At 63.9% G+C, this 56,583-nt stretch carries 52 protein-coding genes (2 of these 52 only partly in view); 33 read left to right on the plus strand and 19 right to left on the minus strand.

The features are described 5' to 3' along the window. The 3 genes from C167_RS0125585 to C167_RS0125595 form a co-directional block, all read right to left on the minus strand. Positions 1-64: the beginning of a hypothetical protein gene (locus C167_RS0125585; RefSeq protein WP_017521166.1), read on the minus strand. The gene continues 122 nt to the left of window position 1, outside the view; the window shows 64 of its 186 coding nt (coding positions 1-64); its start codon is at positions 62-64; the stop codon falls past the left edge of the window. Next, positions 61-1,218: a succinyl-diaminopimelate desuccinylase gene (gene dapE, locus C167_RS0125590; RefSeq protein WP_200860177.1), complete on the minus strand. Its 1,158-nt coding sequence runs from the start codon at positions 1,216-1,218 to the stop codon at positions 61-63. The genes C167_RS0125585 and dapE overlap by 4 nt, the downstream gene beginning before the upstream one ends. Before the next feature lie 291 nt (positions 1,219-1,509). Then, positions 1,510-4,107, minus strand: a complete 2,598-nt coding sequence (locus C167_RS0125595) for a glycosyltransferase (RefSeq protein ID WP_017521168.1) — start codon at positions 4,105-4,107, stop codon at positions 1,510-1,512. A gap of 266 nt (positions 4,108-4,373) precedes the next feature. Here C167_RS0125595 and tcdA point away from each other — a divergent pair, with 266 nt between their 5' ends. Next, the gene (gene tcdA, locus C167_RS0125600; protein WP_017521169.1) at positions 4,374-5,180 is read left to right on the plus strand and encodes a tRNA cyclic N6-threonylcarbamoyladenosine(37) synthase TcdA; all 807 of its coding nucleotides are present in this window, start codon (positions 4,374-4,376) and stop codon (positions 5,178-5,180) included. A gap of 100 nt (positions 5,181-5,280) precedes the next feature. Here the strand turns inward: tcdA and C167_RS0125605 are convergent, their stop codons facing one another. The 5 genes from C167_RS0125605 to C167_RS0125625 form a co-directional block, all read right to left on the minus strand. Then, the gene (locus tag C167_RS0125605) at positions 5,281-5,688 is read right to left on the minus strand and encodes a SufE family protein (RefSeq protein WP_017521170.1); all 408 of its coding nucleotides are present in this window, start codon (positions 5,686-5,688) and stop codon (positions 5,281-5,283) included. Beyond that, positions 5,685-6,890, minus strand: coding sequence for an aminotransferase class V-fold PLP-dependent enzyme (locus tag C167_RS0125610; RefSeq protein WP_017521171.1), 1,206 nt, complete (start codon positions 6,888-6,890; stop codon positions 5,685-5,687). Before C167_RS0125610 ends, C167_RS0125605 begins: the two co-directional genes overlap by 4 nt. Before the next feature lie 96 nt (positions 6,891-6,986). After that, entirely contained in the window at positions 6,987-8,021 is a 1,035-nt protein-coding gene (gene dapD / locus C167_RS0125615) for a 2,3,4,5-tetrahydropyridine-2,6-dicarboxylate N-succinyltransferase (RefSeq protein ID WP_017521172.1), read from the minus strand. A 42-nt stretch (positions 8,022-8,063) separates the two neighbouring features. After that, positions 8,064-8,690: a LysE family translocator gene (locus C167_RS0125620; protein WP_017521173.1), complete on the minus strand. Its 627-nt coding sequence runs from the start codon at positions 8,688-8,690 to the stop codon at positions 8,064-8,066. Between the two features lie 11 nt (positions 8,691-8,701). Further along, positions 8,702-9,010, minus strand: a complete 309-nt coding sequence (locus C167_RS0125625) for an arsenate reductase (protein ID WP_051167998.1) — start codon at positions 9,008-9,010, stop codon at positions 8,702-8,704. 212 nt (positions 9,011-9,222) lie between these two features. Between C167_RS0125625 and C167_RS0125630 the strand changes: the two genes are divergently transcribed. Beyond that, positions 9,223-10,884, plus strand: a complete 1,662-nt coding sequence (locus C167_RS0125630; protein ID WP_017521175.1) for a Na+/H+ antiporter — start codon at positions 9,223-9,225, stop codon at positions 10,882-10,884. Positions 10,885-10,977: 93 nt separating this feature from the next. On the opposite strand, the gene dapC is transcribed toward C167_RS0125630, so the two are convergent. The 3 genes from dapC to map all read right to left on the minus strand — a co-directional run bounded on the left by dapC (position 10,978) and on the right by map (position 15,863). Further along, positions 10,978-12,180, minus strand: coding sequence for a succinyldiaminopimelate transaminase (gene dapC / locus C167_RS0125635; RefSeq protein ID WP_017521176.1), 1,203 nt, complete (start codon positions 12,178-12,180; stop codon positions 10,978-10,980). Between the two features lie 39 nt (positions 12,181-12,219). Next, complete coding sequence (locus C167_RS0125640) at positions 12,220-14,919, minus strand: [protein-PII] uridylyltransferase (RefSeq protein ID WP_017521177.1); 2,700 nt, start codon at positions 14,917-14,919, stop codon at positions 12,220-12,222. Between the two features lie 143 nt (positions 14,920-15,062). Then, entirely contained in the window at positions 15,063-15,863 is an 801-nt protein-coding gene (gene map / locus C167_RS0125645) for a type I methionyl aminopeptidase (RefSeq protein WP_268744102.1), read from the minus strand. Between the two features lie 293 nt (positions 15,864-16,156). Here map and rpsB point away from each other — a divergent pair, with 293 nt between their 5' ends. The 23 genes from rpsB to ispD all read left to right on the plus strand — a co-directional run bounded on the left by rpsB (position 16,157) and on the right by ispD (position 41,851). Next, positions 16,157-16,897, plus strand: coding sequence for a 30S ribosomal protein S2 (gene rpsB, locus C167_RS0125650; protein ID WP_017521179.1), 741 nt, complete (start codon positions 16,157-16,159; stop codon positions 16,895-16,897). Between the two features lie 125 nt (positions 16,898-17,022). Beyond that, on the plus strand, positions 17,023-17,892 hold the full coding sequence (tsf, locus tag C167_RS0125655) for a translation elongation factor Ts (RefSeq protein ID WP_017521180.1): 870 nt from the start codon (positions 17,023-17,025) through the stop codon (positions 17,890-17,892). A 206-nt stretch (positions 17,893-18,098) separates the two neighbouring features. Next, a complete protein-coding gene (gene pyrH, locus C167_RS0125660; RefSeq protein ID WP_017521181.1) occupies positions 18,099-18,836 on the plus strand; it encodes a UMP kinase in 738 nt (245 codons plus the stop codon). Position 18,837: 1 nt separating this feature from the next. Continuing rightward, on the plus strand, positions 18,838-19,395 hold the full coding sequence (frr, locus tag C167_RS0125665; RefSeq protein ID WP_017521182.1) for a ribosome recycling factor: 558 nt from the start codon (positions 18,838-18,840) through the stop codon (positions 19,393-19,395). A gap of 16 nt (positions 19,396-19,411) precedes the next feature. Further along, complete coding sequence (gene uppS, locus C167_RS0125670) at positions 19,412-20,167, plus strand: polyprenyl diphosphate synthase (RefSeq protein WP_017521183.1); 756 nt, start codon at positions 19,412-19,414, stop codon at positions 20,165-20,167. After that, positions 20,161-20,976: a phosphatidate cytidylyltransferase gene (locus C167_RS0125675; RefSeq protein WP_017521184.1), complete on the plus strand. Its 816-nt coding sequence runs from the start codon at positions 20,161-20,163 to the stop codon at positions 20,974-20,976. Before uppS ends, C167_RS0125675 begins: the two co-directional genes overlap by 7 nt. Then, the gene (ispC, locus tag C167_RS0125680) at positions 20,973-22,163 is read left to right on the plus strand and encodes a 1-deoxy-D-xylulose-5-phosphate reductoisomerase (RefSeq protein ID WP_026079281.1); all 1,191 of its coding nucleotides are present in this window, start codon (positions 20,973-20,975) and stop codon (positions 22,161-22,163) included. Before C167_RS0125675 ends, ispC begins: the two co-directional genes overlap by 4 nt. A 16-nt stretch (positions 22,164-22,179) precedes the next feature. After that, positions 22,180-23,532: a sigma E protease regulator RseP gene (gene rseP / locus C167_RS0125685; RefSeq protein WP_017521186.1), complete on the plus strand. Its 1,353-nt coding sequence runs from the start codon at positions 22,180-22,182 to the stop codon at positions 23,530-23,532. 73 nt (positions 23,533-23,605) lie between these two features. Beyond that, positions 23,606-25,999 (plus strand): outer membrane protein assembly factor BamA, encoded by a 2,394-nt coding sequence (bamA, locus tag C167_RS0125690; RefSeq protein WP_017521187.1) that lies wholly within the window; start codon positions 23,606-23,608, stop codon positions 25,997-25,999. 48 nt (positions 26,000-26,047) lie between these two features. Continuing rightward, positions 26,048-26,551 carry an OmpH family outer membrane protein gene (locus C167_RS0125695; protein ID WP_017521188.1) on the plus strand — a complete coding sequence of 168 codons (504 nt, stop codon included), beginning with the start codon at positions 26,048-26,050 and terminating at the stop codon, positions 26,549-26,551. Next, positions 26,551-27,612: a UDP-3-O-(3-hydroxymyristoyl)glucosamine N-acyltransferase gene (gene lpxD / locus C167_RS0125700; protein WP_017521189.1), complete on the plus strand. Its 1,062-nt coding sequence runs from the start codon at positions 26,551-26,553 to the stop codon at positions 27,610-27,612. Before C167_RS0125695 ends, lpxD begins: the two co-directional genes overlap by 1 nt. Before the next feature lie 48 nt (positions 27,613-27,660). After that, positions 27,661-28,101: a 3-hydroxyacyl-ACP dehydratase FabZ gene (gene fabZ, locus C167_RS0125705; protein ID WP_017521190.1), complete on the plus strand. Its 441-nt coding sequence runs from the start codon at positions 27,661-27,663 to the stop codon at positions 28,099-28,101. After that, a complete protein-coding gene (gene lpxA / locus C167_RS0125710; RefSeq protein WP_017521191.1) occupies positions 28,098-28,874 on the plus strand; it encodes an acyl-ACP--UDP-N-acetylglucosamine O-acyltransferase in 777 nt (258 codons plus the stop codon). Before fabZ ends, lpxA begins: the two co-directional genes overlap by 4 nt. A gap of 2 nt (positions 28,875-28,876) precedes the next feature. Further along, a complete protein-coding gene (gene lpxB, locus C167_RS0125715; RefSeq protein ID WP_017521192.1) occupies positions 28,877-30,019 on the plus strand; it encodes a lipid-A-disaccharide synthase in 1,143 nt (380 codons plus the stop codon). Further along, on the plus strand, positions 30,019-30,630 hold the full coding sequence (gene rnhB, locus C167_RS0125720) for a ribonuclease HII (RefSeq protein WP_017521193.1): 612 nt from the start codon (positions 30,019-30,021) through the stop codon (positions 30,628-30,630). The genes lpxB and rnhB overlap by 1 nt, the downstream gene beginning before the upstream one ends. A 153-nt stretch (positions 30,631-30,783) precedes the next feature. After that, positions 30,784-34,314 carry a DNA polymerase III subunit alpha gene (gene dnaE / locus C167_RS0125725; RefSeq protein WP_017521194.1) on the plus strand — a complete coding sequence of 1,177 codons (3,531 nt, stop codon included), beginning with the start codon at positions 30,784-30,786 and terminating at the stop codon, positions 34,312-34,314. 114 nt (positions 34,315-34,428) lie between these two features. Beyond that, positions 34,429-35,379, plus strand: a complete 951-nt coding sequence (gene accA, locus C167_RS0125730) for an acetyl-CoA carboxylase carboxyl transferase subunit alpha (RefSeq protein ID WP_017521195.1) — start codon at positions 34,429-34,431, stop codon at positions 35,377-35,379. 69 nt (positions 35,380-35,448) lie between these two features. After that, positions 35,449-36,768, plus strand: coding sequence for a tRNA lysidine(34) synthetase TilS (gene tilS, locus C167_RS0125735; protein WP_017521196.1), 1,320 nt, complete (start codon positions 35,449-35,451; stop codon positions 36,766-36,768). 171 nt (positions 36,769-36,939) lie between these two features. Next, positions 36,940-38,568 carry a CTP synthase gene (locus tag C167_RS0125740; protein WP_026079282.1) on the plus strand — a complete coding sequence of 543 codons (1,629 nt, stop codon included), beginning with the start codon at positions 36,940-36,942 and terminating at the stop codon, positions 38,566-38,568. Positions 38,569-38,570: 2 nt separating this feature from the next. Continuing rightward, complete coding sequence (gene kdsA / locus C167_RS0125745; protein ID WP_017521198.1) at positions 38,571-39,416, plus strand: 3-deoxy-8-phosphooctulonate synthase; 846 nt, start codon at positions 38,571-38,573, stop codon at positions 39,414-39,416. Between the two features lie 104 nt (positions 39,417-39,520). Next, complete coding sequence (eno, locus tag C167_RS0125750; RefSeq protein ID WP_017521199.1) at positions 39,521-40,810, plus strand: phosphopyruvate hydratase; 1,290 nt, start codon at positions 39,521-39,523, stop codon at positions 40,808-40,810. Between the two features lie 61 nt (positions 40,811-40,871). Next, a complete protein-coding gene (ftsB, locus tag C167_RS0125755; protein WP_017521200.1) occupies positions 40,872-41,156 on the plus strand; it encodes a cell division protein FtsB in 285 nt (94 codons plus the stop codon). After that, positions 41,153-41,851: a 2-C-methyl-D-erythritol 4-phosphate cytidylyltransferase gene (gene ispD / locus C167_RS0125760; RefSeq protein WP_017521201.1), complete on the plus strand. Its 699-nt coding sequence runs from the start codon at positions 41,153-41,155 to the stop codon at positions 41,849-41,851. Before ftsB ends, ispD begins: the two co-directional genes overlap by 4 nt. Before the next feature lie 194 nt (positions 41,852-42,045). On the opposite strand, the gene yedF is transcribed toward ispD, so the two are convergent. The 3 genes from yedF to C167_RS0125775 all read right to left on the minus strand — a co-directional run bounded on the left by yedF (position 42,046) and on the right by C167_RS0125775 (position 44,448). Further along, positions 42,046-42,294: a sulfurtransferase-like selenium metabolism protein YedF gene (yedF, locus tag C167_RS0125765; protein WP_017521202.1), complete on the minus strand. Its 249-nt coding sequence runs from the start codon at positions 42,292-42,294 to the stop codon at positions 42,046-42,048. Continuing rightward, on the minus strand, positions 42,260-43,486 hold the full coding sequence (gene yedE, locus C167_RS0125770) for a selenium metabolism membrane protein YedE/FdhT (protein ID WP_017521203.1): 1,227 nt from the start codon (positions 43,484-43,486) through the stop codon (positions 42,260-42,262). The genes yedF and yedE overlap by 35 nt, the downstream gene beginning before the upstream one ends. Positions 43,487-43,554: 68 nt before the next feature. Further along, entirely contained in the window at positions 43,555-44,448 is an 894-nt protein-coding gene (locus C167_RS0125775; RefSeq protein ID WP_017521204.1) for a LysR substrate-binding domain-containing protein, read from the minus strand. Between the two features lie 216 nt (positions 44,449-44,664). Between C167_RS0125775 and C167_RS0125780 the strand changes: the two genes are divergently transcribed. The 8 genes from C167_RS0125780 (at position 44,665) to rpoS (ending at position 51,697) form a co-directional block, all read left to right on the plus strand. Further along, the gene (locus tag C167_RS0125780; RefSeq protein WP_017521205.1) at positions 44,665-45,777 is read left to right on the plus strand and encodes an S-(hydroxymethyl)glutathione dehydrogenase/class III alcohol dehydrogenase; all 1,113 of its coding nucleotides are present in this window, start codon (positions 44,665-44,667) and stop codon (positions 45,775-45,777) included. Between the two features lie 51 nt (positions 45,778-45,828). Next, positions 45,829-46,680: an S-formylglutathione hydrolase gene (gene fghA / locus C167_RS0125785; protein ID WP_017521206.1), complete on the plus strand. Its 852-nt coding sequence runs from the start codon at positions 45,829-45,831 to the stop codon at positions 46,678-46,680. A gap of 59 nt (positions 46,681-46,739) precedes the next feature. Next, positions 46,740-47,213 carry a 2-C-methyl-D-erythritol 2,4-cyclodiphosphate synthase gene (ispF, locus tag C167_RS0125790; protein WP_017521207.1) on the plus strand — a complete coding sequence of 158 codons (474 nt, stop codon included), beginning with the start codon at positions 46,740-46,742 and terminating at the stop codon, positions 47,211-47,213. Next, complete coding sequence (truD, locus tag C167_RS0125795) at positions 47,210-48,268, plus strand: tRNA pseudouridine(13) synthase TruD (RefSeq protein ID WP_017521208.1); 1,059 nt, start codon at positions 47,210-47,212, stop codon at positions 48,266-48,268. Before ispF ends, truD begins: the two co-directional genes overlap by 4 nt. Further along, a complete protein-coding gene (gene surE, locus C167_RS0125800; protein WP_017521209.1) occupies positions 48,256-49,014 on the plus strand; it encodes a 5'/3'-nucleotidase SurE in 759 nt (252 codons plus the stop codon). The genes truD and surE overlap by 13 nt, the downstream gene beginning before the upstream one ends. Before the next feature lie 25 nt (positions 49,015-49,039). Further along, positions 49,040-49,675: a protein-L-isoaspartate(D-aspartate) O-methyltransferase gene (locus C167_RS0125805; protein WP_085988868.1), complete on the plus strand. Its 636-nt coding sequence runs from the start codon at positions 49,040-49,042 to the stop codon at positions 49,673-49,675. Between the two features lie 73 nt (positions 49,676-49,748). Next, a complete protein-coding gene (locus C167_RS0125810) occupies positions 49,749-50,597 on the plus strand; it encodes a peptidoglycan DD-metalloendopeptidase family protein (protein ID WP_081596719.1) in 849 nt (282 codons plus the stop codon). A gap of 95 nt (positions 50,598-50,692) precedes the next feature. Continuing rightward, positions 50,693-51,697, plus strand: coding sequence for an RNA polymerase sigma factor RpoS (rpoS, locus tag C167_RS0125815; protein WP_017521213.1), 1,005 nt, complete (start codon positions 50,693-50,695; stop codon positions 51,695-51,697). Positions 51,698-52,116: 419 nt separating this feature from the next. Here rpoS and fdxA read toward each other — a convergent pair whose 3' ends face one another. The 5 genes from fdxA to C167_RS0125840 all read right to left on the minus strand — a co-directional run. Further along, positions 52,117-52,440 carry a ferredoxin FdxA gene (fdxA, locus tag C167_RS0125820; protein ID WP_015476292.1) on the minus strand — a complete coding sequence of 108 codons (324 nt, stop codon included), beginning with the start codon at positions 52,438-52,440 and terminating at the stop codon, positions 52,117-52,119. Positions 52,441-52,505: 65 nt separating this feature from the next. Then, a complete protein-coding gene (mutS, locus tag C167_RS0125825) occupies positions 52,506-55,106 on the minus strand; it encodes a DNA mismatch repair protein MutS (protein WP_200860179.1) in 2,601 nt (866 codons plus the stop codon). A 20-nt stretch (positions 55,107-55,126) separates the two neighbouring features. Further along, positions 55,127-56,107 carry a tyrosine-type recombinase/integrase gene (locus C167_RS0125830; protein WP_017521215.1) on the minus strand — a complete coding sequence of 327 codons (981 nt, stop codon included), beginning with the start codon at positions 56,105-56,107 and terminating at the stop codon, positions 55,127-55,129. Between the two features lie 10 nt (positions 56,108-56,117). After that, the gene (locus tag C167_RS0125835; RefSeq protein WP_017521216.1) at positions 56,118-56,321 is read right to left on the minus strand and encodes a DUF4224 domain-containing protein; all 204 of its coding nucleotides are present in this window, start codon (positions 56,319-56,321) and stop codon (positions 56,118-56,120) included. Positions 56,322-56,426: 105 nt separating this feature from the next. Next, on the minus strand, positions 56,427-56,583 hold the 3' portion of the coding sequence (locus C167_RS0125840; RefSeq protein WP_235154357.1) for a hypothetical protein. 44 nt of this gene lie beyond the right edge of the window; 157 of the gene's 201 nt are visible here — the last part of the coding sequence; its start codon lies off the right edge, out of view — the gene reads right to left on this strand; its stop codon occupies positions 56,427-56,429.

Consider the following 56,583-nt stretch of genomic DNA (forward strand, 5'->3'; position numbering starts at 1 on the left):
GCGCGGGCGGCGGAGTATCGGGCTGTACGGCGCCCAGGCAGAAGCCTTTGTTCGGTCCACTCATGCCAGCAGTCGCACCAGGGTCTGGTAATAGATTTCGGTCAGCACGTCGAGGTCGCTGGCCAGTACGCGTTCATCCACCTGGTGGATGGTAGCGTTCACCGGGCCGAGTTCGACCACCTGGGTGCCCATGGTGGCGATGAAACGGCCATCGGAGGTTCCACCGGAGGTCGACGGGGTAGTCTCGCGGCCAGTGACGGCGCGGATCGCTGCGGCCACGCCATCGAGCAGCTCGCCCGGCTGGGTGAGGAAAGGCAGGCCGGACAGCGCCCAGTCGATGTGCCAGTCCAGGCCGTGCTTGTCGAGTATGGCTGCAACGCGCTGCTGCAGCCCTTCTACGGTGGATTCGGTGGAGAAGCGGAAGTTGAAGATCACCTTCAGCTCGCCGGGGATCACGTTGGTCGCGCCGGTGCCGCCATTGATGTTGGAAATCTGGAAGCTGGTCGGCGGGAAGTAGTCGTTGCCGTTGTCCCAGTGCTCGGCGGCGAGCTCCGCCAGGGCCGGGGCGGCCAGGTGGATCGGGTTCTTCGCCAGGTGTGGGTAGGCGACGTGGCCTTGTTTGCCGCGCACGGTCAGGGTGGCGCCGAGCGACCCACGGCGGCCGTTCTTGACGATGTCACCCACAAGCGTGGTGCTCGACGGCTCGCCGACGATGCACCAGTCCAGGCGCTCGTTGCGCGCCTTCAGGCGCTCGACCACGGCCTTGGTGCCGTGATGGGCCGGGCCTTCCTCGTCGCTGGTGATCAGGTAGGCGATGCTGCCGCGGTGGTCCGGATGATCGGCGACGAAGCGCTCGGTAGCGATGATCATCGACGCCAGGCTGCCTTTCATGTCCGCCGCGCCACGGCCGCAGAGCATGCCGTCGGCATCGATCAGCGCGTCGAACGGTTGGTGCTGCCAGGCCTGCTCGGGGCCGGTGGGGACCACGTCGGTGTGGCCGGCGAAGCACAACACCGGGCCGTTGGCGCCGTCGCGGCCCTGGCGCAGGGCCCAGAAGTTATCCACTTCCTCGATGCGCATGGGCTCCAGGGCGAAGCCGCAGGCGTACAGGCGCTGCATCATCAACTGCTGGCAGTCGGCATCGACCGGTGTGACGGAGGGACGGCGAATCAGCTCGCAGGCAAGGGCCAGTGTCGGCGAGAGGGACATGAGGGGCATCCTGGGGGTGGAACGGAAAAAGGCGCCCATCTTAAAGCAAAAACGCCGGTGGATGGCCGGCGTTTCTGCAAGGAGATGGGCGGTGAGGTTCTTCGCAGGAGCTGCGGTCGTTTTCTGAAAGTTCGTATCGGTGATCGCCCTCTCCCTAACCCTCTTCCTGAAGGGAGAGGGGACCGTTCGGTGCAGGATGAAACTGCGCTGCCCGCCAGCACGGATTAACGCCCTCTCCCTTCAGGGAGAGGGCGGGGGAGAGGGCACCTCTGCTCAGAACTTACAAGGAACGGCCCACCCTCAGCTGGCCGCTGCGGCGCCCGCTGCCGGCGCCTCCTGAGCCTTGGGCGCCGCGGACAGCAGCGCCATCACCAATGCCGCGAGGTAAGGCAGCGACTGTACCAGCAGCATGGCCACCCAGAACATCATGTCGCGGCTGGGCACGCCCTGTACCAGCACGATGCCCAGCGCCGCGCCCCACAGCAGCAGCATGATGAAGACTTCTTCGCGCGCCTCGGCCAGTGCGACCAGCAGGCCGTGGTTGGAGGCCATCTTCGGTGTGCGGAAGAACGGGATGGTCTTGGTGAACGTCCCGTAGAGCACTGCCTTGGCAATGGTGTGCGACAGCGCAAGGCCGGCCACCGCCGCCTGGAACGAGCGCACAAGGTTCACGCCCACCGCGCGGCGGTAAAGGAACATGATCTTGCCGAACTTGAAGAAGAACAGCGCCAGCGGCGGGATGGCGAAGATCAGCAGCGGCGGGTCGACCCGCTTGGGCACGATGATCATCGCCGAGGACCACAGCAGCGCGCCCAGGGTGAAGAAGATGTTCATGCCGTCGGCGATCCACGGCAGCCAGCCGGCGATGAAGTGGTAGCGCTGGCCGAGGGTGAGCTTGCTGTCCTTGCCCTGGAACAGCGCGCGGGCGTGGCCCTTCATGATCTGGATGGCGCCATAGGCCCAGCGGAAGCGCTGCTTCTTGTAGTCGATGAAGGTGTCGGGCATTACGCCCTTGCCGAAGCTCTGGTGCGAGTAGGCGGCCGAATAGCCCTTCTCGAATACCCGCAGGCCCAGTTCGGCGTCCTCGCAGATGGTCCAGTCGGCCCACTTGAGCTCGTCCATCACCGTGCGGCGGATCATGGTCATGGTGCCGTGCTGGATGATCGCGTCGCGATCGTTGCGGGTGACCATGCCGATGTGGAAGAAGCCCTTGTACTCGGCGTAGCAGAGCTTCTTGAAGAGGTTTTCCTCGCCGTCGTGGTAGTCCTGCGGGGACTGCACCACGGCGATCTTCGGGTCGCTGAAGTGCGGCACCATCTGCTTGAGCCAGTTCGGTTCGACACAGTAGTCGGCGTCGATCACCGCGACGACTTCGACGTCCGGCGCGGTGTGCGGCAGGATGTAGTTGAGCGCGCCGCCCTTGAAGCCGGCCAGCGGTGCGACGTGGAAGAAGCGGAAGCGCGGCCCGAGGACTTCGCAGTAGTCGCGCACCGGCTCCCACACCGCCGGGTCCTTGGTGTTGTTGTCGATGATCAGGACTTCGAAGTCCGGATAGTCGAGCCTGGACAGCGCATCCAGGGTTTTCTTCATCATCTCCGGCGGCTCGTTGTAGCAGGGCACGTGCACCGACACCTTGGGCCGGTAGCCCGTATCGGTGAGCACCGGGTCGAACGGCCGGCGGCGTTTGCGCACCCAGACCGTCTCGGCCAGTTCGTGGGCCTCGGTGAGCAGGACGATGAACACGCCTAGCGCGCCGATGCCCAGCAGGCCGCCGACGGTCAGGCTGAACCAGGTGCTGTACTGCTGGCTGTAGTCGTAGGCGATCCACACCAGCACCGAGCCGCCAGCGAAGGCGACCACGGTGAGGAAGGTCCGTCCGCGCTGGCGCAGGGCGCTGCCGTCGATCATCAGCAGGGTCAGGGCAAGCAGCGCCATCACCACCGAGGCAACCGCCAGGGCGCGCCATTGCGGGATGTTCACCACCGGCCCGTCGAAGTTGAACTTCGGCTGGCGCTGGGCGTTGTAGACGCCCCAGTAGGCGCCCACCGAGCCTTCGTCACCGACTTTCCATGGCTGGTCGAAGGCCTCGACGACGAAATAGTTGTAGCCCTTCTTGTTCAGCGCGTTGGTCAGCGTGCGCAGGTAGATGGCCTGGTCTGCCTGGGTAGCGTCGGCGCCGCCGCGCATGCGGCCGTTGCTCGGCCAGCCGACCTCGGCCAGCAGCAGCGGCTTGCGCGGGAACTTGGCGCGCAGTTCGCGGGCACGCTCGAGGACGAACGGGATGGCGTCGTTCATCGGCGTGTATTCCCAGTACGGCAGCACGTGGGCGGCGATCAGGTCGACGTGCTTGGCCAGTTCCGGGTATTTCTCGTAGATGTGCCACTGCTCGGCGGTTGTCACCGGCACCTTCACCGCCTTGCGCACGCGGTCCAGGTAGGCCGTCAGTTGCTCGACGGTGACCTCGCGGCGGAACAGCGCCTCGTTGCCGACTATTACCCGCACGACGCTGCGTGAGTTGTTGGCGATCTCGATGCCGCGCTCGATCTCGGCCTCGTTCTCGGCCTCGTCCGGGCCGATCCAGATGCCCAGGCTGACACGCATGCCCAGTTCCTCGGCCAGGCGCGGGATGTCGGCCAGCGAACCCTTCACCGAGTAGGTGCGGATGTTGTCGGTGTTCTTGGAGACCAGCTCCAGGTCCGAGCGGATCTCGTCGTCGCTGGGGAACTGGTTCTTCTGCGGATTCTGGTTCAGGCGGAAGGGCGAGAAGGAGAATCCGGAAATGCTTTCCGGCCAGTCGGGGACGCTGACGGGACGGTTGTAGAGTGCCCAGAAGCCGGTGAAGAGCGCCGCCAGGGCGACGAATACCACCAGGTTGAGGCCGAACTTGCGTGCAGGCATGGTGCGATCGGGTTCCAAAGGGTGGAACGGGGAGGGGCCGGGACAATCTCTGTACGGGATAGCTCGGTCGGCGCGCATCCTACCCCGCACTCCAGGGGCTGTACAGGTTGCCGGGGCCGTCCGCCGCGTGGGCGTTCGTAGGCAATTTCTGACAGTTTAGAATGTGCGGCAGGTGCGTGACTGAGACTGCGGCAACGCGCCTTTGTTGCAGGCGTGCCGGCGGCTGCCGGTATAGAATGCCGGCCGTTTCGAAATGAGGTGTGGCGATGCAACTGGATGAACAGCGTTTCGGCGGAATTGCGCGGCTTTATGGCCGTGAGGGCCTGGAGCGGCTGGCGGCCAGCCATGTGGCGGTAGTCGGGATCGGCGGCGTGGGCTCCTGGGCGGCCGAGGCCCTGGCGCGCAGCGGTGTGGGCGAGATCTCGCTGTTCGACCTGGACGACGTCTGTGTCACCAACACAAACCGCCAGGTGCATGCGATCCAGGGCGCCATGGGCAAGCCGAAGGTCGAGGTCATGGCGGAGCGTCTGAAAGCCATCAATCCCGGCATCGTCGTGCACGCCGTAGCCGATTTCGTCACCCGCGAAACCATGGCGGACTACATCAGGCCCGAACTGGACTGCGTGATCGACTGCATCGACAGTGTCGCCGCCAAGGCCGCGCTGATCGCCTGGTGCAAGCGCCGCAAGCTGCAGATCATCACCACCGGCGGTGCCGGTGGGCAGGTGGACCCGACGCAGATCCAGGTCGCCGACCTCAACAAGACCTTCAACGATCCGCTGGCCGCCAAGGTCCGCTCCATGCTGCGCCGGGACTACAACTTCTCGCGCACGCCGGGCCGGCATTACAGCGTGCAGTGCGTGTTTTCCACCGAGCAGCTGCGCTATCCCAAGCCGGACGGCACCGTGTGCCAGTCCAAGAGCTTCGTCGGCGAAGGCGTGAAGCTGGACTGCGCGGGCGGTTTCGGCGCAGTGATGATGGTGACCGCGACCTTCGGGATGGTGGCGGCGGCGCGGGCGGTGGACAAGATCGTCGCTGGCGCGCGGCGGCCTTCGGAACGCGCTGCAGGCTGATTGCCTTTGTAGGAGCGAGCTTGCTCGCGAATCCGCCCGACACCGTGGCATCCCGCCAAAGCGTTCGCGAGCAAGCTCGCTCCTACGAAAAGCCACGCACTCAGGTGGCGATCAAGTCCCGCATGCGTTTGAGAACTGCATTCAGCCCGTTGCTACGCGACGGCGACAGCTGCCGGCCCAGCCCCAGTTGGTTGAACCAGTCCGCCAGATCAACCGCTGCCAATTCAGCTTCGGGCAAGCCGTCCACCCGTACCAGCAGCAACGCCAGCAGCCCCCGCAACAGACGCGCGTCACTGTAGGCGCGGAAGTGCCAGCTTTTATCCCGCCGATCCGCCACCAGCCAGACGTTGCTCTCGCAGCCCTGTACGCGCTGCTGGTCGCCCAGCTCGGCTTCGCTTAGCGGCTCCAGGCGTTCGCCCCACTGCATCAGCAGGCGGGCGCGTTGCTCCCAGCCCTGCAGGGCGGTGAAGGCTTGCAGGGCCTCGGCTGCTGCGGCCGGCAGGCTCATCGCAGCAGCTCCAGGGCACTGTCCAGCGCAGCGAAGAAGCGCTCCAGATCCGCTCCGTCGTTGTACAGGCCGAGGGAGACGCGTAGGGCGCCGGCGAGATCCAGGGTCTTCATCAGCGGCATGGCGCAGTGGTGCCCGGCACGTACGGCGATGCCCTGCTCGGTGAGCAGGTGACCCAGGTCGGAGACGTGCACACCTTCGACCACGAAGCTGGCCAGTGCCACGTCTGGTTCGCCGAGCATGCGCACGCCATCGCGGGCGCGCAGGCCAGACAGCAGGCGCGAGTGGAGGAAGCTCTCGTGGCCGCTGACCTCGGCACTGTCCTGCGCGGCCAGCCATTCCAGCGTGGCGCCCAGGGCGATCACCGGGCCGATGGGCGGGGTGCCGGCCTCGAAGCCCATGGGGGCGCTGTGGAACTGCGCGTCGAAGTAATCCGACACGCGCACCATCTCGCCGCCGAACTGCCAGTGCGACAGGCGTTCCAGCGCTTCCGTGCGTCCCCAGAGCAGGCCGAGGCCTTCCGGGCCGTAGAGCTTGTGGCTGGAGCAGACGTAGAAGTCGCAGCCCAGCGCCGACAGGTTGTGTCGGCCATGGACCACGCCCTGAGCCCCATCGACCACGCTCAGGGCGCGGTACTGCCGGGCCATCGCCAGCAGTTCCGGCAGCGGTTGCCAGGTGCCGAGCACATTGGACAGCTGGCTGACGGCAAGCAGGCGCGTACGCGGGCCGATCAGGCCGGCAGCGCGGGTCAGATCGATGCGGCCGTCACTGTCCAGCGGCAGGACCACCAGTTTCAAGCCGCGCCGCTTGGCCAGTTGCTGCCAGGGCAGCAGGTTGGCGTGGTGCTCCAGCGCGCTGACGACGATTTCGTCGCCCGCCTGGAACTGGCCTTCCAGCCCGTAGGCCAGCAGGTTCAGCGCTTCGGTGGCGCCACGGGTGAAGATGATCTGCGCGGGGCTGCCGCCATTGAGCCAGTTGGCGGCCAGCGTGCGGGTCGCCTCGAAGGCGCGGGTGGCGCGCTCTCCGGGCAGGTGCTGGGCGCGGTGCACGTTGGCGGCGCCGCTGGCGTAGTAGCCGGCGAGGGCGTCGATCATGGCGCGCGGCTTCTGCGCGGTGGCGGCGCTGTCGAGGTAGGTCTGGCCTTCGGCCTCGAAGGCGGCGAGGGCTGGGAAGTCGGAGCGCCAGGGCGAGGGAATGGACATGGGCGTGCGGCCGGTTGCGGAAGAAAGTAAAACGGGGGCCGCAGCCCCCGCTTCTCCAAGCTTAGTGCGAACCCCGCGCGAGCGGGGCGCTCAAGCTTAGTTGTGCGCGTGCAGCGCTTCGTTCAGCTCGATGGCAGTCTTGTTGGTCTTGCACTCGACCGCGCCGGTCTGGGAATTGCGGCGCAGCAGCAGGTCCGGCTGACCGGCCAGGTCGCGGCCCTTGACCACTTTCACCAGGTTGTTCTGGTCGTCCAGCACGGCGATCTTGGTGCCCGCGGTGACGTACAGGCCGGCTTCGACGATGTTGCGGTCGCCCAGCGGGATGCCGATGCCGGCGTTCGCGCCGATCAGGCAGCCTTCGCCGACGCTGATGACGATGTTGCCGCCGCCGGACAGGGTGCCCATGGTGGAGCAGCCGCCGCCCAGGTCCGACCCCTTGCCGACGAACACGCCAGCGGAGACGCGGCCTTCGATCATGCCAGGGCCTTCGGTGCCAGCGTTGAAGTTGACGAAGCCTTCGTGCATCACGGTGGTGCCTTCACCGATGTAGGCGCCCAGGCGCACGCGGGCGGTATCGGCGATGCGCACGCCGGCCGGCACTACGTAGTCGGTCATCTTGGGGAATTTGTCGACGGAGAAGACTTCCAGCAGCTTGCCCTTCAGGCGCGCTTCGAGTTGCAACTCGGCCAGCTCGGCCAGGTCGACGGCGCCCTGGTTGGTCCAGGCCACGTTCGGCAGCAGCGGGAAGATACCGGTCAGGTTCAGGCCGTGCGGCTTGACCAGACGGTGGGACAGCAGGTGCAGCTTCAGGTAGGCCTCCGGGGTGGAGCTGGGGGCGGCGTCTTCGGCCAGCAGGGTCGCGACCAGCGGCTTCTGGCTTTCGGCCAGGCGGTTGAGCAGGGCGGCCTGGGCGGCGTCCACGGTCTCGACGGCGTCGGCCAGCTGGTAGGCCTGGTGAGCGGTGAAGGCGATCGCCTGGTTGCCGCCTTCGTAGTTCAGTAGCGGGCTGATGGCAGCGATCAGTTCGGCGCTGGGGTTGAGCAGCGGCTGCGCGTAGAAGACTTCCAGCCAGTTGCCCTGGCGGTTCTGGGTACCGACACCGAAGGCGATGCTGAACAGGGATTTCGACATGTGTGGGATTCCTTGAAAGAGATTCTCGAATAACGAATTCGGTCAGGCCGGACGGCGGCTGAGCAGCAGGCCCAGCCCGGCGCTGCCCAGCAGCGCGGCACAACCACGGTTGAACAGGCGCCGGGCGCGTGTGCCGGCGAGCAGCTTGCCGAGGCGGACCCCGGCGAGCCCGTAAAGGGCGATGGCCAGCCACTCCAGAAGCAGGAAGGCTGCACCGAGTTGGGCGAACTGGGCGCCCACGGCCTGACGCGGATCGACGAACTGCGGCAGGAAAGCGGTGAAGATAAGGATGGCCTTGGGGTTGCCGGCAGCCACCCAGAACTCCTGGCGGGCCAGGCGCCACAGGCTGGTGGCGGCAACCGGGGAGCCATCCACCGGCAGGTTCGCTGTCGGCGCGCGCCACAATTGCACGGCCAGCCACAGCAGGTAACCTGCACCCACCAGTTTGATCGCCAGGAACAGCCAGGCCGAGGCCTGCAGTACCAGCGCCAGGCCCGAAGCGGCCAGGGCCAGCATGCCGGCGAAGGCAAGCAGCCGACCGCCGCCCGCGACGGTCGCGCGCAGCAGGCCGAAGCGGGCGGCATTGTTCAGCGACAGCAGGTTGTTCGGTCCCGGCGCCATATTCAGGGCGAAGCAGGCGGGGAGGAACAGGGCCCAGGCAATGCTCATCGTGGCGTTGCTCAGGTCAGCGCCGCGGCATAGGCGTCGGGCTTGAAGCCGACCAGGGTACGGTCACCCAGGTCCAGCACCGGACGCTTGATCATCGACGGCTGCGCGACCATCAGTTCGATGGCCTTGTCCTGGTCGAGATCGGCCTTCTGCGTGTCGTCCAGCTTGCGGAAGGTAGTGCCGGCACGGTTCAGGACGGTTTCCCAGCCATGCTCGTTGCACCACTGGCGCAGGTGTTCGCGGTCGATGCCGCTACTCTTGTAGTCGTGGAAGACGTAGTCGACACCATGCTGATCCAGCCAAACGCGAGCTTTCTTCATGGTGTCGCAAGCCTTGATGCCAAACAGCGTCCGCTGACTCACGGGGCGCTACTCCTTTTCGATACATTTTTCAGGCGCGGGATTATGCCATTTCCCAGCGCCTTGCGGGACGCCGCCGGGAGGGCGGCGTATTGCAACAGTTTTTTGCCCAATGCGGGGCTGATCCATCTCGTCCTGGGTGCTTCAATGGATGGCTGTGCTGGAGTTCGTCGATGCAAACCGTTTACACCGTTCTGATCCTGCTGCTGGTCGTGGGGGGAACCCGGCTCGCCGCTCAGCTGATCCCGTTGCCGCTGCCCTTGATCCAGATCGCCGCCGGCGCCGCGCTCGCCTGGCCGAGCCTGGGGCTGCACGTGGGACTGGACCCCGAGCTGTTCATGTTCCTGTTCATCCCGCCGCTGCTATTCGCCGACGGCTGGCGCATGCCCAAGGGCGAATTCTGGAAGATGCGCTGGCCGATCCTCACCCTGGCCTTCGCTCTCGTACTGTTTACCGTGCTCGGTGGCGGTGTCTTCATTCATCTGTTGATTCCCGAGATTCCCTGGGCGGCGGCCTTCGCCCTGGCGGCGGTGCTGTCGCCGACCGATGCGCTGGCGGTCTCGGCCATCGCCCAGGACCGCCTGCCCAAGCGTCTGATGCATGTGCTGCAGGGCGAAGCGCTGATGAACGATGCATCGGGACTGGTGGCCTTCAAGTTCGCCATCGCTGCCGCCCTGACCGGCACCTTCTCGCTGATGGACGCCAGCCTGAACTTCCTGCTGGTGGCGGTTGGCGGGCTGGCCTGCGGGGTTTTCATCAGTTGGCTGTTGGGGCGGATTCGCGGGTGGATGATCCGTCGCGGCTGGGATGATCCGGCGACCCACGTGGTGCTGATGCTGCTGTTGCCCTTCGCCTGCTACATGATCGCCGAGGAGCTTGGGGTGTCAGGCATCCTTGCGGCGGTGGCGGCCGGCATGATGCAGAGCTGGGCCGACCTGCTGCCGCGGCAGACCAACACCCGCCTGCTCAACCGCAGCGTCTGGTCGATGCTGGAGTTTGCCTTCAACGGCGTGGTGTTCCTGCTGCTGGGGCTACAACTGCCGGACATTCTCAAGTCCGTCGCGCATCACGCCGACGATGTCATGTGGCGCTCCTCGCTGCTGCTGTTCTACGTGCTGGCGGTGTTCGCCGTGCTGCTCCTGCTGCGCTTTTGCTGGGTCTGGTGCTACTGGAAAGTGTCGGTGCGCTTCGAGCAGTGGTGGGGGATCGAGCTGGGCGGCCGATCCGGCGAGCCGGTGCTGCGGCTGTCGGCAATCTCGGCGCTGGGCGGGGTGCGCGGCGCGGTGACGCTGGCGGGCGTACTGTCGGTGCCGTTGCTGCTGCTCGATGGTTCGGCTTTTCCGCAACGCGATCTGATCATCTTCATCGCCACGGGGGTGATCCTGGTGTCGCTGATCGCCGCCACCATCGGACTACCGATTTTGCTTCGGGGGCTACCAGCGGCCAGCAATGACCAGCGCGAGCGCGAGGTGCAGTCGGTCTGGCGCAAGACCGCGGCAGCCGCCATTCACATGCTTGAAGGTGAGGAAATGCCTGCCCGTGACGGCGCGGATGCCGACGAAGCGGCCCGGCTGGCGGAGGTGAAGGCGCGGCTGATGGCCGAATACCGCCACGAACTGGACCCGGCACCGGATAGCCAGGAAGCCCGCGAGCGCGCCCGCGCCCTGGAGTTGGCCGATCAGGCGCTGCGTATCAAGGCGTTGCGCGCGCAGCGGCTGGAGCTGTACCGGATGCGCCGCGAGCATGAGATCGACGACGAAACCATGCGCGAGGTGTTGGGTGAGCTGGACAGCCAGGAGGCCTGGGTGACCAGTAAGGCGGGGCGTTGGGTGTAATGGTGGTCTTGTAGGAGCGAGCTTGCTCGCGAACCGCTGGGCTCTGGAGCTGCCGGATCGCTCTGTTCGCGAGCAAGCTCGCTCCTACAGCTATCAGACTTGCAGGTTCTGCACGTAACGCTTGATGCGCTCGGCCGCTTCCACGCACTCGGCCAGCGGAGCCACCAGCGCCATGCGTACGCGGTTGGCGCCGGGGTTCTCGCCGTTCACTTCGCGGGACAGGTACGAGCCCGGCACCACGGTGACGTGCTGCGCATCGAACAGGCCGCGGCAGAACTCGGTGTCCGTCACCGGGGTCCTGGCCCACAGGTAGAAGCTGCCGTCCGGGCGCTGCACGTCGAGCACGCCGCCGAGGATGTCCAGCACGGCGTCGAACTTCTCGCGGTACAGGTCGCGGTTGGCGCGCACGTGGTCTTCGTCCTTCCAGGCTGCGACGCTGGCCAACTGGGTCTGAACCGGCATGGCGCAGCCGTGATAGGTGCGGTACAGGAGGAATTTCTTCAGCACCTCGGCATCGCCAGCGACGAAGCCCGAACGCAGCCCCGGCAGGTTGGAGCGCTTGGACAGGCTGTGGAACACCACGCAGCGCGCAAAATCCGCGCGGCCCAGTTCGGCGCAGGCGGTCAACAGGCCGGCCGGCGGGTTCTGCTCGTCGAAGTACAGCTCGCTGTAGCACTCGTCGGCAGCGATCACGAAGTCGTGCTCGTCGGCCAGGGCAATCAGCTTTTTCAGGGTTTCCAGCGGGACCAGCGCGCCGGTGGGGTTGCCCGGCGAGCAGAGGAAGAGGATCTGGCAGCGCGCCCAGACATCCGCCGGTACGGCGTCGAAGTCCGGGTTGAAGCCATTGTCTTCCAGGCACGGCAGGTAGTGCGGCTCGGCGCCGGCGAGCAGGGCTGCGCCTTCGTAGATCTGGTAGAACGGGTTCGGGCTGATCACCAGGCCCTTGGCGTTGCGGTCCACCACGGTCTGGGTGAAGGCGAACAGCGCTTCACGGGTGCCGTTTACCGGCAGCACATGGCGCGCAGCGTCCAGCCAGCCGGCCGGCACCTTGAAGCGGCGCTCGCACCAGGCGGCGATAGTCTCGCGCAGGGCGGGGATGCCGAGGGTGGTCGGGTAGACGGCCAGTTGGTCGAGGCTGTCGGCCAGGGCCTTGGCGACGAACTCCGGTGAGCGGTGCTTGGGTTCGCCAATGGACAGCGCGATGGGCTTGAGCTCAGCCGGCGGCTGGGTCCCGGCCAGCAGGGCGCGGAGCTTCTCGAAGGGGTAGGGCTGGAGCGAATCGAGGGCAGGGTTCATGGCAAGGCTCTTTCTTTGCTGACTTTTACGAGATCGGGTCTAGATACTGATGCGCACGGGCATGCTGGGCTGGCCGCCATCCGAGAGAATGTCCACCAGGGCGGTCTGGATGCGTTTGCACAGCTCAGGGTCCGAGAGTGGCTGGTTGTGCCCATCGGTCACGAAGAACACGTCCTCGACGCGCTCGCCCAGGGTGGCGATCTTGGCGTTCTGCACTGACAGGTCGAAGTCCAGGAATAGCCCGCCAATGCGTGCAAGCAGGCCCGGACGGTCCGGTGCTATCACCTCCAGCACGCTGACCTGGCGCGCCGCGTCGGTGGAAATGGTCACTTGCGGGTTGAAGGCAAAGTGCTTGAGCTGGCGCGGGACGCGGCGCTGGATGATGGTCGGGTACTCGTCCGGGTCCTTCAATGCATTGACCAGTCCTTCGCGAATTTCCTCGACCCGGCTGGGATTGTTGCCGATCGAGCCGCCATCGGCGTCGAGCACTATGTAGGTGTCGAGGGTGAACAGGCTGGTGGAAGTGATGATCCGCGCGTCCTGGATGTTCAGGTTGAGCTGGTCCATTGCCGCCACGGTCACGGCGAAGAAGTCGTGCTGGTCGCCGGCATAGATGAAGATCTGCGTGCCGCCCTCGAACTCGCGCTGGGCGGTTTCCTTGATCAGCACCAGCGGGGTGCCGTCGTCCGGGTGCTGGAGAATGGCCTCGGTGTGCCACGCCACGTCCGCGGCGCTATGGCGCAGGAAGTAGTCGTCGCCCAGCTGGCTCCAGAGTTGCTCGGCGTCGTCCTGGTCGATGCCGCCGCGCACCAGGATGTCGATGGCCGCGCTTTGCGTCTGGCGGATCTGCTCCTCGCGGTCCACCGGGTTCTCCAGCCCACGACGCAGGGCGCGCTTGGTCTCGGTGTAGAGCTGGCGCAGCAGGCTGGCGCGCCAGGAGTTCCACAGTGTCGGGTTGGTGGCGTTGATGTCGGCCACGGTGAGCACGTAGAGGTAATCCAGGTAGGTCTGGTTGCCCATCAGCTGGGCGAAGTCGTAGATCACCTGCGGGTCGGACAGGTCCTTGCGCTGGGCCGTGGTGGACATGATCAGGTGGTTCTGCACCAGCCAGGACACCAGGTTGGTATCCCACGGCGGCAACTGGTGGCGCTGGCAGAACTGCTCGGCGTCCACCGCGCCCAGTTCCGAATGGTCGCCGCCGCGGCCCTTGGCGATATCGTGGTAGAGACCGGCGATGTAGATCAGCTCCGGCTTGGGCAGGCGCTCCATGATCTTGCTGGCCAGCGGGTACTTCTCCGCCATGTCCGGACGGCGCAGCTTGCGCAGGTGCTTGATCAGGTTGAGGGTGTGCGCGTCGACCGTATAGATGTGGAACAGGTCGTGCTGCATCTGCCCGACGATCAGGCCGAACTCCGGCAGGTAGCGGCCGAGAATGCCGTAGCGGTTCATCCGCCGCAGGTTGCGGTGGATGCCTTCCTGGCACTTGAACAGTTCGATGAACAGGCTGGTGTTGCGGATGTCGTGGCGGAAGTCGTCGTCGATCAGGTGCCGGCTGTCGCGCAGCAGGCGGATGGTGTCGGCACGTACGCCCTTGATTTCCGGGTGCTGGGCCAGCAGCACGAAGATTTCCAGCAGGGCGAAGGGTGTGCGCTTGAAGACGTTGGCGTGGGTGACTTCCAGGTAGCCATCACGCAGCTGAAAGCGGCTGTTGAGCGGCTGGATCTGGCCGTTCTCGCCGGCCCGCAGTATCACTTCCTCGAAGTGCTGCATGATCAGGTCGTTCAGCTCGGAAACAGCCATCACCACGCGGTAGTACTTCTGCATGAAGCGCTCGACGGCCAGCTTGGCGTCGTTGCCTTCGTAGCCCAGCAGGCCAGCGATGCGCCGCTGGTGGTCGAACAGCAGGCGGTCTTCGGCGCGGCCGGCGAGCATGTGCAGGGCGTAGCGGACCTTCCAGAGGAATTCCTGGCTGGAGGCGAGCACGCTGCATTCGCTTTCCACCAGGAAGCCTTCGCGCACCAGGGCGTGCAGGTTGAGGCTGCCGAAGTGGCGGCGGGCGACCCAGAGCAGGGTCTGGATGTCACGCAGGCCGCCGGGCGAACCCTTCACATTGGGCTCGAGGTTGTATTCGGTGTCGTTGTACTTGGTGTGGCGGTGGATCTGTTCCTTGCGCTTGGCCAGGTAGAACTGCCCGCTGGGCCACATCTGTTTTGCGCTGGTGGCTTCGAGCATGCGCTGGCGCAGGCTGTCAGGGCCGGAGATGGTCCGGCACTCCATCAGGTTGGTGACCACGGTGAGGTCGGCGCGCGCTTCCTCGGCGCACTCGGCTACCGAACGCACGCTCTGGCCGACTTCCAGGCCGATATCCCAGAGCAGGGTGAGGAAGCCCTCGATGGGCTCGCGGAAAGTCTCCTGGTCCTCGCTGTCGAGCAGGATCAGCAAGTCGATGTCCGAGTGCGGGTGCAGCTCGCCACGCCCGTAGCCGCCCACGGCAACCAGGGCGATATCGGCGTCGTCGCCCCAGTCGAAGCGATTCCAGGCCCGCTGCAGGATCTGGTCGACGAACCAGGCGCGGTCTTCGATCAGCCGGCGAATGTCGCGGCCGCCGTTGAAGCGGGCGTCGAGCACCTCGTTGGCCTGGCGAATGGCCTTCTTGAATGCGGCGATGGGGCTGGATTTGAGGGCCAGTTCCGCCTGGAACTGCCCACGGTCGAACAACTCGGGATCCACCTGCGGCATGGCGGCCTTCCTGATCAATGGCTTAGGGGAGGGCAGGGGCAAGAGGGAAACCGGGCCTGCGCTCGTGGCGCCAGGCCCGATGGCTGTGCCGGGCCGGGATTTCTATGTTCTACCCAGCCGTCGGCAAGTTTGCAAACCGCGATTCAGGCAGCCGAAGTGCGCGGGAAGCTTTCGTCATTGCGCAGGGTCAGGATCTCGTAGCCGTCGGCGGTGACCAGCACGGTGTGTTCCCACTGCGCGGACAGCTTGCGGTCCTTGGTAATGGCGGTCCAGCCGTCGCCCAGCAGGCGGGTTTCCGGGCGGCCCTGGTTGATCATCGGCTCGATGGTGAAGATCATGCCTTCCTTGAGTTCTAGGCCGGTGCCGGCGCGGCCGTAGTGCAGCACCTGGGGCTCCTCGTGGAAGACCTTGCCGATGCCGTGACCGCAGTACTCGCGTACCACGGAGAAACCGTTCTTCTCGGCGTACTTCTGAATCACCTCGCCGATGTCGCCCAGGCGCGCGCCGGGCTTGACCACGGCGATGCCCTTGTACATGCATTCCTGGGTGATCTGGCACAGTCGGTCAGCCCATTCCGGGGTCTTGCCGACCGAGAACATCTTGCTGGTGTCGCCGTGGTAGCCGTCCTTGATCACGGTGATGTCAATGTTGACGATATCGCCTTCCTTGAGCGGCTTCTCGTTGGGAATGCCGTGGCACACCACGTGGTTGATCGAGGTGCAGATGGACTTGGGGAAGCCCTTGTAGTTCAGCGGCGCCGGAATGGCCTTCTGCACGTTGACGATGTAGTCGTGGCAGATACGGTCCAGTTCGTCGGTGGTGACGCCAGGCTTGACGTGTTCGCCGATCATTTCCAGCACTTCGGCGGCCAGACGGCCGGCGACGCGCATTTTCTCGATGTCTTCGGGCGTCTTGATGGTGACGGTCATGCGACTTCTCTTCAGGCGCTGCAAACGCGCGGGTAAATGAGAGGAATACGCAAGTCTATCAGAATTGGGGCTCTTCTATTAAGGGCAGGGCAAGGTGCAGCGAAGCGGTGGGGGAAGCGCCGGACGTCCTTGCGGGTTTTGTTCTGGCCGGGGTTGTGGTATAAAGCGCCCCGCTCTGAAGGCTACGGCCATTTCGGGGCATTAACCCACACATGCATCGACACGATGGCCTGGGTGCCTTTCGACACAGTCGGAGGGTTGGCCGTTGGGATGCATGGAGGCCTAACCCGACTTATCGAGGAACTATCATGTCCCAAGTCAACATGCGCGATATGCTGAAGGCCGGTGTGCACTTCGGCCACCAGACCCGTTACTGGAACCCGAAAATGGGCAAGTTCATTTTCGGCGCGCGCAACAAGATCCACATCATCAACCTCGAAAAAACCCTGCCGATGTTCAACGAGGCCCTGACCTTCGTTGAGCGCCTGGCCCAGGGCAAGAACAAGATCCTGTTCGTCGGCACCAAGCGTTCCGCCGGCAAGATCGTTCGCGAAGAAGCCGCCCGTTGCGGCATGCCGTACGTCGACCACCGTTGGCTGGGCGGCATGCTCACCAACTACAAGACCATCCGTCAGTCGATCAAGCGTCTGCGTGAGCTGGAAGTTCAGTCCCAGGACGGCACCTTCGCCAAGCTGACCAAGAAAGAAGCTCTGATGCGCTCCCGCGATCTGGAAAAGCTGGATCGCAGCCTGGGCGGCATCAAGGACATGGGCGGCCTGCCGGACGCTCTGTTCGTGATCGACGTTGATCACGAGCGCATTGCTATCACCGAAGCCAACAAGCTGGGCATCCCGGTCATCGGCATCGTCGATACCAACAGCAGCCCGGAAGGCGTTGACTATGTTATCCCGGGTAACGACGACGCCATCCGCGCCGTGCAGCTGTACCTGGGCTCGATGGCTGAAGCCGTCCTGCGTGGCAAGAGCGCCGGTGGCGTGACTGCTGACGAGTTCGTCGAAGAAGCGCCGGCCGAATCCGCCGAAGGCTGATTCCGGGACGTCCAGACGTCCTGCGGTGCGCGGAAAGGGGGCTAGGCCCCCTTTTTGCCACCCTGTAAATTCCGCCCGGGCAGCCGGGCGATCTGGTTTTGAGAGCAACTCAAGAGGATTTCGAAATGGCAGAAATTACTGCAGCACTGGTCAAGGAACTGCGTGAGCGTACCGGCCAGGGCATGATGGAGTGCAAGAAGGCACTGGTAGCCGCCGAGGGCGACATCGAGAAAGCCATCGACGACATGCGCGCTTCCGGCGCCATCAAGGCTGCCAAGAAGGCCGGCAACATCGCCGCCGAAGGCGCTATCGCGGCCAAAGTGGCTGACGACGGCAAATCCGCCACCATCATCGAAGTCAACTCGCAGACCGACTTCCTGGCCCTGCAGGACGACTTCAAGAACTTCGTCGCTGCCAGCCTGGACAAGGCTGTTGCCCAGAAGCTGACCGATGCTGCTCCGCTGATCGCCGAGCAAGAGCCGGCTCGTGAAGCCCTGGTTGCCAAGTGCGGCGAGAACGTCAACATCCGTCGCCTGGCTCGCACCGAAGGCGAAGTGGTTGGCGCCTACCTGCACGGCCACCGCATCGGTGTTCTGGTCACCCTGAAGGGCGGCAATGCCGAACTGGCTCGCGACATCGCCATGCACGTCGCTGCCAGCAACCCGCAATTCCTCGATCCGTCGCAGGTTTCCGAAGAAGCCGTTGCCAAAGAGAAGGAAATCTTCCTTGCTCTGAACGCCGACAAGATCGCTGGCAAGCCGGAAAACATCGTCGAGAATATGGTCAAGGGCCGTATCTCGAAGTTCCTGGCCGAAGCCAGCCTGGTCGAGCAAGCGTTCGTCAAGGATCCGGAAGTCAAGGTCGGTGACCTGGCCAAGAAAGCCGGCGCTGAAATCGTTTCCTTCGTTCGTTTCGAAGTAGGCGAAGGCATCGAGAAAGTCGAAGCTGACTTCGCTGCCGAGGTTGCTGCTCAAGTAGCCGCTTCCAAGCAGTAATAGACAGTCTCACGACTGTCGCCCCGCAAGAGGCTGCCCGCTAACGCGCGCGGCCTCTTTGCCAAAATGGGGAAACCAAAAGGGGCGGTTTCCACGGCGCGGGCCCGCAAGGCGGGTTTGAAGGCGCCGTAAGGCTGGCTGGTCCAAGCTTTCCGCCAAGCGCCCACAAGGCGCACAGCATTCAATCGCCGCAGGAGAAAAAGGTCATGGCTCAGCAGCTGAGCGCTCGTCAACCTCGCTATAAACGCATTCTTCTAAAACTGAGCGGCGAGGCCCTGATGGGCTCCGAGGAGTTCGGCATCGATCCCAAGGTGCTGGACCGCATGGCGCTGGAGATCGGCCAGCTCGTCGGTATCGGCGTGCAGGTCGGCCTGGTAATCGGTGGTGGCAACCTGTTCCGTGGCGCGGCGCTGTCCGCGGCCGGCATGGATCGCGTCACCGGCGACCACATGGGCATGCTCGCTACCGTGATGAACGGTCTGGCCATGCGTGACGCCCTGGAGCGCTCCAATATCACCGCTATCGTCATGTCCGCCATTTCCATGGTCGGTGTGACCGATCACTACGACCGCCGCAAGGCCATGCGCCATCTGAAAAGCGGCGAAGTGGTGATCTTCTCTGCCGGTACCGGCAACCCGTTCTTCACCACTGATTCGGCCGCCTGCCTGCGCGCCATCGAAATAGATGCTGACGTAGTACTCAAGGCGACCAAGGTGGACGGCGTGTACACTGCCGACCCGTTCAAGGACCCGAATGCCGAGAAATTCGAGCGTCTGACGTACGATGAAGTGCTCGATCGCAAGCTGGGCGTGATGGACCTGACCGCCATCTGCCTGTGCCGGGACCAGAAAATGCCGCTGCGCGTGTTCAACATGAATAAGCCTGGCGCGCTGCTGAATATTGTTGTAGGTGGTGCTGAAGGCACCCTGATCGAGGAGGATTGAGATGATCAACGAGATCAAGAAGGAAGCGCAGGATCGTATGGGTAAAACCCTGGAAGCCCTGGGTCATGCCTTCGCCAAGATTCGTACCGGCCGTGCGCACCCGAGCATTCTGGATAGCGTGATGGTGTCCTACTACGGTTCCGACACGCCGCTGCGCCAGGTGGCCAACGTTACCGTGGAAGATTCGCGCACCCTGGCTCTGAGTGTCTTCGACAAGAGCATGATCCAGGCTGTCGAGAAAGCCATCATGACTTCGGATCTGGGCCTGAATCCGGCCACCGCCGGTACCACCATTCGCGTCCCGATGCCGGCCCTGACCGAGGAAACCCGCAAGGGCTTCACCAAGCAGGCCCGCGCCGAAGCCGAACAGGCTCGCGTTTCCGTACGCAACATCCGTCGCGATGCCCTGGCGCAGTTGAAAGACCTGCAGAAGGAGAAGGAAATCAGCGAGGACGAGGAGCGTCGCGCTGGTGACGAGATCCAGAAGATCACCGACAAGTTCGTCGCGGAGATCGAAAAGGCCCTCGAGGCCAAGGAAACGGATCTGATGGCCGTCTGACGGCCGGGTTCTCGTCATGGAAAAGACCAAGCAGGTGACGCCCGTGCCCCGGCACGTGGCAATCATCATGGACGGCAACAACCGCTGGGCGAAGAAGCGCCTAATGCCTGGCGTGGCCGGGCACAAGGCCGGCGTGGACGCCGTTCGTGCGGTGATCAAGACCTGCGCCGAGGCAGGCGTCGAAGTGCTGACGCTGTTCGCCTTCTCCAGCGAGAACTGGCAGCGCCCGGCCGACGAGGTCGGCGCGCTGATGGAGCTGTTCCTCATGGCCCTGCGCCGTGAGGTGCGCAAGCTCAGTGCCAATGGCATTCGCCTGCGCATCATCGGCGACCGCAGCCGCTTCGCTCCTGAATTGCAGGCGGCGATGCGCGAGGCCGAAGCGCTGACCGCCAATGGTGGCAGCATGCTGCTGCAGGTGGCTGCGAACTATGGGGGGCAGTGGGATATCACCCAGGCTGCCCAGCGCCTCGCCCGTGAAGTGCAGGCGGGGCACCTGGCCGCGGAAGAGATTACCCCGGAGCTGATCCAGGGCTGTCTGTCCACCGGTGACCAGCCATTGCCCGACCTGTGCATCCGCACCGGTGGCGAGCACCGCATCAGCAACTTCCTTCTCTGGCAGCTGGCCTACGCCGAGCTGTATTTCTCCGATCTCTACTGGCCCGACTTCAAGCACGAAGCCATGCAGGCGGCGTTGCAGGACTATGCCTCTCGTCAGCGCCGCTTCGGCAAGACCAGCGAGCAGGTCGAGGCCGAGGCACCTCCGTCATGTTGAAACAACGCATCATCACGGCGCTGATCCTGTTGCCGATCGCGCTGGGTGGTTTTTTTCTGCTTGATGGAGCAGCGTTCTCGCTATTCATCGGCCTAGTGGTGAGCCTCGGTGCCTGGGAATGGGCGCGCCTGGCAGGCTATAACGAGCAATCTGCCCGTGTTGGTTACGCTGCCGTAGTCGCCGCATTGATGCTGGTGCTGGCCTGGCTGCCGCAGTTGGCGGGGGCTGTGCTGGTCCTCGCGCTGCTCTGGTGGATGCTGGCAATCGTTATGGTGCTGACCTACCCGGATAGCGCGTCGAGCTGGGGTGGACGCTGGCGCCGCCTGTTGATCGGCCTGCTGATCCTGCTCCCGGCATGGCAGGGCCTGGTGCTGCTCAAGCAATGGCTGCTGTCCAACTGGCTGATCGTGGCTGTGATGGTGCTGGTCTGGGCCGCCGATGTAGGGGCCTACTTCTCCGGCAAGGCATTCGGCAAGCGCAAGCTCGCCCCGCGCGTCAGCCCGGGCAAAAGCTGGGAAGGCTTCTTCGGCGGCATGGCGCTGTGCCTGGCGATCACTGTGGCCGTCTCCATCTATCGCGACTGGACTGTCCGCGAATTGCTGCTGGCGCTGCCCTGCACGGCCATCGTGGTGGCCCTGTCGGTAATTGGTGATCTGACCGAAAGCATGTTCAAGCGCCAGTCCGGCCTCAAGGACAGCAGCAATCTGCTGCCTGGCCACGGCGGCGTGCTGGACCGCATCGACAGCCTGACGGCAGCCATCCCGGTGTTCACCGCGCTGCTCTGGGCCGTGGGTTGGGGGGCGCCGTGAGTCATCCGCAGTGGATTACCGTGCTGGGGGCGACCGGTTCGATCGGCCTCAGCACCCTGGATGTCATCGGCCGTCACCCTGATCGTTACCGCGTTTTTGCGCTCAGTGGCTATTCCCGTCTGGCTGAGCTCCAGGCGCTTTGCCTGCGTCACCTGCCGCGATTCGTGGTCGTCCCGGATGCTGAGCAGGCGCGTGCCCTGCAGGATCGCCTGAACTCCGCTGGCCTCGAGACTCGGGTGCTGGTCGGCGAGGCGGGTCTTTGCGAGATTTCCGCCCATCCCGAAGTGGATGCGGTAATGGCCGCCATCGTAGGGGCTGCTGGCCTTAAGCCGACCCTGGCCGCCGTCGAGGCTGGCAAGCGGGTGTTGCTGGCCAATAAAGAGGCGCTGGTCATGTCCGGCGCGCTGTTCATGAATGCCGTCCGCGCCAATGGCGCCGTACTGCTGCCCATCGACAGCGAGCACAACGCCATCTTCCAGTGCATGCCGGCGGACTACTCCCGCGGTCTGGGGGAGGTGGGCGTTCGTCGCATCCTGCTGACCGCCTCCGGCGGCCCGTTCCGCGAAACGCCTTTGGAGCAATTGACCGAGGTGTCGCCCGAGCAGGCCTGCGCGCACCCCAACTGGTCGATGGGGCGGAAGATTTCCGTCGATTCGGCCAGCATGATGAACAAGGGACTGGAACTGATCGAGGCTTGCTGGTTGTTCGACGCCGCGCCGTCGAAGATCGAAGTGGTGATCCACCCGCAGAGCGTCATTCATTCCCTGGTGGATTACGTTGACGGATCGGTATTGGCGCAGCTGGGCAACCCGGACATGCGTACGCCCATCGCTCACGCGCTGGCGTGGCCGCAGCGGATCGATTCCGGTGTTTCGCCGCTGGACCTGTTCTCCATCGCCCGCCTGGACTTCAGTGCCCCCGACGCGCAACGTTTCCCCTGCCTGCGCCTGGCGCGCCAGGCCGCCGAAGCGGGTGGCAGCGCGCCGGCGATGCTCAATGCCGCGAACGAGGTGGCGGTGGCTGCGTTCCTCGAGCGGCGCATCCGCTTCACGGATATCCCGGTTATCATCGACGAGGTGCTGAACCACGAGGCGCACGCGCCGGTCGAATCGCTCGATGCGGTGCTGGCGGCCGACCAGCGTGCACGCGGCGCCGCGCAGGCGTGGTTGCAGGAACGCGGGCGTTGAGCCCGAGGAGGTAGCGATGAGCGCCCTTTACATGGTGGTAGGACTGATAGTCGCCCTTGGCGTACTGGTCACCTTCCACGAGTTCGGCCACTTCTGGGTGGCCCGACGTTGCGGGGTCAAGGTCCTGCGCTTCTCCGTCGGTTTCGGCACGCCGCTGGTTCGCTGGCATGATCGCCACGGCACCGAGTTCGTAGTGGCCGCCATTCCCCTGGGCGGTTACGTGAAGATGCTCGACGAGCGGGAGGGCGATGTTCCCGCCGAGTTGCTCGACCGCGCCTTCAACCGCAAGACCGTATTCCAGCGCATCGCCATCGTTGCGGCGGGGCCTATCGCCAATTTCCTGCTGGCCATTGTGTTCTTCTGGATCCTGGCCATGCTGGGCAGCCAGCAGATCAAGCCGATCATCGGCTCCGTAGTGGCGAACAGTCCGGCAGCCGTTGCTGGCCTGGCGTCCGGCCAGGAAGTGGTTGCGGTGGACGGCGAGGCGGTCGATGGCTGGAGCGGCGTCAACCTGCAGCTGGTGCGTCGCCTGGGGGAAACCGGCGAGCTGAGCGTTTCGGTGCTGGAGCAGGGTTCGAGCGTTCCGACTGTGCACCAGGTGCGCATCAGTTCCTGGCTGAAGAACGAAGACAACCCCGATCCCATCGGTGGCCTCGGCATCCAGCCATGGCGACCCGCTGTCGCACCGGTGGTCGCCGAGCTGGACGAAAAGGGACCTGCCAAGGCCGCCGGCCTGCAGATTGGTGACCGACTCGTCAGTCTGGATGGTCAGTCGGTCACAGATTGGCAGGAAGTGGTCTCGCGTGTCCGCGCCATGCCTGAAGGCAAAGTCACCCTGGGCATCGAACGTGCCGGCCAGCGCGAGGAGTTCGCCCTTACCCTGGCGGCCAAAGGGGAAGGCAAGACCCGTACCGGCTACCTGGGCGCGGGCGTCGCCGGGGGGCAGTGGCCGCCGGAAATGCTCCGCGAAGTGAGCTACGGACCGGTGGCAGCGGTGGGGCAGGCGCTCTCCCGAACCTGGTCCATGAGCCTGCTAACTCTGGATTCTCTAAAGAAAATGGTGCTCGGGCAGCTCTCGGTAAAAAACTTGAGCGGGCCGATAACCATTGCTAAAGTGGCGGGCGCTTCAGCCCAGTCCGGCGTAGGGGATTTTCTGCATTTCCTCGCCTATCTGAGCATCAGCTTGGGGGTTCTCAACCTGTTGCCGATTCCTGTCCTCGACGGCGGGCATCTGCTGTTCTATGTGGTCGAGTGGGTGCGTGGTCGCCCATTGTCGGAGCGGGTCCAGGCTTGGGGGATGCAGATTGGCATCAGCCTGGTAGTCGGGGTCATGTTGTTGGCCCTGGTCAACGATCTGAGTCGGCTGTAACCCGCCGTTGGATTTCGGATCTGCCGCCCTTTGCGGCAGATTCTCTATTTGTCAGTTGGAATAAAAGGACTCCATGAAACGCTTTCTGCTTCCCGCGGCCCTTTCCGCGCTGATGATCGCCCAGGTTCACGCCGAGTCCTTCACTGTTTCCGATATCCGGGTCAACGGTCTGCAGCGTGTGTCGGCCGGCAGCGTGTTCGCGGCACTGCCGCTGAACGTCGGCGAGCAGATCGACGATCGCCGCCTGGTCGAAGCGACCCGTTCGCTGTTCAAGACCGGTTTCTTCCAGGACATCCAGCTCAGCCGCGACGGCAACGTGCTGATCGTCAACGTGGTAGAGCGCCCCTCCATCTCCAGCATCGAGATCGAAGGCAACAAGGCCATCACCACCGAAGACCTGATGAAGGGTCTGAAGCAATCCGGCCTTTCCGAAGGCGAAATCTTCCAGCGTGCGACCCTCGAAGGCGTGCGCAACGAACTGCAGCGCCAGTACGTGGCGCAGGGCCGCTACTCCGCCGAGATCGAAACCGAGGTGGTGCCGCAGCCGCGTAACCGCGTCGCGCTGAAAATCAACATCAACGAAGGCACCGTGGCGGCCATCGCCCATGTCAACGTGGTGGGCAACACCGTCTTCTCCGAGGAAGACCTGACCGACCTGTTCGAGCTCAAGACCACCAACTGGCTGTCCTTCTTCAAGAACGACGACAAGTACTCCCGCGAGAAGCTCTCCGGTGACCTGGAACGTCTGCGTTCCTACTACCTGGACCGTGGCTACATCCACATGGATATCGCCTCCACCCAGGTTTCCATCACCCCGGACAAGAAGCACGTCTACATCACCGTCAACGTCAACGAAGGTGAAAAGTACACCGTCAGCGACGTGAAGCTCTCCGGCGACCTGAAAGTGCCGGAAGACGAAGTGAAGAAGCTGCTGCTGGTGAAGAAGGGGCAGGTGTTCTCCCGCAAGGTGATGACCACCACTTCCGACCTGATCACCCGCCGCCTGGGTAACGAGGGCTACACCTTCGCCAACGTCAACGGCGTCCCTGAGCCGAATGACGAGAACAAGACCGTGTCGATCACCTACGTGGTCGATCCGGGCAAGCGCGCCTATGTCAACCGCATCAACTTCCGTGGCAACACCAAGACCGAGGACGAAGTGCTCCGTCGCGAGATGCGCCAGATGGAAGGCGGCTGGGCCTCGACCTACCTGATCGACCAGTCCAAGCAGCGCCTGGAGCGTCTGGGCTACTTCAAGGAAGTCAACGTCGAGACCCCGGCTGTTCCGGGCACCGACGACCAGGTCGACGTCAACTACAGCGTGGAAGAACAGCCATCCGGCTCGATCACCGCGAGCGTGGGCTTCGCCCAGAGCGCCGGCCTGATCCTCGGCGGCTCGATCAGCCAGAACAACTTCCTGGGTACCGGTAACAAGGTCAGCATCGGCCTGACCAAGTCCGACTACCAGACTCGCTACAACTTCGGCTTCGTCGACCCCTACTGGACCGTCGACGGCGTGAGCCTGGGCTACAACGCCTTCTACCGCAAGACCGACTACGACGAGCTCGATGTCGACGTTTCCAGCTACTCGGTGAACAGCCTGGGTGCCGGCGTCAGCATTGGTTACCCGATCAGCGAGACCTCGCGCCTGACCTACGGCCTGACCGTGCAGCGCGACGACATCGACACTGGCGCCTATACCGTCGACGAGATCTTCGACTTCATCGAGAAGGAAGGCGACAGCTTCACCAACTTCAAGGCCTCCATCGGCTGGTCCGAATCGACCCTGAACAAGGGTGTGCTGGCGAACCGCGGCCACTCGCAGAGCCTGGTGCTGGAAACCACCATTCCGGGCAGCGACCTGTCGTTCTACAAGCTCGACTACCGCGGCCAGATCTTTGCGCCGCTCACCGAAACCTACACCATGCGCTTCCACACCGAGCTCGGTTACGGCGGCGCCTACGGCGATACCGATCGCCTGCCGTTCTACGAGAACTACTACGCCGGTGGCTTCAACTCGGTGCGTGGTTTCAAGGACAGCTCCCTTGGCCCGCGTAGTACCCCGAGCATTGCGCGAAACCCGGATGGGTCTCAGATGGACAGCGGTGGTCCTGATTCCAAGGGCCGCTATACCGACCCGGATCAGGGTCGCGAGGCCTTCGGTGGTAACATCCTGATCACCGGTGGCGCCGAACTGCTGTTCCCGCTGCCGTTCGTGAAGGATCAGCGCCAGCTGCGTACCGTCCTGTTCTACGACATCGGTAACGTGTTCGACACCGATTGCCCGACATCGACCACTCAGGGTTGTGACGGCGTCAAATTCCAGGACATGGCCATGTCCGCGGGTGTGGGTCTGACCTGGATCACTGCCCTGGGCCCGCTGAGCTTCAGCCTGGCGACCCCGATCAAGAAGCCGGACAACGCCGAAACCCAGATCTTCCAGTTCTCCCTGGGACAGACCTTCTAATTGGCCGTACCGTTGTAATGACAACCATGCTTTGTGCAGGAGTGCATTGTGCGTAAGTTGACCCAGTTCGTCCTGATCACCGCCGCCCTGGCAGCGAGCCCCGCGTTCGCCGACATGAAGATCGCGGTGCTCAACTATCAGATGGCACTCCTCGAGTCGGACGCGGCCAAGCAGTACGCCGTCGACGCCGAGAAGAAGTTCGGTCCCCAGCTGAACAAGCTCAAGGCGCTGGAAAGCGACGCCAAGTCCCTGCAGGACAAGCTGGTCAACGGCGGCAGCAAGATGTCCAATGCCGAGCGTGAAAAAGCCGAGGGCGACTTCAAGCAGAAGGCCCGTGACTTCCAGTTCCAGTCCAAGGAACTGAACGAAGCCAAGGCCGTTGCCGACCGCGACATGCTGAAGAAGCTCAAGCCGAAGCTGGATCAGGCTGTCGAGGAAACCATCAAGAAAGGTGGTTATGACCTCGTGGTCGAGCGTGGTGCCGTGGTCGACGTCAAGCCGCAGTACGACATCACCCGCCAAGTCATCGAGCGCATGAACCAGCTGCGCTGATGATGACCGAGCTGTCGTTTACCCTTGCCGAACTGGCCGCGCAACTCGACGCCGAGTTGCGCGGCGATCCCGCTCAGGTGATCAGTGGGCTGGCCACCCTGCAGGATGCAGGTGCCGGCCAATTGAGCTTCCTGGCCAATCCGCAGTACCGCAAGTTCCTCGAAGGCACCCAGGCCAGCGCTGTGCTGCTTACCGCTGCTGATGCCGAAGGCTTTACCGGTAATGCGCTGATCGTTCCCAATCCTTACCTGGCTTATGCCGGCCTGTCCCACCAGTTCGACCGCAAGCCCAGGGCGCCGGTCGGCATTCATCCCACCGCGGTGGTCGATGAAGGTGCACAGGTCGACGCGACGGCCAGCGTTGGTCCCTACGCGGTGATCGAGGCAGGAGCGCAGATCGGTGCGAACGTCACCATCGGGGCTCATTGCTTCATCGGTGCGCGCAGCGTGGTTGGCGAGGGCGGCTGGCTCGCCCCGCGCGTCACCCTGTACCACGATGTGCGCATCGGCAAGCGCGTGGTAATCCAGTCCGGCGCAGTGTTGGGCGGCGAGGGCTTCGGCTTCGCCAACCACAAGGGCGTCTGGCAGAAGATCGCGCAGATCGGCGGGGTCACCCTGGGTGATGACGTCGAGATTGGCGCCAACACCACCATCGACCGTGGTGCGCTATCCGACACCCTGGTGGGCAACGGCGTGAAGCTGGACAACCAGATCATGATCGCCCACAACGTGCAGATCGGCGATCACACCGCCATGGCCGGCTGCTGCGGGATTTCCGGCAGCGCCAAGATCGGCAAGCATTGCATGCTTGCCGGTGGCGTCGGCCTGGTCGGGCACATCGAGATCTGCGACAACGTCTTCGTCACCGGCATGACCATGGTGACCCGTTCGATCACCGAACCGGGCTCCTACTCCTCCGGCACCGCCATGCAGCCCGCGGCTGAATGGAAGAAGAGCGCCGCGCGTATACGTCAGCTGGATGACATGGCCCGTCGTCTGCAGCAGCTGGAAAAGCGCCTGGCCGCCGTGACCCCAAGCGGAGACGCTCCATCAGATGCGTGATCCACGCATTTTTTGGCGTTTCCCTTTTCTGAACAGGCTCCCCTGAACATGATGGACATCAACGAGATTCGCGAATACCTGCCTCATCGCTACCCTTTCCTGCTGGTGGATCGGGTGGTGGAGCTGGACATTGAAGGCAAGCGCATTCGCGCCTACAAGAATGTCAGCATCAATGAGCCGTTCTTCAATGGCCACTTCCCGCAGCATCCGATCATGCCGGGTGTGCTGATCATCGAAGCCATGGCCCAGGCGGCCGGTATCCTTGGCTTCAAGATGCTCGACGTGAAGCCGGCCGACGGTACGCTCTACTACTTCGTCGGTTCCGACAAGTTGCGCTTCCGTCAGCCGGTGCTGCCGGGTGACCAGCTGCAGCTCAACGCCCAGTTCATCAGCGTCAAGCGCGGCATCTGGAAGTTCGACTGCCACGCTACCGTCGATGACAAGGCGGTATGCTCGGCCGAAATCATCTGTGCGGAACGCAAACTATGAGTTTGATCGATCCTCGCGCCATCATCGACCCGCGCGCAAGGCTGGCTGACGACGTAGAAGTGGGCCCCTGGTCCATGGTCGGGCCGGATGTGGAGATCGGCGAAGGTACGGTGATCGGTCCGCACGTGGTGGTCAAAGGCCCCACGAAGATCGGTAAGCACAACAGGATTTTCCAGTTCTCCAGTGTCGGCGAGGACACTCCCGACCTGAAGTACAAGGGCGAACCGACCCGCCTGGTGATCGGCGACCACAACGTGATCCGCGAGGGTGTGACCATCCATCGCGGCACCATCCAGGATCGCTCGGAAACCACCATCGGCGACCACAACCTGTTCATGGCCTACGTTCACGTCGGGCATGACAGTGTGATCGGCAACCATTGCATCCTCGTGAACAACACCGCCTTGGCCGGTCATGTTCATGTGGATGACTGGGCCATCCTCTCCGGCTATACCCTGGTGCACCAGTTCTGCCGCATCGGCGCTCACGCCTTCTCGGGCATGGGAACCACCATCGGCAAGGATGTACCGGCCTATGTCACTGTCTTCGGCAACCCTGCCGAGGCCCGTAGCATGAACTTCGAGGGCCTGCGCCGCCGTGGGTTCAGCACCGAGTCGATCCAGGCACTGCGCCGGGCCTACAAGGTGGTCTACCGCCAGGGGCTGACGGTGGACGAGGCGCTGGCGGAGTTGGTCGAAGCTTCCGAGCAATTCCCGGAAGTCGCGGTGTTCCGCGATTCCATCCAGAGCTCCACCCGCGGCATCACCCGCTGACCATGCAACCGACCGCACGCAAGCTGCGCGTCGCCCTGGTCGCGGGCGAGGCGTCCGGCGATATCCTCGGCTCCGGCCTCATGCAGGCACTCAAGCAGCGCCATCCCGATATCGAGTTCATCGGTGTCGGCGGACCGCGCATGCAGGCCGAAGGGCTGCAATCGCATTTCCCGATGGAGCGCCTGGCCGTCATGGGTCTGGTGGAAGTCCTCGGTCGGCTGCGCGAATTGCTGCGCCGGCGCAAGGATCTGGTGCGGATGCTGATCGCCGCCAAACCGGACGTGTTCATCGGCATCGACGCGCCGGATTTCAACCTGAACATCGAATTGAAGCTGCGCCGTGCAGGCATTCGTACGGTGCACTACGTCAGTCCCTCGGTCTGGGCCTGGCGGCAGAAACGCGTCCTGAAGATCAAGCAAGCCTGCGACCTGATGCTCGCACTCTTTCCCTTCGAGGCGCGCTTCTACGAAGAGCATGCGGTGCCCGTGCGTTTCGTCGGGCATCCGCTGGCCAACACCATCCCGCTTGAAGCCGATCGCATCGGTGCGCGTGAGCGTCTCGGCCTGCCGCAGGATGCCTGCGTCGTTGCGCTGCTGCCGGGTAGCCGCGGCGGGGAGGTCGGCAAGCTCGGTGCGTTGTTCCTCGATACCGCCCAGCGCCTGCTTCAGGAGCGCCCTGAGCTGCGCTTCGTGCTGCCGTGCGCGAGCCCCGAACGCCGTGTGCAGATCGAAGAAATGCTCGCCGGGCGCGATCTGCCAGTGCAACTGCTCGACGGTGCGTCCCATGAAGCGCTCGCCGCCTGCAACGCCGTGCTGATCGCCTCCGGCACCGCCACGCTGGAGGCGCTGCTGTACAAGCGGCCGATGGTCGTCGCCTACAAGGTGGCACCCATGACCTATCGCATCCTCAAGCGCCTGGTGAAAAGCCCGTATATCTCGTTGCCGAACCTCCTGGCTGGCCGTCTGCTGGTGCCGGAGCTGATTCAGGATGCGGCTACCCCCGAGGCGCTCGGCGCAACCTTGTTGCCACTGCTGGATGATGGCAGCGTGCAGACGGAATCCTTCGACGCCATCCATCGCGCCCTGCGCCAGGATGCGTCCGCGCAGGCCGCCGAAGCGGTACTCGCACTGGTGGAGAAACGCTGATGCAGATGGGCCTGGATTTCACCCTGGTGGAAGAACTGGTTGCAGGCGTCGATGAAGTCGGTCGCGGGCCGTTGTGCGGTCCTGTCGTCACAGCGGCGGTGATCCTCGATCCCGCGCGTCCGATCCAGGGGCTGAACGACTCCAAGAAACTCACCGAAGCCAAGCGTGAAAAACTCTTCGACGAGATTCGCGAGAAAGCCCTGGCCTGGTTCATTGCCCGTGCGGACGTGCATGAGATCGACCAGCTCAATATCCTCCATGCCACCATGCTGGCCATGCAGCGTGCCGTGGAGGGGTTAAGTGTTACGCCGAAACTGGCGCTGATCGATGGCAACCGCTGCCCGAAATTGAAGGTACCGGCCGCACCGGTGGTGCAGGGCGACGCTAAGGTCCCTGCTATTGCCGCAGCCTCGATCCTGGCCAAGGTGAGCCGCGACCGTGAAATGCAGGAAATGGAAGCGCTGTACCCCGGCTACGGGATTGGCGGTCACAAGGGCTATCCGACTCCTGTGCACCTGGAAGCTCTCAAGCGCCTCGGTCCGACACCCATCCATCGGCGCTCCTTCGGTCCGGTGCGCGATCTGCTGGAAAACCCCGCGGGTATCCTGTAACACCCTGTTATTACTCTGTATTCCTTCGGGCCAGCGAGCCGCCGGCGACTTCAATCACCCGGTGCGACGGCTGGCCCATTGATCCCTGTAGCTTTACCGACAGCCCCGGTACAATCCGGGGCTTGCCGTTTTTCGCGTTTGCCAAGGACCACCATGACCGCCACCTTCGTTCACCTGCGTCTGCACACCGAATTCTCCCTGGTCGACGGTCTGGTGCGGGTCAAGCCGCTGATCAAGGCGGTCGGCGCGGCGGGCATGCCGGCGGTGGCGGTGACCGACCTGAGCAACATGTGCTCGCTGGTGAAGTTCTACAAGACGGCCATGGGCGGCGGCATCAAGCCGATCTGCGGCGCCGACATCTGGCTGGCCAACCGCGACGAGGACGGCCCGCTGACGCGCCTGACTCTGTTGGCGATGAACGCCAAGGGCTATCGCAACCTCACCGAGCTGATTTCCCGTGGTTGGCAGGAAGGCCAGCGCAATGGCGAGATCATCATCGAGCGGCAGTGGGTCAAGGAAGCGGCTGAAGGTCTGATCGCGCTGTCCGGCTCCAAGGAAGGCGAGATCGGCATGGCGCTGCTGGAGGGTGACGATGCCCTGGCGGATTCGCTGCTGGCCGAGTGGCTGGACGTGTTCCCGGACCGTTTCTACCTGGACATCCAGCGCACCAACCGCGTCAACGATGAAGAACACGTGCATGCCGCCGTGGCATTGGCTGGGCGCAGTGGTGCGCCGCTGGTGGCAACCAACGACGTGCGTTTCATCAAGGAAGCGGACTTCGAGGCCCACGAGACCCGCGTGTGCATCGGCGAAGGCCGCGCCCTGGATGACCCGCGCCGCTCGCGCAACTATTCCGACCAGCAATACCTGAAAAGCCCGGAAGAAATGGCCGAGCTGTTCAGCGATATTCCCGAAGCACTGCAAAACTCCGTCGAGATCGCCAAGCGCTGCAATATCGAGGTGCAGCTGGGCAAATACTTCCTGCCCAACTTCCCGATTCCCTACGACGACATGGACATCAACCAGTACCTGCGCCATGTCTCTTACGAGGGGCTGGAGGAGCGTCTGGCGGTGCTCTGGCCGAAGGAAACCACGCCGAACTACGAAGAAAAACGGCAGGTGTACGTCGACCGCCTGGAGTTCGAACTGGGCACCATCATCCAGATGGGCTTCCCCGGCTACTTCCTGATCGTGATGGACTTCATCAAGTGGGCCAAGAACAACGGTGTGCCGGTTGGCCCTGGCCGGGGTTCGGGTGCCGGCTCGCTGGTCGCCTACGTGCTGAAGATTACCGACCTCGACCCGCTGGCCTATGACCTGCTGTTCGAACGTTTCCTCAACCCCGAACGTATTTCCATGCCCGACTTCGACGTCGACTTCTGCATGGAAGGCCGCGACCGGGTGATCGACTACGTGGCGGGCGCCTACGGCCGCAACGCGGTGAGCCAGATCATCACCTTCGGCTCGATGGCCGCGAAGGCAGTGGTTCGCGACGTGGCGCGGGTACAGGGCAAGTCCTACGGCCTGGCCGACAAGCTGTCGAAGATGATTCCCTTCGAAGTGGGCATGACCCTGGAGAAGGCCTTCGAGCAGGAAGAAATGCTCCGCGACTTCCTCAAGTCCGACGAGGAAGCCCAGGAAATCTGGGACATGGCGCTCAAGCTCGAAGGCGTCACCCGCGGAACCGGCAAGCACGCCGGTGGCGTGGTGATCGCGCCGACCAAGCTGACCGACTTCGCGCCCATCGCCTGTGACGAAGAGGGCGCCGGCCTGGTGACCCAGTTCGACAAGGACGACGTGGAAGCTGCGGGCCTTGTGAAGTTCGACTTCCTCGGTCTGCGTACCCTGACCATCATCAAGTGGGCGATGGAGATCATCCATCGCATCCAGCGCAAGAACGGCGAGACCGAGCTGGTCGACATCGACCGCATCCCGCTGGACGACAAGAAGACCTACGACCTGCTGCAGAAAGCGGAGACCACCGCGGTATTCCAGCTTGAATCGCGTGGCATGAAGGAGCTGATCAAGAAGCTCAAGCCGGACTGCCTGGAAGACCTCATCGCACTGGTGGCACTGTTCCGCCCGGGCCCCCTGCAATCGGGCATGGTGGACGACTTCATCAACCGTAAGCACGGCCGCGAAGAGATTTCCTACCCCCACCCGGACTACCAGTACGCTGGCCTGGAACCCGTGCTCAAGCCCACCTACGGCATCATCCTGTACCAGGAGCAGGTGATGCAGATCGCCCAGGTGATGGCGGGCTACAGCCTCGGCGGCGCGGACATGCTGCGTCGCGCCATGGGCAAGAAGAAACCCGAGGAAATGGCCAAGCAGCGCGGCGGCTTCATCGAAGGTTGCGCCGGCAATGGCATCGACGCCAACCTCGCGGGCAACATCTTCGACCTGGTGGAAAAGTTCGCCGGCTACGGCTTCAACAAGTCCCACTCGGCCGCCTACGGCCTGGTGTCGTACCAGACCGCCTGGCTGAAGACCCACTGGAAAGCTCCGTTCATGGCTGCGGTACTCACCGCGGATATGCAGAACACCGACAAGGTGGTGACGCTCATCGAAGAGTGCCGCCACATGAAGCTGCGCATTCTCGCGCCGGACGTGAACAACTCCGAGTTCCGCTTCACCGTGGATGACGAGGGCCAGATCGTCTACGGGCTGGGTGCGATCAAGGGCGTCGGCGAGGGCCCGGTGGAAGCCATCACCGAGTGCCGCAATGAAGGCGGGCCGTTCAAGAACCTGTTCGACTTCTGCGATCGCATCGACCTCAAGCGCGTCAACAAGCGCACGCTGGAGGCGCTGATCCGCGCCGGTGCGCTGGACCGCCTCGGCCCGCACTTCCATGAAGAGCAGAAGGCCTACCACGCCCACGTCGACATCAACCGCGCCGTGCTGCTGGCGTCCATGGAAGAGGCCGTCAAGGCCGCCGAGCAGACCTCGCGCAGCCATGACAGCGGCCACATGGACCTGTTCGGCGGCGTCTTCGCCGAGCCCGAGGCGGACGTCTACGCCAACCATCGCAAGGTCAAGGAGCTCAACCTCAAGGAGCGCCTGAAAGGCGAGAAGGACACCCTCGGCCTGTATCTGACCGGCCACCCCATCGATGAATACGAAGGCGAGGTGCGACGTTTTGCCCGTCAGCGCATCGTCGAGCTGAAGCCGGCGCGTGATACCCAGACCGTCGCCGGCCTGATCGTCAACCTGCGGGTGATGAAGAACAAGCGCGGCGACAAGATGGGCTTCGTCACCCTGGATGACCGCTCCGGGCGTATCGAGGCCTCGTTGTTCGCCGAGGCCTTCGCTGCCAACCAGGCGCTGTTGCAGACCGACGCGCTGGTGGTGATCGAAGGCGAAGTCAGCCAGGATGATTTTTCCGGCGGCCTGCGTCTGCGCGCCAAGCGTGTGATGGGCTTGGAAGAGGCTCGCACCTCGCTGGCGGAGAGCCTGCGAGTGCGCGTCCACGCCGATGCGCTCAAGGGCGACCGCCTGCGCTGGCTGGCCGAACTGTGCACCCGTCACCGTGGCAGTTGTCCGGTCACCGTCGACTACAGTGGCGAGCAGGCGCGCGCCCTGCTGCAGTTCGGTGAGCAGTGGCGTATCGACCCGGCAGACAACCTGATTCAAGCGCTGCGTGACCAGTTCGGTCGCGACAACGTCTTCCTGAACTACCGCTAGCGAGGCCGGTGGCCCAAGGCCGCCCGCCCGCCAGTCTCGACCCTCGGCGCCCGATACCGTAAGGTAGGGCGCCTACGGACCAGGCCCAGCCGCCAACAGAACGACGGATAGCCCATGAACCCGAATTTTCTCGATTTCGAACAGCCCATTGCCGACCTGCACGCCAAGATCGAAGAGCTGCGCCTGGTCGGTAACGACAACGCCCTGAACATCACCGACGAGATCTCCCGTCTGCAGGAGAAGAGCAAGGCGCTGACCGAGAACATCTTCGGCAACCTGTCCAGCTGGCAGATCGCCCAGCTTGCGCGCCATCCTCGTCGCCCCTACACCCTGGACTACATCGAGCACATCTTCACCGAGTTCGAAGAGCTGCACGGCGATCGTCATTTCGCCGATGACGCGGCCATCGTCGGTGGCGTTGCCCGCCTGGAAGACCAGCCGGTGATGATCATCGGCCACCAGAAGGGACGCGAAGTGCGCGAGAAGGTACGCCGCAACTTCGGCATGCCGCGTCCGGAAGGCTACCGCAAGGCTTGCCGCCTGATGGAAATGGCCGAACGCTTCAAGATGCCGATCCTGACCTTCATCGACACCCCCGGCGCCTACCCGGGTATCGACGCCGAAGAGCGAGGCCAGAGCGAGGCCATTGCCTGGAACCTGCGTGTCATGGCGCGCCTGAAGACCCCGATCATCGCCACCGTGATTGGCGAAGGTGGCTCCGGCGGTGCACTGGCCATCGGGGTGTGCGACCAGTTGAACATGCTGCAGTACTCCACTTACGCGGTGATCTCGCCCGAAGGTTGCGCCTCGATCCTCTGGCGTACCGCCGAGAAGGCTCCGGAAGCGGCCGAAGCCATGGGCATCACCGCCAACCGCCTGAAGGACCTGGGTATCGTCGACAACGTCATCCCCGAGCCGTTGGGCAGCGCCCACCGCGATCCGGCCGCCATGGCCGAGACCATTCGCAACGCCCTGCTCGGCCAGCTCGATACGCTGAACCAGTTGAGCACCGAAGAACTCCTCGCGCGCCGCTACGAGCGCCTGATGAGCTACGGCGTCGCCTGATCGACGCCTTCGGCGCAGCGCGGGTGACGAGGTATCCTTGCCTCGTCCCCGACCCTGCCGGTCTGCGCCATGCCTGCTGAATTCGAATCCCGACTGCTGAATTTCCTCGCGCCCTGGCGCAACGCGCCGGCGTGGCGTGTCGCATTGTCCGGTGGGCTGGATTCCACCGTTCTGCTGCATCTCCTGGTGCAGATCGCCTCTCGCGAGGCCTTGCCACCCATTTCCGCCATTCATGTGCACCATGGCCTGCAAGCTGTTGGTGATGCCTGGCCGGAACACTGCCAGCACTTCTGCGACTCCCTCGGCGTGCCGATGCGGGTGGAGCGCGTGCAGGTCGATGACGGTGCGAGCCTGGAGCGCGCCGCGCGCGAGGCGCGGTATACGGCTTTCGCCGAGACGCTGGGGGAGGGCGAATGCCTGATGACCGGCCAGCACCGGGACGATCAGGCGGAGACCGTTCTGTTCCGGTTGTTCCGTGGTGCCGGGGTGCGCGGGCTGTCCGGCATGGCTGCCACCCGTCCGCTCGGTGAGGGAGTGCTGCTGCGTCCCCTGCTCGGCGTCAAGCGTACGGAGTTGGAGCGGTACGCCCGCAGCCATGGACTGAACTGGGTGGAAGACCCATCCAATGCCTGCGACGAGCATGACCGCAACTATCTGCGCCACCGGGTGCTGCCGGGCATCGTCCAGCGCTGGCCCTCGGCTGTCGAAACCATCACCCGCAGCGCTGAGAACCTGGCGGAAGCCGACGGGCTGCTGGGTGAACTGGCGCAGAACGACCTGATTTGCGCCGGTGCCCGCAACGAATACATCGGTATGCAACTGCCCTCGCTGGCCCTCGCTGCGCTGGCGCAACTGAGCGAGCCGCGCCAGCGCAATGCGTTGCGCCACTGGCTGGCTCCGCTGGCACGTTTGCCCGACAGCGCACACTGGGCCGGCTGGCGAGACCTGCGCGATGCCCGCGAAGACGCCGAACCCATCTGGCGTCTCGCCGACGGCGAACTGCGTCGCGCCCATGGCCGGCTGTGGTGGCTGGCCAGTCCGTGGCTTGGTTTCGTACCCGCAAATCAGGGCTGGCGCGACCCTTCGCAAGCGCTTTCTCTGCCAGATAACGGTTCGCTGCGTTTCGAGGGCGAGCCGCCGGGCGGCCCGCTGGAGATTCGCTACAGGCAGGGCGGAGAACTCATGACACTGGTGGGTCGTGGCAGTCGCGATCTCAAGCGACTGCTCAACGAAGCGGCCATTCCGGCCTTCCTGCGCGGCCGTCTGCCGCTGCTCTGGCGAGCCGACGAACTGCTTGGCGTGGCCCTGCTGCCGGACCTTCGGGTGGAGGCGGGGCAGGCCTGGACCCTGCGCTGGACACCTCCGACGAATGACTCGGGTTTGAGCTGATAGCGGCTTTCCGGTAGACTACGCTCCCGTCTTGTACCGCTCCTGTTGATTCGCCTTCGAATCAGTGGGAGTTCGCTATTTTCACGACGAAGTCGTGAGCCGGGTCCTGTACCCGACACCTTCGCTTCCCCGGCGGCCGAGCCGCCTAAACGCTGACATTCAGGGCTTTTCATGACGCGCTACATCTTCGTCACGGGTGGTGTTGTTTCTTCATTGGGGAAAGGCATCGCCTCGGCTTCCTTGGCTGCCATTCTGGAAGCGCGTGGCCTGAAGATCACGATGCTCAAGCTGGACCCCTACATCAACGTCGATCCGGGCACCATGAGCCCGTTCCAGCACGGTGAGGTGTTCGTCACCCACGACGGTGCCGAGACCGACCTCGATCTGGGCCACTACGAGCGTTTCGTTCGTACCACGATGACCCAGAACAACAACTTCACCACCGGCCGCGTCTACATGGACGTGCTGCGCAAGGAGCGTCGTGGTGACTATCTGGGCGCCACCGTGCAGGTGATCCCGCACATCACCGACGAAATCAAGCGTCGCATCATCAAGGGTGCCGGCGATGCCGACGTGGCCCTGGTTGAGGTCGGCGGTACTGTGGGTGACATCGAGTCGCAACCCTTCCTCGAGGCCATCCGCCAGCTGCGCGTGGAGATCGGTTCGCGCCGTGCCATGCTGATGCACCTGACACTGGTCCCGTACATCGCCACCGCTGGCGAGACCAAGACCAAGCCGACCCAGCACTCGGTCAAGGAACTGCGTTCCATCGGCCTGCAGCCGGACATCCTGGTCTGCCGTTCCGACCATCCGGTGGACGTGTCCTCCCGCCGCAAGATCGCCCTCTTCACCAACGTGGAAGAGCGCGCGGTCATTTCGCTGGAAGACGTCGACACCATCTACCGCATTCCGTCTGTCCTGCACGCCCAGGGCGTCGATGATTTCGTCGTCGAGCGCTTTGGCCTCGAGTGCGGCCCGGCCGACCTGTCCGAATGGGACCGTGTGGTCGATGCCAAGCTCAACCCCGAGCGTGAAGTCACCATTGCCATGGTCGGCAAGTACATGGAACTGCTCGACGCCTACAAGTCGCTGATCGAAGCCATGACCCACGCCGGCATCCAGAGCCGCACCAAGGTCAACCTGCGCTACATCGACTCCGAGGACATCGAGCAGCAGGGCACCAGCCTGCTCGAAGGCGCCGACGCCATCCTGGTTCCGGGCGGCTTCGGCCTGCGCGGCGTGGAAGGCAAGATCACCGCCGTGCAGTACGCCCGTGAGAACAAGGTTCCGTACTTGGGCATCTGCCTGGGCATGCAGGTGGCCGTCATCGAATACGCCCGTAACGTGCTGGGCTGGACCGATGCCAACTCCACCGAGTTCGACAAGTCCAGCGGCCACCCGGTCGTCGGCCTGATCACCGAATGGCAGGACGCTACCGGCGCCACCGAAGTGCGCACCGAGGCTTCCGACCTGGGCGGCACCATGCGCCTGGGCGCCCAGGAATGCCTGCTGTCCGCCGGTACCCTGGTGCACGACTGCTATGGCAAGGAAGTCATTGTCGAGCGTCACCGTCACCGCTACGAAGTGAACAACAACCTGCGTCCGCAACTGGAAGCCGCCGGCCTGAAGATTTCCGGTCGCTCCGGCGACGGCGCGCTGGTGGAAGTCGTGGAAGCGCCGGATCACCCTTGGTTCGTGGCTTGCCAGTTCCACCCGGAATTCACTTCCACCCCGCGTGATGGCCACCCGCTGTTCAGCGGCTTCGTCAACGCCGCCCTGAAGCAAGCCGGGAAAGCCTGAACATGACCCAGAAGATCATCCGCGTCGGGGATATCCAGATCGGCAACGACCTGCCGTTCGTGCTGTTCGGCGGCATGAACGTGCTGGAGTCGCGCGATATGGCGATGCAGGTCTGCGAAGAGTACGTGACGGTCACCGAGAAGCTCGGCATTCCTTACGTATTCAAGGCCAGCTTCGACAAGGCCAACCGTTCCTCGATCACCTCGTTCCGTGGTCCGGGCATGGAAGAAGGGCTGAAGATCTTCGAAGAGATCAAGAAGACCTTCAAGGTGCCGGTCATCACCGACGTGCACGAGCCCTACCAGGCCGCTCCGGTGGCCGAGGTCTGCGACATCATCCAGCTGCCGGCCTTCCTGTCCCGGCAGACCGACCTGGTCGTGGCCATGGCCAAGACCCGCGCGGTGATCAACATCAAGAAGGCCCAGTTCCTCGCGCCGCAGGAGATGAAACACATCCTGCGCAAGTGCGAGGAGGCAGGTAACGACCAACTGATCCTCTGCGAGCGTGGCTCATCCTTCGGGTACAACAACCTGGTGGTGGACATGCTCGGCTTCGGCATCATGAAGCAGTTCGAGTATCCGGTGTTCTTCGACGTGACCCATGCCCTGCAGATGCCGGGCGGTCGCGCCGATTCCGCCGGCGGCCGCCGCGCCCAGGTCACCGACCTGGCCAAGGCCGGCATGAGCCAGGGCCTCGCCGGCCTGTTCCTCGAGGCCCATCCGGACCCCGAGCAGGCAAAATGCGACGGACCGTGCGCCCTGCGCCTGAACAAGCTCGAGCCTTTCCTGTCCCAGCTCAAGCAGCTGGACGACCTGGTCAAGAGTTTCCCTACCATCGAGACTGCCTGAGAATCGGCTCGATGCCTGCCGCGCTGAGCACGGCAGGCCATTGAGCCGCTTCCGATGTCTCACCAGCCGCCCCGTTTATCTCTATCTTCGGAGTGTTATCAAGAATGGCAAAGATCGTCGACATCAAGGGCCGTGAGGTCCTGGACTCCCGCGGCAACCCGACCGTTGAAGCGGACGTGATCCTGGACAACGGCATCGTCGGCAGCGCCTGCGCCCCGTCCGGTGCATCCACCGGTTCCCGCGAGGCTCTCGAACTGCGCGATGGCGACAAGAGCCGTTACCTGGGCAAGGGTGTGCTGAAGGCCGTGGCCAACATCAACGGCCCGATCCGCGACTTGCTGCTGGGCAAGGACGCGGCTGACCAGAAAGGTCTGGATCACGCGATGATCGACCTCGACGGTACCGAGAACAAAGGCAAGCTGGGCGCCAACGCCATCCTGGCCGTGTCCCTGGCCGCCGCCAAGGCTGCCGCTCAGGCCAAGGGCGTGCCGCTGTACGTGCACATCGCCGATCTGAACGGCACCCCGGGCCAATACTCCATGCCGGTTCCGATGATGAACATCATCAACGGCGGCGAGCACGCCGATAATAACGTTGATATCCAGGAGTTCATGGTTCAGCCGGTGGGCGCCAAGAACTTCGCCGACGCCCTGCGCATGGGCGCCGAAATCTTCCATCACCTCAAAGCCGTGCTGAAGGCCCGTGGCCTGAACACCGCCGTGGGTGACGAAGGTGGCTTCGCGCCGAACCTGGCTTCCAACGAAGACGCCCTGGCCGCCATCGCCGAAGCCGTCGCCAACGCCGGCTACAAGCTGGGCGAAGATGTGACCCTGGCCCTGGACTGCGCTTCCTCCGAGTTCTTCAAGGACGGCCAGTACGACCTGGAAGGCGAAGGCAAGGTGTTCAGTGCCGAAGGTTTCGCCGACTACCTGGCCGGCCTGACCCAGCGCTACCCGATCATCTCCATCGAAGACGGCATGGACGAGTCCGACTGGGCTGGCTGGAAAGTCCTGACCGACAAGATCGGTGAGAAGGTGCAGCTGGTCGGTGACGACCTGTTCGTGACCAACACCAAGATCCTCAAGCGCGGCATCGAAGAGAAGATCGGCAACTCGATCCTGATCAAGTTCAACCAGATCGGCTCGCTGACCGAGACCCTGGAAGCCATCCAGATGGCCAAGGCCGCCGGCTTCACCGCGGTGATCTCGCACCGTTCGGGCGAAACCGAGGACAGCACCATCGCTGACCTGGCCGTCGGCACCGCCGCTGGTCAGATCAAGACCGGCTCCCTGTGCCGCTCCGACCGCGTTTCCAAGTACAACCAGCTGCTGCGCATCGAAGAGCAGCTGGGCGCCAAGGCGCCGTACCGTGGTCGCGCGGAATTCCGCGGCTGATCCGAGTCTGGTACGGTGAAGGGGTGGCAGGAGCCACCCCTTTGCATATGGAGCTGATGGTTTGAGGTTACGTAGCCCTTACTGGCTGTTCGTCGTGCTGATCCTGGCGCTGGCCGGCTTGCAGTATCGCCTGTGGGTTGGCGATGGCAGCCTGGCGCAGGTGCGCGACCTGCAGAAGCAGATTGCCGACCAGCAGGGCGAGAATGAGCGCCTGCTCGAGCGTAACCGCATCCTCGAGGCGGAAGTCGCCGAGCTCAAGAAAGGCACCGAGACGGTCGAGGAGCGTGCCCGCCACGAACTCGGCATGGTCAAGGACAAGGAAACCCTCTACCAGCTCGCGCAATGACCACTCCCGCCTTCTGGGCCGTGATCCCGGCCGCCGGCATCGGTTCGCGGATGCGCGCCGACCGCCCCAAGCAATACCTCGACCTCGCCGGTCGCAGCATTCTCGAACGCACCCTCGATTGCTTCCTTGGCCATCCCAGGCTCAAGGGCCTGGTGGTGTGCCTGGCTGCCGACGACCCCTGGTGGCCGACCCTGCCGAGCGCTTCCAACGAGCTGATCCAGCGTGCCGAAGGTGGCCGCGAGCGCGCCGACTCCGTGCTCAATGGCCTGCTGCGCCTGGCTGAGCTGGGCGCTGGCAGCGACGACTGGGTGCTGGTGCACGACGCCGCCCGGCCGAACCTGGCCCGTGCGGATCTGGATCGCTTGTTGGGCGAGTTGGAATTCGACGCCGTGGGTGGCCTGCTGGGCGTGCCCGCGCGGGATACCCTGAAGCGCGTCGGCGCTGACGGCCGAGTGGTGGAAACCATCGACCGCAGCGTGGTCTGGCAGGCCTATACCCCGCAGATGTTCCGCCTGGGCGCGCTGCACCGTGCGCTCGCCGATGCGCTGGTGGCCGACGCGGCCATCACCGACGAGGCTTCGGCCATGGAGTGGGCGGGCTACAAGCCGCGCATGGTGGAAGGGCGGGTGGACAACATCAAGGTCACTACCCCGGAAGACCTGCAACGCCTGCAGCGCAACTTCGCCAAGCACTGATCCTGTATCCCTGTAGGAGCGAGCTTGCTCGCGAACAAAGTTTCCGGCGACTTCAGTGCTGGGCAGGTTCGCGAGCAAGCTCGCTCCTACAGGCTGCGCGCCGGGCTGGGCCGTAGGAGCGGACTTTGTCCGCGATTGGCTTCCGGCGCGATTCGGGCTCATCGCGGACGGAGTCCGCTCCTGCAAAAGCAGCCTCAGCCCAGCATCGGCACCTCGATCAGGAAACGGAACAACGCCCCATGCTGCTCCACCGCCAGGCAATGGTAGCCGTGGCGCTTCGTGTCTTCCGGAATGCCATGCACCGACTGTGAGCAGTCGGTGATCACCTCCAGCAGGTCGCCCGGCTTGAGGGTCTCCAGGGTTTCCAAGGTGGCGATGGCGTTATACGGGCAATGTTCGCCGCGCAGATCAAGCGACAGCGTCGGCGTCTTGGTGTCGGGCATCGGTGGTTTTCCGTTTGCGAGTGAAGCGTTGCGCGTTGAGTTGCACCAGCAGCATGCACAGGGCCAGGCCGGCGAAGGTGATCAGCAGCCCGCCGCCAGGACCGAACTCCTGCAGCAGGTTGAGTTTCGGATAGGGCAGGGCGAGGCGGGTGCCGAGCTCGTCCCAGTACACCGCGACCAGGGTGCCGCCTATCACGTTGCCGACGCCGACCACCCAGAAGTGCACCTGACCTTCCATCGAACGGTACATCCAGCCGGTCTCGCAACCGCCGGCCAGGACGATGCCGATGCCGAACAGCACGCCGCCGATCACGGCATTGGGGCCCATCCAGAAAATCTTTGGCGGCAGGCCGTTGTGGATTGCGGCAAAGGTGCCGATGCAGGCAGCGGCCATGCCCAGCAGGATGCCCAGCGCGGCCTGGGTCCGGCCGGTGGTCCAGAGGTCGCGGGCGGCGCTGGTGAAGCAGATCTGCGCGCGCTCGATCAGGCCACCGAACAGCAGGCCGAACAGGCAGGCCATGCCCAGCACCAGGGAGACTTCGAAGCGCCAGGCAGCGAACAGCGCAGCGATGGCCAGTACGCCCATGCCCAGGCGCCATTGCAGCTTGGCGCGGCGAGCGAGAGACCCGGCGCTCGGCAGGGCTGCGGCCTTGCCGCCGACCTTCAGCGGAATGCGCAGGAACGGCAGCAGGCTGATCTTCACGCCAAGCCAGGCGCCAATGACAGTGGAGAACATGAAGGCCCAGGCATGTACCGAGAACATCGGAATGCCGGTGAAAAAAGCCGCCAGGTTGCAGCCCATCGCCAGGCGCGCACCGAAGCCGGCGATCACCCCGCCGATCAGGCCCTGCAGCAGGCGACGCTTGCTGGTTGGCCAGCGCAGGCTGACGTTGCCGGCCCAGAGCGCACAAACCAGAGCGCCGAGGAACATGCCGATGATCATCACGCCATCAATACGGTCAAGCGGCGTGCCTTGCAGGCCGATGATCTTGAAGTAGCTCCACTGCTGCGGCTGCAGGCCGAACCAGGACAGTACGTGGCCGCCCCAGCGGGTGAACTCGCCGGTAACTGCCCAGAAAGTGCCGGTCATGGCGAAGTAATAGGCGGAGATGACGCCCAGGGCGACCAATGTTGGCAATGGCGACCAGAAACGCAGCAGAAAGCGCTCGCGGAATGAAGAAAGGGCTGACATCTCGTCGTCCTTGATCCGAAGGATGGGAAGCCGCCCATTCTAGCTGGGCAAGGCTGCGCCTGCCTGCTCTAGGACAAGGGTGGTGGCTGCAAATGTTGCAGGCCGTCCTTCAGGTGATCCACCAGTTGCCGCACCTTGGGCGACAAATGCCGCTGCTGTGGATAAAGCGCCCAGACTCCGGTATTGGGCGGCTGGTGCGCATCCAGCAGGGAGACCAGGCGGCCGCTGCGCAGGTGCTCCAGCACGTAGTAGTCCGGCAACTGGCACAGGCCGAAGCCGCGCAGCGCCGCGTCGAGCACCGCCTGGCCGCTGTTGCAGCGCCAGTTGCCTTGCACCCGGTGTTGGGCTTCGCGGCCGTCCTCCAGGAAGCTCCATTGGTCGCTGCTGCCTACCAGGCAGTTGTGCAGCGTCAGGTCTGCCACGCTGTGCGGCGTGCCGTGGCGGGCCAGATAGTCCGGCGTGGCGCACAGGTACATCACCCGTGGTGCCAGGCGCGTCGCCACCAGCCGTGAATCGCTGAGTCGGCCGAGACGGATCGCCAGGTCGAAGCCTTCGTGGAGCAGATCGAGCTGGCGGTTGGAGAGTTCGATCTCCACCCGCAGTTGCGGAAACTGCGCCATGAACTCGTTTACCAGCGGCACCACGAAACGCTCGCCATAGGCCACGGCGCAAGTCATGCGCAGCAGGCCCTTGGGTTCTGCGGACAGATCGCTGACGGCTCGCAGCGCTTCTTCGCGAGCGTCCTGCAGGCGTCGACAATGCTGCAGGAAAGTCTGGCCGGCTTCGCTCAACGTCACCTTGCGGGTGTTGCGGTAGAGCAGGCGGGTCTGCAGTCGTTCCTCCAGCCGCGCAACCTGGCGGCTGACGTGGGATGAAGACACCCCCAGGCGCTCGGCGGCAGCGGTGAATTGGCCGGTTTCGGCGACGGCGACGAATTCGTCCAGTCCTTCCCAGCGATGCATGTGGATTATCCCTGTATGGCAATAATGTTTTGATTATTGCCTGATTATTCCCTGAAACGAGGTTTTCTACACTTCCAAGGCTTTGGGGCGTGCTTTGGACGCATTCCCCCGAACGTTCCCCGACGAGGCCCAGGCCCGTCCCGGTTTCTCGGCCGTTGCGCCGACCCCGTCCGCCGTTGGCGGATGTTGTCGTTTCCTTCATTCAGGAGTTTCCCGATGATCAAGTCCCGTGCCGCCGTCGCCTTCGCCCCCAACAAGCCGTTGGAAATCGTCGAAGTGGATGTGGCGCCGCCGCAGAAGGGTGAAGTGCTGGTGCGCATCGTCGCCACCGGTGTCTGTCACACCGACGCCTACACCTTGTCCGGCCAGGATTCCGAGGGTGTGTTCCCGTGCATCCTGGGGCACGAAGGTGGCGGCATCGTCGAAGCGGTGGGCGAGGGCGTGACCTCGCTGAAAGTGGGCGACCACGTGATCCCGCTGTACACCGCCGAATGCCGCGAGTGCAAATTCTGCAAATCCGGCAAGACCAACCTCTGCCAGGCCGTGCGTGCCACCCAGGGCAAGGGCCTGATGCCCGACGGCACCAGCCGTTTCTCCTACAAGGGCGAGCCGATCTTCCACTACATGGGCTGCTCGACCTTCTCCGAGTACACCGTGCTGCCGGAGATTTCCCTGGCGAAGATCCCCGAGGAAGCGCCGCTGGAGAAGGTCTGCCTGCTCGGCTGTGGCGTGACCACCGGCATCGGCGCCGTGCTGAACACCGCCAAGGTGGAAGAGGGCGCCACCGTCGCCATCTTCGGCCTGGGTGGCATTGGCCTCGCGGCGATCATCGGCGCGAAGATGGCCAAGGCCTCGCGCATCATCGCCGTGGACATCAACCCGGCGAAGTTCGACATCGCCAGGGAACTGGGCGCCACCGACTTCGTTAATCCGAAGGACCATCAGAAGCCGATCCAGGAAGTCATCGTCGAAATGACCGATGGTGGCGTCGACTATTCCTTCGAGTGTGTGGGCAACGTCCAGCTGATGCGTGCGGCGCTGGAGTGCTGCCACAAGGGCTGGGGGGAGTCGACCATCATCGGCGTCGCCGGCGCCGGCCAGGAAATCAGCACCCGTCCGTTCCAACTGGTCACCGGTCGCGTCTGGCGCGGTTCCGCCTTCGGTGGCGTGAAGGGTCGCACCGAGCTGCCGAGCTATGTGGAAAAGGCGCAGAAGGGCGAGATCCCGCTGGATACCTTCATCACCCACACCATGGGCCTGGAGAAGATCAACGAGGCCTTCGACCTGATGCATGAAGGCAAGAGCATTCGCTCCGTCATCCATTACTGACCGACATGCCGGGGCGCACGCGGGCCCCGGCCTTGCAGGAAGGAGAATTCCATGACGGATTCCATCGAACTGATCAGCAGCCAGAAAAGCTTCGGCGGCTGGCACCAGCGTTACCGCCACCGCTCCGCAACCCTGGGCTGCGACATGGTCTTCGCGGTCTACCTGCCGCCCCAGGCTGAGCCCGAGGCGAGACTGCCGGTACTGTACTGGCTGTCCGGCCTGACCTGCACCGACGAGAACTTCATGCAGAAGGCAGGTGCTCAGCGGATGGCCGCCGAGCTCGGTCTGGTGATCGTGGCGCCGGATACCAGCCCGCGCGGCCCGGACGTGCCGGGCGACCCGGATGGCGCGTGGGATTTCGGCCTCGGCGCCGGCTTCTACGTCAATGCCACCCAGGAGCCCTGGGCGCGCCACTACCGCATGCACGACTACGTGGTGCAGGAGCTGCCAGCGCTGATCGAGGCGAACTTCCCGGTGTCGCAGAAGCGCGGCATCAGTGGCCACTCCATGGGCGGCCACGGCGCGCTGATCTGCGCCCTGCGCAATCCGGGCCGCTACCTTTCGCTGTCGGCCCTCGCGCCCATCACCCATCCTAGCGATTGCCCCTGGGGGCAGAAGGCGCTGGGCCGCTTCCTCGGCGAAGACCCAGCCGCATGGCGCGAGTGGGATGCGGTGGAACTGCTAGCGGGCGCCAGCGAGCGCTTACCGATCCTGGTGGACCAGGGCGACCGCGACGACTTCCTCGTCGTCCAGCTCAAGCCCGAAGCCCTGCGCGAAGCGGCTGCGGCGGTCGGACACCCGCTGGAGCTGCGTCTGCAGCCAGGGTACGACCACAGCTACTACTTCATTGCGAGCTTCATCGAAGATCACCTGCGCCACCACGCTGCAGTGCTCTGTGGCTGACACCCTGATGCCAGTGATCCGGTAGAATCGACGCCCTGACTCCAACAGGGCGTTTTTTCATGCGAATCGGACATGGCTACGACGTGCATCGCTTTGGCGAGGGCGACTTCATCACCCTCGGCGGCGTGCGCATTCCCCACAAGTTCGGGCTGATCGCCCATTCCGACGGCGACGTGCTGCTGCATGCCCTTTCCGATGCGCTGCTGGGCGCCTGCGCACTGGGCGATATCGGCAAGCATTTCCCCGACACCGACCCGCAGTTCAAAGGCGCTGACAGCCGCGTGTTGCTGCGCCACGTGCTGTCGCTGGTGGAAGCCAAGGGCTGGAAGGTGGAAAACGTCGACACCACCATCATTGCCCAGGCGCCGAAGATGGCACCGCACATCCAGGCCATGCGCGAGACCATCGCCGCGGACCTGAAGGTCGAGCTCGATCAGGTCAACGTCAAGGCGACCACTACCGAGAAACTGGGCTTCACCGGCCGTGAAGAGGGCATCGCGGTACACGCCGTCGCCCTGCTGAGCCGCGCATGACCGAACTGGAGCTGCTGGGGCCGCGTGCCCATGGAGAGCCTTGCGGGCACGGTGTATTGAAGGCCGTGGCCGAGGACTTCCAGGTCGATGAAGTGCTGGACATTCCGCTGGCGGGTGACGGTGAACACCTGTGGCTGTGGGTGGAAAAACGCGGCTTGAACACCGAAGAGGCGGCGCGCCGCCTGGCGCGTGCCGCCGGGGTGCCGGTGAAGATGATCAGCTACGCCGGCCTCAAGGATCGCCAGGCGCTGACTCGCCAGTGGTTCAGCCTGCACCTGCCAGGCAAGTCCGATCCGGACCTGGCCGCTGCCGAGGACGACAGCCTGCGTATCCTCGAGCGCAATCGCCATCGGCGCAAATTGCAGCGCGGCGCGCATTCGGCCAACGGTTTCACCTTGCGCCTGACCGAATTGCAGGCGGACCGCGAGCAGCTTGAAAGGCGTCTGAAAGCCATCGTCGCCCAGGGCGTGCCGAACTACTTCGGTACCCAGCGTTTCGGCCATGATGGCGGCAACATCTTTGACGCCCGTGGCTTCGCCGAGCGCGGCAAGCTGCCGGAGCATCGCAACATGCGTTCGCGGATGCTCTCGGCGGCCCGCAGCTACCTCTTCAACCAGGTGCTGGCCCGCCGTGTGGCGGAGGGCGCCTGGAACCAGGCGCTGGTCGGCGACCTGCTCGCGTTCACCGACAGCCGCAGCTTCTTCCCCGCCGGCGAAGCGGAATGCTCCGACCCGCGCCTCGCAGCACTCGACCTGCACCCCACCGGCCCCCTGTGGGGCGAGGGCGATTCACCGGCGACGAACCAGCCCGGAGCAATCGAAAGCAGCGTGCAGCAGGCGGAGGTGGCGCTTTGCCAGTGGCTCGCCAGTGCGGACATGGCGCACGAACGGCGCATTCTGCGCCTCCCCATCCCGGGCCTTACATGGCATTATCCCGCCCCTGACATTCTGCAACTGGAATTCGTCCTGCCGGCTGGCTGCTTCGCCACCGTGGTAGTGCGCGAGCTGATCGACCTCGTGCCGGCAGGGCAGACGGAAAGCCCATGCGCATATTGATTGCCAACGACGACGGGGTCACTGCACCCGGTATCGCCGCGCTTCACGACGCGCTGTCCGATTATGCGGACTGCATCGTGATCGCCCCGGAAACCGACCGTAGCGGAGCGAGTAGTTCGCTGACGCTGGATCGGCCGCTGCATCCCCATCGCCTGGGCAATGGTTTCATCAGCCTCAACGGCACTCCGACCGACTGCGTGCACCTGGGCCTCAACGGCCTGCTCGAAGAGGTGCCGGAGATGGTCGTCTCCGGCATCAACCTCGGCGCCAACCTGGGCGACGACGTGCTCTATTCGGGCACCGTGGCGGCGGCCCTGGAAGGGCGCTTCCTGGCTCGCCCGGCCTTTGCCTTCTCGCTGTGCTCGCGGCTGACGGACAACCTTCCGGCGGCCATGCATTTCGCCCGTCTGCTGGTGGAGTCCCACGGGAAGCTCGAGTTGCCGCCGCGCACCGTGCTCAACGTGAACATTCCCAACCTGCCGCTGGAGCGCATCAAGGGCATCCAGCTGACCCGCCTGGGCCATCGCGCCCGCGCCAAACCGCCGGTGAAGGTGGTCAACCCGCGCGGCAAGGAAGGCTATTGGATCGCTGCTGCCGGCGATGCCGAGGACGGTGGCGAAGGCACCGATTTCCACGCAGTGATGCAGGGCTACGTGTCCGTCACGCCGCTGCAGATGGACCGGACCTACCGGGAGGCGTTCAATGTCCTTGGCGACTGGCTCGGAGGGCTCGACCATGGCCAATGAATTGTCGCGCCGCGGCGGGATCGGCATGACCTCCCAGCGCACTCGCGAGCGCCTGATCCAGCGACTGTACGAAGAGGGTCTGTCCAACGCCCATGTGCTGGAAGTGATTCGTCGCACACCGCGCCACCTGTTCGTCGACGAGGCGCTGTCGCACCGCGCCTACGAAGATACCGCGCTGCCCATCGGCCACAACCAGACCATTTCGCAGCCTTTCATGGTGGCGCGGATGACCGAGTTGCTACTGGCCGCGGGCCCGCTGGACAAGGTGCTGGAGATCGGCACCGGTTCCGGTTACCAGACGGCCGTGCTGTCACAGTTGGTGGAGCGGGTGTTTTCCGTCGAGCGCATTCAGGCCCTGCAGGATCGCGCCAAGGAGCGACTTGCGGAGCTAAACCTGAGAAATGTTGTCTTTCGTTGGGGCGATGGCTGGGAAGGTTGGCCTGCCCTGGCGCCTTACAACGGCATTATTGTTACCGCGGCCGCGGCCGAGGTCCCGCAGGCGTTGTTGGACCAACTGGCCCCCGGGGGGCGGCTGGTGATTCCGGTGGGCGGCGGCGAGGTGCAGCAACTGATGCTGATCGTCCGAACCGAGGAGGGCTTCCAGCGCCAGGTGCTGGATTCCGTGCGCTTCGTCCCGCTGCTCAATGGTCCGCTAGGCTGAGAGCAAGCTGGTCAGGGCTTCGGTAACTGCCAGCCAGTGAGGCTGGACGTTAATTCATGGATAAGGGGGATGGGTGAGCTTGACAGCGACCCTGTGTCAACGGAACTGGATCAAGGGCCTGGGCCACGCTGTGGTGGCCATTGCCGTCTGCTCTCTGCTGGCGGCCTGTTCTTCGACTTCACGCAGCACCACGACGGTGGTGGACCGCAACGCCCAGCAGAAGCCGACTGTCACCAGCGGCCAATACATGGTGCGTCCTGGCGACACGCTGTATTCCATTGCTTTCCGCTACGGCTGGGACTGGAAAGCCCTGGCGGCGCGCAACAATATCTCCGCCCCGTACACGATTCGCCCTGGCCAGGCCATCCGCTTCGATGGTGGCTCGTCGAAAGCGCCGTCTGTCGCTAAAAACACGACGTCTGTCGCGCCGGTGGTCGTCAACAAACCGGCTGCACCGCCGGAAGGTGCCAGTAAACCGACCACTCCGGCTGCCACAGCGCTGGCGCAGCCGCCCGCCAGCGGCGGAACTCCGGCGATCGCCGGCGGAGCACCGGGAGGCTGGATATGGCCAACCAATGGCACTCTTATTGGGCGTTTTGCATCAAACGGCAGTTTGAATAAAGGGATTGATATAGCCGGGCAATTGGGCCAGCCTGTCCTGGCTGCGTCCAATGGCACGGTGGTGTACGCCGGTAGTGGTTTGCGGGGCTACGGCGAACTCGTGATCATCAAGCACAGCGATACCTACGTAAGCGCCTACGGTCACAACCGCAGGCTGCTGGTGCGGGAAGGGCAACAGGTCAAAGTCGGGCAGAACATTGCCGAGATGGGCTCCACAGGGACCGACCGGGTGAAGCTGCACTTCGAGATTCGCCGCCAGGGTAAACCTGTAGATCCGCTGCAATACCTGCCAAGTCGTTGATATTTGCTGTTCCCCTGCGTGGGTGAGCGGGCCCAGGTGTCCTAAGGATAAGGAAGCATCCGGGCTTGTTGTCGAACTCAGCAAGGGATAACGACATGGCACTTAAAAAAGAAGGGCCGGAGTTTGACGTCGATGATGAAGTGCTCCTGCTGGAGCCCGGCATCATCCTCGAAGAGTCATTTGCCGAAGAGCAGGTATCGCTTCGAGTCACTCCTAAAGCCACCTCACTCTCGTCTCTCAAGCAACACAAGCACATCGACTACAGCCGCGCACTCGACGCGACCCAGCTGTATCTGAATGAAATCGGTTTCTCGCCGCTCCTGACGCCGGAAGAAGAAGTCCACTTTGCGCGCCTTGCGCAGAAGGGCGACCCCGCCGGCCGGCGGCGAATGATCGAAAGCAACCTGCGTCTGGTGGTGAAGATCGCGCGACGGTACGTCAACCGCGGCCTTTCCCTGCTCGACCTGATCGAAGAGGGTAACCTCGGGCTGATCCGCGCGGTGGAGAAATTCGACCCCGAGCGCGGTTTCCGCTTCTCCACCTACGCAACCTGGTGGATTCGTCAGACTATCGAGCGGGCCATCATGAACCAGACCCGCACCATCCGGTTGCCGATCCACGTGGTGAAGGAACTCAATGTCTATCTGCGGGCTGCTCGCGAGCTGACCCAGAAGCTGGACCATGAGCCGTCGCCCGAGGAAATCGCCAACCTGCTCGAGAAGCCGGTGGAAGAGGTCAAGCGGATGCTTGGTCTGAACGAGCGGGTGACATCGGTAGATGTTTCCCTTGGCCCGGATTCAGACAAGACCCTGCTCGACACCCTGACCGATGATCGCCCCACCGATCCCTGCGAACTGCTGCAGGACGACGATTTGAGTGAGAGCATCGACCAGTGGCTATCGGAACTCACCGACAAGCAACGCGAGGTGGTGATTCGCCGCTTCGGACTGCGCGGCCACGAAAGCAGCACGCTGGAAGAAGTCGGCCAGGAAATCGGCCTGACTCGTGAGCGCGTTCGGCAGATCCAGGTCGAAGCGCTCAAGCGCCTGCGCGAGATCCTCGAGAAAAACGGCCTGTCGAGCGACGCACTGTTCCAGTAGCGTCCAGGTCGACAACGAAAAAGCCCGGGTGATTCCGGGCTTTTTTATGCGTTGCGATGTAAGCATTCGCTTACGCGGTGTGTGAGTGTTCAGCCTGAAGTGTAGCCAGCTCTAACCTCATATTTCTGTAACCTATTGTTTTATATTAATTTTATTTCTGTGGCCGGGCGCCGGAAGCGGTAAGTGCGCCGAAATGCCCCAGTTGCCGTGCTCCGGCATGCGGGTAATATCACTCCTGCGTACACGGAAAGACGCAGGCCGGTAAGGATGTCGGTCAGGACCCCCGCAGGATGCGGTTCATCAGGATGATGAAGAAGGGAAGAAAGAGTGGGCGGGTTATCCCGCCCCTTTTTTTGCCCGCAGAAAAGTGCAATCCACATGCAGAAAGGCCCGCGGGAAGCGGGCCTTTTCGTTGGAGATCAGCGCTCCAGGTACTGCATCTTGTTCGGCTTGCCGTCCCACTCTTCGGCGTCCGGCAGAGAATCCTTCTTCTCGGTGATGTTTGGCCATACATCGGCCAGGTCCTTGTTCAGCTCGATGAATTCCTGCATGCCATCCGGGACTTCGTCCTCGGAGAAGATAGCCTGTGCCGGGCACTCCGGTTCGCACAGGGCGCAATCGATGCACTCATCCGGGTGGATGACCAGGAAGTTCGGGCCTTCGTAGAAGCAGTCCACCGGGCAGACTTCCACGCAGTCGGTGTATTTGCACTTGATGCAGTTGTCGGTGACGACGAAGGTCATTTCTAATTTTCTCCTCAGGCGGGCGGCTAAGCGCGCGCGATTCTAGCAGCTTGTCCAGTGGTCCGTCAGACCCGCATCTTCCATGCATATAACAATTCGAGAGCTTGACGCGGCGTCAGGTCATCGGGGCTGACACGCATCAGCTCTTCGACTATTGGGTGCGGCAGGCTGGCGAACAGGTCGCTCTGCAGTGGTGCCGGGCTCTTCGGATCGCTCGAGCGCGGTGCTTCGTGAGGCAGGCTGGTGGTCTCCAGGCGCGACAGATGCTCGCGGGCGCGCTGAATTACCGCACCCGGCACGCCGGCCAGTTGGGCGACGGCCAAGCCGTAACTCTGACTGGCTGGCCCCGGCAGCACATGGTGCAGGAACACGATGCGCTCGTTGTGTTCGGTGGCGTTCAAGTGAACGTTGGCCACCGCCGGCTCGCTTTCGGGCAGCACGGTCAGCTCGAAATAATGAGTCGCGAACAGGGTGAATGCACGCAGTCTGGCCAGATGTTCAGCGGCGGACCATGCCAGCGACAGGCCGTCGAAGGTGCTGGTGCCACGTCCGACCTCATCCATCAGCACCAGGCTGCGGTCGGTCGCGTTGTGCAGGATGTTGGCGGTTTCGCTCATCTCCACCATGAAGGTGGAGCGGCCGCCGGCGAGGTCGTCGGACGAGCCGATACGGGTGAAGATGCGGTCCACCAAAGACAGTTCGCAACGGGCCGCCGGGACGAAGCTGCCAATGTGCGCCAGCAGCACGATCAGCGCCGTTTGCCGCATATAGGTCGATTTACCACCCATGTTCGGGCCAGTAATCACCAGCATGCGGGTGTCCTCGTCGAGGTTCAGGTCGTTGGCGACGAAGGGCGTATCCAGCACTTGCTCGACCACAGGGTGGCGGCCCTGCTCGATGACGATGCCGGACTCTTCGACGAAGCGCGGGCGGTTCAGGTCGAGGTTCAGGGCGCGTTCGGCGAGGTTCGACAGCACATCCAGTTCGGCCAGGGCGGCGGCGGTGTCCTGCAGCGGCGCCAGTTGGGCGATCAGCAGTTCCAGCAGCTCTTCATACAGCTGCTTCTCCCGCGCGAGGGCGCGGCTCTGGGCGGAAAGCGCCTTGTCTTCGAAGGCTTTCAGCTCCGGGGTGATGAAGCGCTCGGCGCCTTTCAGCGTCTGCCGGCGAATATAGTCGGCGGGCGCCTGCTCGGCTTGCACGCGGGGCAACTCGATGTAATAGCCGTGGATGCGGTTGTAGCCGACCTTCAGGTTCGGCAGGCCGGTACGAGCCTTCTCGCGGGTTTCCAGGTCCATCAGGTACTGGCCAGCGTTCTCGCTGAGCATCTGCAGCTCGTCCAGCTCGGCGTCGTAGCCACGGGCAATGACGCCACCGTCGCGGATCACGGCGGGCGGGTTCTCGATGACTGCGCGGGCCAGCAGGTCTGCCAGTTCCGGATAGGTGCGAATGCTGTTGGCAAGTTCGCCCAGATGCGCAGCCTCAAGCTCGGTCATGCCGCTTTGCAATGCGGGTAGCGCCGCGAGGGCATCTCGCAGGCGGGCCAGATCGCGAGGGCGGGCGTTGCGCAGACCGATACGGGCGAGGATGCGCTCGACGTCACCGATTTCCTTCAGTTGCGGCTGAAGGATTTCGAAGCGATAGCGCTCCAGCAGGCAGGTGATGGAGTCCTGGCGCGCTTCGAGCACGGCGCGGTCGCGCAGCGGGCGGTTCAGCCAGCGGGTCAGCAGTCGGCTTCCCATGGCAGTCTGGCAGCGGTCGACCACTGATTGCAGGGTGTTGTCGCGACCGCCGGCGAGGTTGATGTCCAGCTCAAGGTTTCGACGGGTGGCGCCGTCGAGGATCACAGTGTCGTCGATACGCTCATGACGCAGGCTGCGCAGGTGGGGCAGGGCGGTGCGCTGGGTTTCCTTGGCATAGGTCAGCAGGCAGCCGGCGGCGCCGATGGCCAGGGTCAGCTCCTGGCAGCCGAAGCCCTTGAGGTCCTGCACGCCGAATTGCTGGCACAGGCTCTTTTTCGCCGAGTCGCGATCGAAGTCCCAGGGCGCGCGGCGGTGCGAGCCCCGTCGCTTTTCCGCCGGAAGGCCCTGTGGCCAATCGTCGGGGATCAGCAGCTCGGCGGGGTTCAGGCGTTCCAGTTCGGCCAGCAGGGTCTCCCAGCCTTTTATTTCCTGGACGTTGAAGCGGCCGCTGGTGATGTCCAGGACGGCCAGGCCGAACAGGCGCTCATCGCCCAGTACGGCAGCGATCAGGTTGTCGCGGCGCTCGTCGAGCAGCGCTTCGTCACTGACGGTGCCGGGAGTCAGGATGCGCACTACCTGGCGTTCTACTGGTCCCTTGCTGGTGGCCGGGTCGCCGATCTGTTCGCAGATCACCACCGACTCGCCGAGCTTCACCAGCTTGGCCAGGTACCCCTCGGCGGAGTGGAAGGGAATGCCGGCCATGGGAATGGAATTGCCGGCCGACTGGCCCCGGGCAGTCAGGGTGATGTCCAGCAGCTTGGCGGCCTTCTTTGCGTCCTCGTAGAACAGCTCGTAGAAGTCGCCCATGCGGTAGAACATCAGTTGGTCCGGGTGCTGGTTCTTCAGCTTCCAGTACTGCTGCATCATCGGTGTGTGGGCGGAGAGCCCATCACCACTGGGCTCCGGAAAGGACTGTCTTTTTGACATAGGGGTATCTGTCTAATACTTCAGCGAAGTTTGGCAGGCATTGTCGGGGCCTGAGCGATCTTCGGCAACCGCCCGCGAAGGTATCGTGCAGTCATCCGCGGGTCGGAATGTCCGCCCAGGGCTTGGGCATTCTTCCCCTCTTTGTCGGCGTCTGTCAGAGACTTCGCGCGGATGTCGTGAATGGTGACGTCGGGGACTCCAGCCGCCTTTCGTGCCTTGGCGAAAGCCAGCTTGACCGTTTCGTAGGTCACCGGCCTTCCGGCGCGCGCACAGAAGAGGGTGAGCGTCCGCACCTTCCTGGGCAGGGCCTTTGCCTTGGCAATCACCTCCTCAAGATCGGGCGTCATCGACACGATCAGCTTCGACCCGGTTTTCTGCTGCGCAAAGGCGATGCCTTCTTCAGAGATGTCGGAAAGGTGAATGCTGATCACGTCGCTGATCCGCTGGCCGGTGAGGTAGGCCATTTCCAAGATGCTGCGGATGTAGGGGCTGCAGGCGCCGAGGATGGCAGCGAATTCTGCATCGGTGATGTAGCGATCGCGGCGCGCCTCCTCATGCCGCTTGATGCCGACACAGGGGTTGGAGTCGATCATTCCCCACTCCAGGGCATAGCCGAACACCACGCGTGCGAACGACAGAATCCGGTTGCACATGTTCGGCGTGCCAGCCAGGTCAACCTTGACCGCCGCGATGTGCTTGGGCAGCACCTGCTCGGGCTCGAACTCCGCGAAGATGTCCTTCAGCCGCTCAGCGGCGATTTCGTACTGGGTAACCGTGTTCGGGGCGAGTTTCTTGATCTTGACGTGGTGCTTCAGCGCCTTGTCGACCAGAGCTGCCATTCCGCCCGTGTTCGCCTGGGATGTTTTCCGGGCGTATTCCAGCAGTGACGCTTGGTAGTCCTCTCCCAGGCGCTCCCACTTCCCTTTCCTCACCAGGTAATACGCGCCGTGCTTGTGGTACATGCACGCCGGCAGGTGACGGTCCTTCTTCCTCGGGCGCATGCCTCTCTCCTCACGAGCCTGTCAGGCGAAGCCGCGGCTCTTTCTTCTGCTGCTGGCGGGAACCCAGACGGGACAATACTACCTCCCGCAGGACCTTCGGACGCCCGTTGGCGTCGATCACGTAGCCGAGCTGGTGCTCGTCGAGCCAGCGGATCTGCGCGCTGGCGCGGGTGCGGCCGGTCAGGTCGGCCACTTCTTCCGGTGTCATGAACATGACGAGGCCTCCTCGCCGGCAGGCGCCGGCGGGTTCAGTGTTTGGGTGTAGTCATGCCTTCGTTGCGCGCCACGTTTATTCGGTGTTCGATTTTGTGGCGCAGGATTAGGCAGGCTCAGGCGGCGCGTACTGCAGTTCCCAGGTAGGGTGGAAAGGCATCGTGTGCTTCATGCCGTCCAGCAGGATGTTCAGGCGGCAGTCGCGCGCGCTGCGGATGGTGCCGTACTCTTTTTTCCCGCCGCCGGTGTAGAGCACGCGCATT

Origin of the sequence: Pseudomonas nitroreducens TX1 (assembly GCF_000313755.1) — a bacterium.
GTDB classification, from domain to species: domain Bacteria; phylum Pseudomonadota; class Gammaproteobacteria; order Pseudomonadales; family Pseudomonadaceae; genus Pseudomonas; species Pseudomonas nitroreducens_A.

What these genes read in the sequence shown, in the direction of transcription:
- ispF (WP_017521207.1), top strand. Translation starts at nt 46,740, where the DNA reads ATGCGAATCGGACATGGCTACGACGTGCATCGCTTTGGCGAGGGCGAC.
- tcdA (WP_017521169.1), top strand. Translation starts at nt 4,374, where the DNA reads ATGCAACTGGATGAACAGCGTTTCGGCGGAATTGCGCGGCTTTATGGC.
- mutS (WP_200860179.1), bottom strand. Translation starts at nt 55,106, where the DNA reads ATGTCAAAAAGACAGTCCTTTCCGGAGCCCAGTGGTGATGGGCTCTCC.
- dapD (WP_017521172.1), bottom strand. Translation starts at nt 8,021, where the DNA reads ATGTCGAAATCCCTGTTCAGCATCGCCTTCGGTGTCGGTACCCAGAAC.
- C167_RS0125830 (WP_017521215.1), bottom strand. Translation starts at nt 56,107, where the DNA reads ATGCGCCCGAGGAAGAAGGACCGTCACCTGCCGGCGTGCATGTACCAC.
- uppS (WP_017521183.1), top strand. Translation starts at nt 19,412, where the DNA reads ATGGAAAAGACCAAGCAGGTGACGCCCGTGCCCCGGCACGTGGCAATC.
- C167_RS0125775 (WP_017521204.1), bottom strand. Translation starts at nt 44,448, where the DNA reads ATGCATCGCTGGGAAGGACTGGACGAATTCGTCGCCGTCGCCGAAACC.
- C167_RS0125740 (WP_026079282.1), top strand. Translation starts at nt 36,940, where the DNA reads ATGACGCGCTACATCTTCGTCACGGGTGGTGTTGTTTCTTCATTGGGG.
- C167_RS0125780 (WP_017521205.1), top strand. Translation starts at nt 44,665, where the DNA reads ATGATCAAGTCCCGTGCCGCCGTCGCCTTCGCCCCCAACAAGCCGTTG.
- lpxB (WP_017521192.1), top strand. Translation starts at nt 28,877, where the DNA reads ATGCAACCGACCGCACGCAAGCTGCGCGTCGCCCTGGTCGCGGGCGAG.
- dapE (WP_200860177.1), bottom strand. Translation starts at nt 1,218, where the DNA reads ATGCCCCTCATGTCCCTCTCGCCGACACTGGCCCTTGCCTGCGAGCTG.
- C167_RS0125640 (WP_017521177.1), bottom strand. Translation starts at nt 14,919, where the DNA reads ATGCCGCAGGTGGATCCCGAGTTGTTCGACCGTGGGCAGTTCCAGGCG.
- lpxA (WP_017521191.1), top strand. Translation starts at nt 28,098, where the DNA reads ATGAGTTTGATCGATCCTCGCGCCATCATCGACCCGCGCGCAAGGCTG.
- rseP (WP_017521186.1), top strand. Translation starts at nt 22,180, where the DNA reads ATGAGCGCCCTTTACATGGTGGTAGGACTGATAGTCGCCCTTGGCGTA.
- fdxA (WP_015476292.1), bottom strand. Translation starts at nt 52,440, where the DNA reads ATGACCTTCGTCGTCACCGACAACTGCATCAAGTGCAAATACACCGAC.
- yedF (WP_017521202.1), bottom strand. Translation starts at nt 42,294, where the DNA reads ATGCCCGACACCAAGACGCCGACGCTGTCGCTTGATCTGCGCGGCGAA.
- truD (WP_017521208.1), top strand. Translation starts at nt 47,210, where the DNA reads ATGACCGAACTGGAGCTGCTGGGGCCGCGTGCCCATGGAGAGCCTTGC.
- dnaE (WP_017521194.1), top strand. Translation starts at nt 30,784, where the DNA reads ATGACCGCCACCTTCGTTCACCTGCGTCTGCACACCGAATTCTCCCTG.
- lpxD (WP_017521189.1), top strand. Translation starts at nt 26,551, where the DNA reads ATGATGACCGAGCTGTCGTTTACCCTTGCCGAACTGGCCGCGCAACTC.
- kdsA (WP_017521198.1), top strand. Translation starts at nt 38,571, where the DNA reads ATGACCCAGAAGATCATCCGCGTCGGGGATATCCAGATCGGCAACGAC.
- C167_RS0125595 (WP_017521168.1), bottom strand. Translation starts at nt 4,107, where the DNA reads ATGCCTGCACGCAAGTTCGGCCTCAACCTGGTGGTATTCGTCGCCCTG.
- pyrH (WP_017521181.1), top strand. Translation starts at nt 18,099, where the DNA reads ATGGCTCAGCAGCTGAGCGCTCGTCAACCTCGCTATAAACGCATTCTT.
- yedE (WP_017521203.1), bottom strand. Translation starts at nt 43,486, where the DNA reads ATGTCAGCCCTTTCTTCATTCCGCGAGCGCTTTCTGCTGCGTTTCTGG.
- ispD (WP_017521201.1), top strand. Translation starts at nt 41,153, where the DNA reads ATGACCACTCCCGCCTTCTGGGCCGTGATCCCGGCCGCCGGCATCGGT.
- bamA (WP_017521187.1), top strand. Translation starts at nt 23,606, where the DNA reads ATGAAACGCTTTCTGCTTCCCGCGGCCCTTTCCGCGCTGATGATCGCC.
- C167_RS0125620 (WP_017521173.1), bottom strand. Translation starts at nt 8,690, where the DNA reads ATGAGCATTGCCTGGGCCCTGTTCCTCCCCGCCTGCTTCGCCCTGAAT.
- C167_RS0125835 (WP_017521216.1), bottom strand. Translation starts at nt 56,321, where the DNA reads ATGTTCATGACACCGGAAGAAGTGGCCGACCTGACCGGCCGCACCCGC.
- accA (WP_017521195.1), top strand. Translation starts at nt 34,429, where the DNA reads ATGAACCCGAATTTTCTCGATTTCGAACAGCCCATTGCCGACCTGCAC.
- C167_RS0125625 (WP_051167998.1), bottom strand. Translation starts at nt 9,010, where the DNA reads ATGAAGAAAGCTCGCGTTTGGCTGGATCAGCATGGTGTCGACTACGTC.
- C167_RS0125605 (WP_017521170.1), bottom strand. Translation starts at nt 5,688, where the DNA reads ATGAGCCTGCCGGCCGCAGCAGCCGAGGCCCTGCAAGCCTTCACCGCC.
- C167_RS0125610 (WP_017521171.1), bottom strand. Translation starts at nt 6,890, where the DNA reads ATGTCCATTCCCTCGCCCTGGCGCTCCGACTTCCCAGCCCTCGCCGCC.
- rpoS (WP_017521213.1), top strand. Translation starts at nt 50,693, where the DNA reads ATGGCACTTAAAAAAGAAGGGCCGGAGTTTGACGTCGATGATGAAGTG.
- rpsB (WP_017521179.1), top strand. Translation starts at nt 16,157, where the DNA reads ATGTCCCAAGTCAACATGCGCGATATGCTGAAGGCCGGTGTGCACTTC.
- tsf (WP_017521180.1), top strand. Translation starts at nt 17,023, where the DNA reads ATGGCAGAAATTACTGCAGCACTGGTCAAGGAACTGCGTGAGCGTACC.
- tilS (WP_017521196.1), top strand. Translation starts at nt 35,449, where the DNA reads ATGCCTGCTGAATTCGAATCCCGACTGCTGAATTTCCTCGCGCCCTGG.
- eno (WP_017521199.1), top strand. Translation starts at nt 39,521, where the DNA reads ATGGCAAAGATCGTCGACATCAAGGGCCGTGAGGTCCTGGACTCCCGC.
- surE (WP_017521209.1), top strand. Translation starts at nt 48,256, where the DNA reads ATGCGCATATTGATTGCCAACGACGACGGGGTCACTGCACCCGGTATC.
- C167_RS0125805 (WP_085988868.1), top strand. Translation starts at nt 49,040, where the DNA reads ATGACCTCCCAGCGCACTCGCGAGCGCCTGATCCAGCGACTGTACGAA.
- dapC (WP_017521176.1), bottom strand. Translation starts at nt 12,180, where the DNA reads ATGAACCCTGCCCTCGATTCGCTCCAGCCCTACCCCTTCGAGAAGCTC.
- C167_RS0125630 (WP_017521175.1), top strand. Translation starts at nt 9,223, where the DNA reads ATGCAAACCGTTTACACCGTTCTGATCCTGCTGCTGGTCGTGGGGGGA.
- fabZ (WP_017521190.1), top strand. Translation starts at nt 27,661, where the DNA reads ATGATGGACATCAACGAGATTCGCGAATACCTGCCTCATCGCTACCCT.
- C167_RS0125675 (WP_017521184.1), top strand. Translation starts at nt 20,161, where the DNA reads ATGTTGAAACAACGCATCATCACGGCGCTGATCCTGTTGCCGATCGCG.
- rnhB (WP_017521193.1), top strand. Translation starts at nt 30,019, where the DNA reads ATGCAGATGGGCCTGGATTTCACCCTGGTGGAAGAACTGGTTGCAGGC.
- frr (WP_017521182.1), top strand. Translation starts at nt 18,838, where the DNA reads ATGATCAACGAGATCAAGAAGGAAGCGCAGGATCGTATGGGTAAAACC.
- fghA (WP_017521206.1), top strand. Translation starts at nt 45,829, where the DNA reads ATGACGGATTCCATCGAACTGATCAGCAGCCAGAAAAGCTTCGGCGGC.